Source organism: Afifella pfennigii DSM 17143, from assembly GCF_000688515.1.
Taxonomy (GTDB): domain Bacteria; phylum Pseudomonadota; class Alphaproteobacteria; order Rhizobiales; family Afifellaceae; genus Afifella; species Afifella pfennigii.
This window is the reverse complement of record NZ_JHZK01000003.1, coordinates 166,389-222,144: the sequence shown is the minus strand read 5'-3', so window position 1 is coordinate 222,144 and position 55,756 is coordinate 166,389. Positions and strand designations below refer to the sequence as shown.

At 66.7% G+C, this 55,756-nt stretch carries 55 protein-coding genes, 1 pseudogene and 1 riboswitch (2 of these 57 only partly in view); of the genes and pseudogenes, 36 read left to right on the top strand and 20 right to left on the bottom strand.

Annotated elements, in window-relative coordinates; all coding sequences use genetic code 11:
- The 3 genes in view from Q331_RS0104395 to Q331_RS0104385 are tightly spaced (at most 25 nt apart) and all read right to left on the bottom strand, a layout consistent with a single transcriptional unit that may run on beyond the window.
- Positions 1–11, bottom strand: the 5' end (the start) of a protein-coding gene (locus tag Q331_RS0104395; protein WP_026379678.1) for an XdhC family protein. 316 nt of this gene lie to the left of the window's left edge; only the first 11 of its 327 coding nucleotides appear in the window; it begins with the start codon at positions 9–11; its stop codon lies beyond the left edge, outside the window.
- A gap of 10 nt (positions 12–21) precedes the next feature.
- A complete protein-coding gene (locus Q331_RS19935) occupies positions 22–1,254 on the bottom strand; it encodes a vWA domain-containing protein (protein WP_084174760.1) in 1,233 nt (410 codons plus the stop codon).
- 25 nt (positions 1,255–1,279) lie between these two features.
- Entirely contained in the window at positions 1,280–2,200 is a 921-nt protein-coding gene (locus Q331_RS0104385) for an AAA family ATPase (RefSeq protein ID WP_026379677.1), read from the bottom strand.
- Positions 2,201–2,355: 155 nt separating this feature from the next.
- On the opposite strand from Q331_RS0104385, the gene pcaB reads away from it, so the two are divergent.
- The 14 genes from pcaB to Q331_RS0104315 all read left to right on the top strand — a co-directional run bounded on the left by pcaB (position 2,356) and on the right by Q331_RS0104315 (position 16,114).
- Positions 2,356–3,732, top strand: a complete 1,377-nt coding sequence (pcaB, locus tag Q331_RS0104380; RefSeq protein ID WP_026379676.1) for a 3-carboxy-cis,cis-muconate cycloisomerase — start codon at positions 2,356–2,358, stop codon at positions 3,730–3,732.
- The gene (gene pcaD, locus Q331_RS0104375) at positions 3,719–4,498 is read left to right on the top strand and encodes a 3-oxoadipate enol-lactonase (protein WP_026379675.1); all 780 of its coding nucleotides are present in this window, start codon (positions 3,719–3,721) and stop codon (positions 4,496–4,498) included. The genes pcaB and pcaD overlap by 14 nt, the downstream gene beginning before the upstream one ends.
- Positions 4,499–4,506: 8 nt before the next feature.
- The gene (gene pcaC / locus Q331_RS0104370) at positions 4,507–4,902 is read left to right on the top strand and encodes a 4-carboxymuconolactone decarboxylase (protein WP_026379674.1); all 396 of its coding nucleotides are present in this window, start codon (positions 4,507–4,509) and stop codon (positions 4,900–4,902) included.
- A gap of 124 nt (positions 4,903–5,026) precedes the next feature.
- Complete coding sequence (locus Q331_RS0104365) at positions 5,027–6,298, top strand: outer membrane protein (RefSeq protein WP_026379673.1); 1,272 nt, start codon at positions 5,027–5,029, stop codon at positions 6,296–6,298.
- A gap of 266 nt (positions 6,299–6,564) precedes the next feature.
- Positions 6,565–7,491, top strand: coding sequence for an ABC transporter permease subunit (locus Q331_RS0104360; protein ID WP_026379672.1), 927 nt, complete (start codon positions 6,565–6,567; stop codon positions 7,489–7,491).
- A gap of 1 nt (position 7,492) precedes the next feature.
- Positions 7,493–8,941, top strand: coding sequence for a high-affinity branched-chain amino acid ABC transporter permease LivM (livM, locus tag Q331_RS0104355; protein ID WP_210164904.1), 1,449 nt, complete (start codon positions 7,493–7,495; stop codon positions 8,939–8,941).
- A complete protein-coding gene (locus Q331_RS19930; RefSeq protein ID WP_051630533.1) occupies positions 8,941–9,960 on the top strand; it encodes an ABC transporter ATP-binding protein in 1,020 nt (339 codons plus the stop codon). Before livM ends, Q331_RS19930 begins: the two co-directional genes overlap by 1 nt.
- The gene (locus tag Q331_RS0104345) at positions 9,957–10,700 is read left to right on the top strand and encodes an ABC transporter ATP-binding protein (protein WP_026379670.1); all 744 of its coding nucleotides are present in this window, start codon (positions 9,957–9,959) and stop codon (positions 10,698–10,700) included. Before Q331_RS19930 ends, Q331_RS0104345 begins: the two co-directional genes overlap by 4 nt.
- Entirely contained in the window at positions 10,697–11,062 is a 366-nt protein-coding gene (locus Q331_RS0104340; protein WP_026379669.1) for a DUF6867 family protein, read from the top strand. The genes Q331_RS0104345 and Q331_RS0104340 overlap by 4 nt, the downstream gene beginning before the upstream one ends.
- 147 nt (positions 11,063–11,209) lie before the next feature.
- Positions 11,210–12,325: a branched-chain amino acid ABC transporter substrate-binding protein gene (locus Q331_RS0104335; RefSeq protein WP_026379668.1), complete on the top strand. Its 1,116-nt coding sequence runs from the start codon at positions 11,210–11,212 to the stop codon at positions 12,323–12,325.
- Between the two features lie 94 nt (positions 12,326–12,419).
- Positions 12,420–13,442, top strand: a complete 1,023-nt coding sequence (locus Q331_RS0104330; RefSeq protein ID WP_026379667.1) for a P1 family peptidase — start codon at positions 12,420–12,422, stop codon at positions 13,440–13,442.
- 49 nt (positions 13,443–13,491) lie between these two features.
- Positions 13,492–13,980 (top strand): Lrp/AsnC family transcriptional regulator, encoded by a 489-nt coding sequence (locus tag Q331_RS0104325; protein WP_026379666.1) that lies wholly within the window; start codon positions 13,492–13,494, stop codon positions 13,978–13,980.
- A gap of 268 nt (positions 13,981–14,248) precedes the next feature.
- Entirely contained in the window at positions 14,249–15,556 is a 1,308-nt protein-coding gene (gene purB, locus Q331_RS0104320) for an adenylosuccinate lyase (RefSeq protein ID WP_026379665.1), read from the top strand.
- Positions 15,557–15,565: 9 nt separating this feature from the next.
- Positions 15,566–16,114, top strand: a complete 549-nt coding sequence (locus tag Q331_RS0104315; RefSeq protein WP_026379664.1) for an RBBP9/YdeN family alpha/beta hydrolase — start codon at positions 15,566–15,568, stop codon at positions 16,112–16,114.
- A 4-nt stretch (positions 16,115–16,118) separates the two neighbouring features.
- Here the strand turns inward: Q331_RS0104315 and Q331_RS0104310 are convergent, their stop codons facing one another.
- A complete protein-coding gene (locus tag Q331_RS0104310; RefSeq protein ID WP_026379663.1) occupies positions 16,119–16,895 on the bottom strand; it encodes an HpcH/HpaI aldolase family protein in 777 nt (258 codons plus the stop codon).
- A 12-nt stretch (positions 16,896–16,907) separates the two neighbouring features.
- On the bottom strand, positions 16,908–17,231 hold the full coding sequence (locus tag Q331_RS0104305) for a DUF1476 domain-containing protein (protein ID WP_026379662.1): 324 nt from the start codon (positions 17,229–17,231) through the stop codon (positions 16,908–16,910).
- A gap of 236 nt (positions 17,232–17,467) precedes the next feature.
- Here Q331_RS0104305 and purC point away from each other — a divergent pair, with 236 nt between their 5' ends.
- The 6 genes from purC (at position 17,468) to Q331_RS19925 (ending at position 21,372) form a co-directional block, all read left to right on the top strand.
- Positions 17,468–18,232, top strand: coding sequence for a phosphoribosylaminoimidazolesuccinocarboxamide synthase (purC, locus tag Q331_RS0104300; RefSeq protein ID WP_026379661.1), 765 nt, complete (start codon positions 17,468–17,470; stop codon positions 18,230–18,232).
- Positions 18,233–18,673: 441 nt separating this feature from the next.
- Positions 18,674–18,910 (top strand): phosphoribosylformylglycinamidine synthase subunit PurS, encoded by a 237-nt coding sequence (purS, locus tag Q331_RS0104295; protein ID WP_026379660.1) that lies wholly within the window; start codon positions 18,674–18,676, stop codon positions 18,908–18,910.
- Positions 18,910–19,380: a GIY-YIG nuclease family protein gene (locus Q331_RS0104290; protein WP_169738466.1), complete on the top strand. Its 471-nt coding sequence runs from the start codon at positions 18,910–18,912 to the stop codon at positions 19,378–19,380. Before purS ends, Q331_RS0104290 begins: the two co-directional genes overlap by 1 nt.
- A 110-nt stretch (positions 19,381–19,490) precedes the next feature.
- On the top strand, positions 19,491–20,228 hold the full coding sequence (locus Q331_RS0104285) for a DUF4336 domain-containing protein (protein ID WP_026379658.1): 738 nt from the start codon (positions 19,491–19,493) through the stop codon (positions 20,226–20,228).
- Between the two features lie 38 nt (positions 20,229–20,266).
- Positions 20,267–20,950, top strand: coding sequence for a phosphoribosylformylglycinamidine synthase subunit PurQ (gene purQ / locus Q331_RS0104280; RefSeq protein WP_026379657.1), 684 nt, complete (start codon positions 20,267–20,269; stop codon positions 20,948–20,950).
- Entirely contained in the window at positions 20,947–21,372 is a 426-nt protein-coding gene (locus tag Q331_RS19925) for a hypothetical protein (protein ID WP_034490967.1), read from the top strand. The genes purQ and Q331_RS19925 overlap by 4 nt, the downstream gene beginning before the upstream one ends.
- Before the next feature lie 96 nt (positions 21,373–21,468).
- On the opposite strand, the gene Q331_RS23380 is transcribed toward Q331_RS19925, so the two are convergent.
- The gene (locus tag Q331_RS23380) at positions 21,469–21,690 is read right to left on the bottom strand and encodes a DUF1127 domain-containing protein (RefSeq protein ID WP_026379656.1); all 222 of its coding nucleotides are present in this window, start codon (positions 21,688–21,690) and stop codon (positions 21,469–21,471) included.
- A gap of 83 nt (positions 21,691–21,773) precedes the next feature.
- Between Q331_RS23380 and Q331_RS19920 the strand changes: the two are divergent.
- The 5 genes and pseudogenes from Q331_RS19920 to Q331_RS0104245 all read left to right on the top strand — a co-directional run bounded on the left by Q331_RS19920 (position 21,774) and on the right by Q331_RS0104245 (position 27,663).
- Positions 21,774–23,191 (top strand): annotated as a pseudogene (locus Q331_RS19920) (aminotransferase-like domain-containing protein).
- Positions 23,192–23,327: 136 nt separating this feature from the next.
- Positions 23,328–25,577 carry a phosphoribosylformylglycinamidine synthase subunit PurL gene (gene purL, locus Q331_RS0104260; protein WP_026379655.1) on the top strand — a complete coding sequence of 750 codons (2,250 nt, stop codon included), beginning with the start codon at positions 23,328–23,330 and terminating at the stop codon, positions 25,575–25,577.
- A 74-nt stretch (positions 25,578–25,651) separates the two neighbouring features.
- Positions 25,652–25,885: a BolA family protein gene (locus Q331_RS0104255; protein ID WP_026379654.1), complete on the top strand. Its 234-nt coding sequence runs from the start codon at positions 25,652–25,654 to the stop codon at positions 25,883–25,885.
- A 43-nt stretch (positions 25,886–25,928) separates the two neighbouring features.
- Positions 25,929–26,258 carry a Grx4 family monothiol glutaredoxin gene (gene grxD, locus Q331_RS0104250; protein ID WP_026379653.1) on the top strand — a complete coding sequence of 110 codons (330 nt, stop codon included), beginning with the start codon at positions 25,929–25,931 and terminating at the stop codon, positions 26,256–26,258.
- 145 nt (positions 26,259–26,403) lie between these two features.
- Positions 26,404–27,663, top strand: a complete 1,260-nt coding sequence (locus Q331_RS0104245; RefSeq protein WP_051630530.1) for a multidrug effflux MFS transporter — start codon at positions 26,404–26,406, stop codon at positions 27,661–27,663.
- Here the strand turns inward: Q331_RS0104245 and ttcA are convergent.
- The 4 genes from ttcA to Q331_RS19905 form a co-directional block, all read right to left on the bottom strand.
- Complete coding sequence (gene ttcA / locus Q331_RS19915; protein ID WP_051630528.1) at positions 27,642–28,505, bottom strand: tRNA 2-thiocytidine(32) synthetase TtcA; 864 nt, start codon at positions 28,503–28,505, stop codon at positions 27,642–27,644. The genes Q331_RS0104245 and ttcA overlap by 22 nt on opposite strands.
- Before the next feature lie 111 nt (positions 28,506–28,616).
- On the bottom strand, positions 28,617–29,234 hold the full coding sequence (gene rpsD / locus Q331_RS0104235; RefSeq protein WP_026379651.1) for a 30S ribosomal protein S4: 618 nt from the start codon (positions 29,232–29,234) through the stop codon (positions 28,617–28,619).
- A gap of 219 nt (positions 29,235–29,453) precedes the next feature.
- Positions 29,454–30,269: a glutamate racemase gene (murI, locus tag Q331_RS19910; protein WP_034491043.1), complete on the bottom strand. Its 816-nt coding sequence runs from the start codon at positions 30,267–30,269 to the stop codon at positions 29,454–29,456.
- Entirely contained in the window at positions 30,253–31,044 is a 792-nt protein-coding gene (locus Q331_RS19905; protein WP_034490964.1) for an RNA methyltransferase, read from the bottom strand. The genes murI and Q331_RS19905 overlap by 17 nt, the downstream gene beginning before the upstream one ends.
- A 506-nt stretch (positions 31,045–31,550) precedes the next feature.
- Between Q331_RS19905 and Q331_RS0104220 the strand changes: the two genes are divergently transcribed.
- From Q331_RS0104220 to Q331_RS0104210, 3 genes are all read left to right on the top strand, one after another.
- Positions 31,551–32,765: an NADP-dependent isocitrate dehydrogenase gene (locus Q331_RS0104220; RefSeq protein ID WP_026379650.1), complete on the top strand. Its 1,215-nt coding sequence runs from the start codon at positions 31,551–31,553 to the stop codon at positions 32,763–32,765.
- A gap of 168 nt (positions 32,766–32,933) precedes the next feature.
- Complete coding sequence (locus Q331_RS0104215) at positions 32,934–34,229, top strand: NnrS family protein (RefSeq protein WP_084174758.1); 1,296 nt, start codon at positions 32,934–32,936, stop codon at positions 34,227–34,229.
- A gap of 77 nt (positions 34,230–34,306) precedes the next feature.
- Complete coding sequence (locus Q331_RS0104210) at positions 34,307–35,008, top strand: Crp/Fnr family transcriptional regulator (protein ID WP_026379648.1); 702 nt, start codon at positions 34,307–34,309, stop codon at positions 35,006–35,008.
- On the opposite strand, the gene Q331_RS0104205 is transcribed toward Q331_RS0104210, so the two are convergent.
- The 5 genes from Q331_RS0104205 to cckA all read right to left on the bottom strand — a co-directional run bounded on the left by Q331_RS0104205 (position 34,956) and on the right by cckA (position 42,643).
- The gene (locus tag Q331_RS0104205) at positions 34,956–35,237 is read right to left on the bottom strand and encodes a DUF1858 domain-containing protein (RefSeq protein ID WP_245615504.1); all 282 of its coding nucleotides are present in this window, start codon (positions 35,235–35,237) and stop codon (positions 34,956–34,958) included. The two genes, Q331_RS0104210 and Q331_RS0104205, sit on opposite strands and share 53 nt — an antisense overlap.
- Positions 35,238–35,339: 102 nt before the next feature.
- Positions 35,340–38,009, bottom strand: a complete 2,670-nt coding sequence (gene alaS, locus Q331_RS0104200) for an alanine--tRNA ligase (RefSeq protein WP_026379646.1) — start codon at positions 38,007–38,009, stop codon at positions 35,340–35,342.
- A gap of 222 nt (positions 38,010–38,231) precedes the next feature.
- Positions 38,232–39,275, bottom strand: coding sequence for a recombinase RecA (gene recA, locus Q331_RS0104195; RefSeq protein ID WP_407637760.1), 1,044 nt, complete (start codon positions 39,273–39,275; stop codon positions 38,232–38,234).
- Between the two features lie 161 nt (positions 39,276–39,436).
- Positions 39,437–40,069: a carbonic anhydrase gene (locus Q331_RS0104190; protein WP_026379644.1), complete on the bottom strand. Its 633-nt coding sequence runs from the start codon at positions 40,067–40,069 to the stop codon at positions 39,437–39,439.
- A gap of 66 nt (positions 40,070–40,135) precedes the next feature.
- Positions 40,136–42,643, bottom strand: coding sequence for a cell cycle histidine kinase CckA (gene cckA, locus Q331_RS0104185; RefSeq protein WP_026379643.1), 2,508 nt, complete (start codon positions 42,641–42,643; stop codon positions 40,136–40,138).
- A gap of 197 nt (positions 42,644–42,840) precedes the next feature.
- Here cckA and Q331_RS0104180 point away from each other — a divergent pair, with 197 nt between their 5' ends.
- Positions 42,841–44,769 carry a flagellar biosynthetic protein FliO gene (locus Q331_RS0104180; protein WP_026379642.1) on the top strand — a complete coding sequence of 643 codons (1,929 nt, stop codon included), beginning with the start codon at positions 42,841–42,843 and terminating at the stop codon, positions 44,767–44,769.
- 80 nt (positions 44,770–44,849) lie between these two features.
- Here Q331_RS0104180 and dksA read toward each other — a convergent pair whose 3' ends face one another.
- Complete coding sequence (dksA, locus tag Q331_RS0104175; RefSeq protein WP_034490959.1) at positions 44,850–45,266, bottom strand: RNA polymerase-binding protein DksA; 417 nt, start codon at positions 45,264–45,266, stop codon at positions 44,850–44,852.
- A 182-nt stretch (positions 45,267–45,448) separates the two neighbouring features.
- On the opposite strand from dksA, the gene Q331_RS0104170 reads away from it, so the two are divergent.
- Positions 45,449–45,886: a hypothetical protein gene (locus Q331_RS0104170; RefSeq protein ID WP_026379640.1), complete on the top strand. Its 438-nt coding sequence runs from the start codon at positions 45,449–45,451 to the stop codon at positions 45,884–45,886.
- Here the strand turns inward: Q331_RS0104170 and Q331_RS0104165 are convergent.
- Together Q331_RS0104165 and Q331_RS0104160 are read right to left on the bottom strand one after the other, a co-directional pair.
- Complete coding sequence (locus tag Q331_RS0104165; protein ID WP_026379639.1) at positions 45,883–46,809, bottom strand: homoserine O-succinyltransferase; 927 nt, start codon at positions 46,807–46,809, stop codon at positions 45,883–45,885. The two genes, Q331_RS0104170 and Q331_RS0104165, sit on opposite strands and share 4 nt — an antisense overlap.
- 38 nt (positions 46,810–46,847) lie before the next feature.
- A riboswitch (SAM-I-IV-variant riboswitch) is annotated at positions 46,848–46,952 on the bottom strand.
- A 68-nt stretch (positions 46,953–47,020) separates the two neighbouring features.
- Positions 47,021–48,352: an NAD(P)/FAD-dependent oxidoreductase gene (locus Q331_RS0104160; protein WP_026379638.1), complete on the bottom strand. Its 1,332-nt coding sequence runs from the start codon at positions 48,350–48,352 to the stop codon at positions 47,021–47,023.
- 190 nt (positions 48,353–48,542) lie between these two features.
- On the opposite strand from Q331_RS0104160, the gene Q331_RS0104155 reads away from it, so the two are divergent.
- The 6 genes from Q331_RS0104155 to Q331_RS0104130 all read left to right on the top strand — a co-directional run bounded on the left by Q331_RS0104155 (position 48,543) and on the right by Q331_RS0104130 (position 54,924).
- Positions 48,543–49,049, top strand: coding sequence for a SixA phosphatase family protein (locus Q331_RS0104155; protein ID WP_051630526.1), 507 nt, complete (start codon positions 48,543–48,545; stop codon positions 49,047–49,049).
- Positions 49,050–49,126: 77 nt separating this feature from the next.
- Positions 49,127–50,635, top strand: coding sequence for a YcjX family GTP-binding protein (locus Q331_RS0104150; RefSeq protein ID WP_026379636.1), 1,509 nt, complete (start codon positions 49,127–49,129; stop codon positions 50,633–50,635).
- Positions 50,632–51,678 carry a YcjF family protein gene (locus tag Q331_RS19900; RefSeq protein ID WP_034490957.1) on the top strand — a complete coding sequence of 349 codons (1,047 nt, stop codon included), beginning with the start codon at positions 50,632–50,634 and terminating at the stop codon, positions 51,676–51,678. The genes Q331_RS0104150 and Q331_RS19900 overlap by 4 nt, the downstream gene beginning before the upstream one ends.
- Positions 51,679–51,737: 59 nt before the next feature.
- Positions 51,738–52,316: a hypothetical protein gene (locus tag Q331_RS0104140; RefSeq protein WP_026379635.1), complete on the top strand. Its 579-nt coding sequence runs from the start codon at positions 51,738–51,740 to the stop codon at positions 52,314–52,316.
- 81 nt (positions 52,317–52,397) lie between these two features.
- Entirely contained in the window at positions 52,398–53,615 is a 1,218-nt protein-coding gene (locus tag Q331_RS0104135) for a GNAT family N-acetyltransferase (RefSeq protein WP_084174737.1), read from the top strand.
- 91 nt (positions 53,616–53,706) lie between these two features.
- Positions 53,707–54,924, top strand: a complete 1,218-nt coding sequence (locus tag Q331_RS0104130) for an MFS transporter (RefSeq protein ID WP_051630524.1) — start codon at positions 53,707–53,709, stop codon at positions 54,922–54,924.
- Between the two features lie 252 nt (positions 54,925–55,176).
- Here the strand turns inward: Q331_RS0104130 and Q331_RS23660 are convergent, their stop codons facing one another.
- Positions 55,177–55,341 (bottom strand): hypothetical protein, encoded by a 165-nt coding sequence (locus tag Q331_RS23660; RefSeq protein WP_156953256.1) that lies wholly within the window; start codon positions 55,339–55,341, stop codon positions 55,177–55,179.
- A gap of 135 nt (positions 55,342–55,476) precedes the next feature.
- On the bottom strand, positions 55,477–55,756 hold the end of the coding sequence (locus Q331_RS0104120) for an NAD(P)/FAD-dependent oxidoreductase (RefSeq protein WP_026379632.1). The gene runs 749 nt beyond the window's last position; only the last 280 of its 1,029 coding nucleotides appear in the window; its start codon lies off the right edge, out of view — the gene reads right to left on this strand; its stop codon occupies positions 55,477–55,479.

Here is a 55,756-nt window from a genome sequence, read left to right as displayed (position 1 = left end):
AGCGTTTGCATCTTGCCTCCCTCAGGCCGCCACCTTCAGCGCCGGGCGGGCCGGCTCCGACAGCGCCTTCACCAAATTCTCGATCGCCTCCAGCGAATGCACCGGCCGGAACTCATCGACATGCGGCAGGATCGCCTTGATCCCGCGTGCCCGCGGCGCGAAGGCGTCAAAGCGCAGAAGCGGGTTCAGCCAAATGAGCCGCCGGCAGGAGCGGCCGAGCCGCGCCGCTTCGGCGCCAAGATCGCCTTCCTCGTCGCATTCCAGCCCGTCGGTGATCAAGAGCACCGTCGCTCCCTGGCCGAGCACGCGCCGCGACCAGTCGCGGTTGAAGGCGTGCATCGCATCGGCAATGCGCGTGCCGCCCGACCAGTCGAGCACCGCCTCAGAGCAGCCTGCCAGCGCCTCGTCGGGATCCTTGTAGCGCAGCTGGCGCGTGACGTTGGTCAGCCGCGTGCCGAAGAGGAAGCTGAACACCTTCCGCCGCGCCGAGAGCGCATGCAGGAAATGCAGCATGACGCGCGAATACTCGCTCATGGAGCCGGAAATGTCGGCGAGCGCCACGATCGGCGGCTCCACCACCCGTCGCGCGCGCAGCTGCGGCAGGATGAGTTGGCCGCCCGAGCGCATGGAGGCACGCACCGTGCGCCGCGGATCCACCGCGCCCCGGCTGGCGGCGACAAGGCGGCGCGTTTTCAGCCTGTCGGCGGTAAGCGTCAGTTCGGCGAGGGCACGCATCGCCTCGGCGATTTCCTCGGCTGTCATCTGGGCGAAGTCCTTGCGCCGCAGGATTTCTTTCTGCGTCACCGTCATGCGTGCGTCGATCTCGATCTCAGGGACGATCTCCTCCTCGCGCCGCTCTTTGAGGCCCGACATCGCCTCTTCCACGCGCGCCGCGCCCGCCTTCGGCCTTTCCGGCTCGGAAGGCCGCGGCGGCGCCATCGGCGACAGCATCTCCAGCATTTTGTCGATGAGGCCGCGCTCGCGCCAGAAGAGCTCGAAGGCTTCGTGGAAGACCGGCCGGTCGGCGCGCTTCTTCACGAAGACGGCGTGCAGCGTCCAGTAGAAATCCTCGCGCGAGCCGATACCGGCGACTTCCACCGCGCGGATGGCATCGACCACCGCCGCCGGGCCGACCGGCAGGCCGGCGCGGCGCAGAGCGCGGGCGAAAAAGACGATGTTGTCGGCGACCTTGCCGCCCCCCGGTCCACCGCCCGTCCTGCCTGCCGGCGCATCGCCAGACCCAGGAACCGGCATGGTCGCGCTCTTGTTCGACAAGCCGCTACTCCGCCGCCGCCAGTTCGCGGCGCGCCTCCTCCAGGAGCTGCTTGGAGGCGCTGCCCTGGATGCGGGCGATGTCGTCCTGGTATTTCAACAGCACCCCGAGCGTGTCGGAAATCGTCTCCGGGTCGAGCGCCACCATGTCGAGCTCCGTCAAGGCGCTCGCCCAGTCGAGCGTCTCCGCCACGCCGGGCTTCTTGAAGAGGTCCTCCTGGCGCAGCCGCTGCACGAAGCCGACCACGTCGCGCGCCAGGCGCTCGCGCACGCCGGGCACGCGCTCGCCGACGATCGTCAGCTCGCGCTCTGCATCCGGATAATCGACCCAATGATAAAGACAGCGCCGCTTCAGCGCATCATGGATCTCCCGCGTTCGGTTGGTGGTGACGACGACGATCGGCGGCTCCGGCGCGCGGATGGTGCCGATCTCCGGGATCGTCACCTGGTTGTCGGCCAAAACCTCCAGAAGGAACGCCTCGAAGGCCTCGTCCGCCCGGTCGAGCTCGTCGATGAGGAAGATCGGCGCGCCGGCGAGATCCGGCTCCAAGGCCTGCAGGATCGGCCGCTTGATGAGGAAACGCTCGGAGAAGACGTCCTCCGTCAAGGAGTGCCGCTCCGTGTCGCCCGTCGCTTCGGCGAGGCGGATCTCCACCATCTGCGCCGTATAGTTCCATTCGTAGACGGCGCTCGCCACGTCGAGGCCCTCGTAGCATTGCAGGCGGATGAGCTTGCGCCCGAGCGTATGCGCCAGAACCTTGGCGATCTCCGTCTTGCCGACGCCCGCCTCGCCTTCCAGGAACAAGGGCCGGCCCATCTTCAGGGAGAGGAAGAGGACCGTCGCCAGCGAGCGGTCGGCGACATAGCCGCCCCCCGACAACAGCTCCAGCGTCTCCTCAATCGATTGCGGCAAGGCTCGTGCGGCCATGATGCTCCCGTCGTCTCAAAGCGTGCGGCTTGTTCAGTGCGCTCCAATATAGGACAAGCCGCGCCCGCCCGCATCCGCCCGGCGAAAAAGAACCGCTGCCCCCCGCCCGCCGGCGCCGCCTTTCCAACGTCCATCGGGAAAGCTAAACCGGAGCCATGGCTGACGACCTTGCCGGCTCCCTCCTCCTTGGCCCGCTCTTCGGCTCCGATGAAATGCGGCGCCTCTTTTCCGACCGCTCCTTTGTGCAGGCGATGCTGGATTTCGAGGCGGGGCTTGCCCGCGCCGAAGCCAAAGCCGGCGTCATTCCCACAGATGCGGCGGAATCGATTTCTGAAGCCTGCGACGCAAGCCTCTACGATATGGAGAAAATCGGCCGCGCCGCCGGCCCCGCCGGCAATCCGGCGATCCCGCTCGTCACGGCGCTGACGCGAAGGGTGGAAGCGCCCGCCCGCGGTTACGTGCATTGGGGCGCGACCAGCCAGGATGTCATCGACACGGCCTTGATGGTCCTCATGCAACGTGCCTTGCGCATCCTTGCCAAGGAACTTGCCAACGCCATGAGCGCTGCCGCCGCGCTCGCCGAGAAACACCGCGCCACGCTCATGGCCGGCCGCACCTGGCTCCAGCCCGCCCTGCCCGTCCCCTTCGGCCTCAAGGCCGCGCTCTGGCTTTCCGGCCTCACCGCCGCGCTGCACGACATCGACCGGCTCCTTGCCGGCGGCCTCGCCGTCCAGCTCGGCGGCGCGGCGGGCACCCTCGCCTTCCTGCAGGACAAGGGGCCGACGGTGCGCGCCGAGCTCGCCGCCTGCCTCGGCCTTGCCGATCCTGGCCTTGCCTGGCACGCCGAACGCAGCCGCGTTGTCGCCGTCGCCGCGGCTCTCGCCGCACTCTCCGGCACTCTCGCCAAGATCGCCACCGACATACAGCTGATGATGCAGGACGAGGTGGGCGAGGCCTTCGAGCCGGCAGCGCCCGACAAGGGCGGCTCCTCCACCATGCCACAGAAGCGCAACCCGGTCGCCTCCGCTGCGATCCGCGCCAATCACCGCCGCATCGCCGGGCTCATGGCGACGCTGACCATCGCCATGGAGGGCGAGCACGAGCGCAGCCCCTCCGCCTGGCCGGCGGAATGGGAGAGCCTCCGCGACCTCTTTATCCTCGCCGGCGGCAGCCTGCGGAACGCGGCCGACCTTCTCTCCGGCCTTGAGTTGGACGAGGACGCCATGCGCCGCAACCTTCAGGCGGAGGGCGGCCTGGCGATGGCCGAGAGCCTTGCCTTTCGCCTGGCGGAGACGATCGGGCGGCAGGAAGCGCATCGTCGTGTCGCCGCGCTGGCGCAAAGAGCGCGCGCTGAGGGCCGCAGCTTGTTGGAGACCGCGACCAACGACGCCGAGCTGGCCACGACGCTTTCCATAAGCGACATCAAGGCCGCTCTGACACCCGAAACCTATCTCGGCTCGGCCGATGCCATGATCGATCGGGCCATTGAGGATGCGCGCCAGGCGCGGGAGGAAACGGATGCCCTATTGTGAGACCAGCGACGGTGAAAGAATCTGGTGGGAGAGCGAGGGCCCGCCGGACGCCCCGCCCCTGCTTTTCTCCAACTCGCTCGGCACCAATCTCGCCATGTGGGACGGCCAGGTCGACGAGGCGGCCGAGAGCTACCGTGTGATCCGCTACGACCAGCGCGGCCATGGGCGCTCCGCCGCGCCTGCGGGCGAGTATACGCTGGAGCGGCTAGGCCGCGACGTCATCGAGCTCCTCGACGCGCTCGGCATCGTCACCACCCGCTTCTGCGGTCTCTCCATGGGCGGCATGACCGGAATCTGGCTCCTCATCCACCATCCGGAGCGCTTCGAGCGGGCGGCGCTGTGCAACACCGCCGCCCATATGCCGCCGCCGGAGATGTGGAACGAGCGCATCCGAGCCGTGACCGAGAAGGGCATGGGGGCGCTCGTCGCCGGCGTCACGGAGCGCTGGTTCACGCCCGCCTTCCGCAAGGAGAACCCGCAGGAGGTGGAGCGCATCGCCGCGCAGATCCGCGCCACCGAGCCCGCCGGCTATGCCGGCTGCTGCGCCGCCATCCGCGATATGGATCAGCGCGCCGCCCTCTCCCGGATTTCCAAGCCCTCGCTCGTCCTCATCGGCGATTGCGATCCGGCAACGACGCCCGAGCAGGGCGAATTGCTTCTCGACAACATCGCCGGCGCCAAGAAGGCGGTGCTGCACGCGGCGCATCTTTCCAATGTGGAGCAGCCGCAGCGCTTCAACGCCGCCGTGCTCGCCTTCCTGCGCTAGGTGGCGCCATGAGCGATTCGCACCGCAAAGGCATGCAAACGCGCCGCGCCGTCCTCGGCGAGGCGCATGTCGACAGGGCCGAGGCGACGAAGACCGCCTTCACGGCCGATTTCCAGGATCTCATCACCCGCTATGCCTGGGGCGAGATCTGGACGCGTCCGGGCCTGAACCGTCGCATGCGCTCGGCCATGGTGCTGACGGCCCTCATCGCCCTCGGGCACTGGAACGAGTTCGCCTTGCATGTGCGAGCCGCGCGCACCAACGGCCTCAGCGAGGACGAGATCAAGGAAGTGATTCTGCAGGCGGCGATCTATTGCGGCGTCCCGGCGGCCAATCACGCCTTCAAGGTCGCGTCGCAGACGCTTGAGCAGCTTCGAGGCGAGGGAGGGCCGCGCGAGAGCTGAATTCGCCTATGGCTCAATGGCAACACAAGCTTGTGAACGGGCGCGGTGGCCTTCCTGGCAATTGACCTCGCCAGGGGCCGGGCGTTAGCACCTTTAACGCTTTCTTCAAGGGTGGGGACGATCCATGCGCGGTTTCGGTCTGGTGGCTCTGGGCACCATGACGCTGGCAAGCCAAATCGCCGCCGCCCCTGCCCTGGCGGCCGACCTGCCGGAATACGCCGAGCCTCCCGCCCCGATCACCACGCCCGCCCCGGTCTCCGAATGGGAAGGCTTCTATAGAGGCCTGCACTTCGGCTGGTCGGCCGACGACCTCGAAGGCCAGAGCGGCGGCGTTCCCTACTCGATGAGCGACGACGGCGGCTTCGCCGGCGGCGGCCTCGGCGGCTACAACTGGCTCTTCGGCAACGTCATGCTGGGCCTTGAGGGCGATGTCGTCATTCACGAGACCAAGACGACGAACGCCGCCGCCAATATCGGCACCGACTTCATCTGGGACGCCGGCGCCTATGCACGCCTTGGCTATGTCTGGGGCCGCTTCATGCCCTTTGTCACGGCCGGCGCGCGCATGGCCGAGATCCATGCCCACACCCTCGCGCCGACCCTCATCCAGGGCGACGTCGTGCGCCATTACGGCTGGTCCCTCGGCGCCGGCCTGGAAGTTGCCGTCTTCTATCCTTTCCGCTTGCGAGCCGAGTATCTTTACACGAACTATTCGCAGGAGACCTATCGCTACGCCGGCACCACGACGAGCGTCGATCCTGAGACGCACCAGTTGCGCGGCGCCATCGTCTTCGCCCTCGGCGACGGTTTTGAGGAGTATCCGCAGACCTTCCTCACCGCGCCGGGCAACAGCTGGTCCGGCTTCTATGGCGGACTTTCCGCCGGGGCGGCCTTCCTCAGCGACGACACCACACTCGCGGGCCTGGGCGCCGGCACCGCCGACGGCACCAGCCTTGGCGGCGGCATGTTCCTCGGCGCCAGCGCCGAATGGGGCAGACTGGTCGGCGGCATCGATATGGACCTTTCCCTGCGCGGCGGCGAGCAGAGCGTCACCATCGCCGGCACGATCATCGACAAGGAGCCGATGTGGGATGCGCATGTGCGCGCCCGTCTGGGCTACGACGCCGGCCACTTTCTGCCTTTCGTCGCCGGCGGCTTTGCCATCACCCAGGTGCATTTCACCCAGGCCGGCACCACCGCCATCAATGTCGAGCCGGCGCGTGGCTGGACCATCGGCGGCGGCGTGGACGTCGCCGTGACCGATCGCATCTTCGCTCGCCTGGAATACCTGCACGACGAGTATCAGGACGTGGCCAACGCGCTGCCGGCCGGCGCCACCTCCTTCGAGCCCTCCGTGGATACCGTGCGCGCCGGCATCGCCGTTCGCCTGCCCTGATCTGCTGGCCCTGATCTGCTTTCCCTCATCCGGCCGGCCTTATCCGGCCGGCTTGATGACATCGGCGATTTCTTTCTCCGCATTGGCCCTGGCCGCGCGATATCCGCAATCAGCACCGGCACCTCCGCCGATCGGATGTATTGTGCGCCCGAAACCCTCTTGCTAAAGGACTGAGGTCCTTCGATGATCGTCCATTGGGAGAGTTGGGCGTTCATCCAACATCCACATAACGCCTTCAGGCGCAGGGGGGAGCTGGTCAACGGACGATGGAGTACTTCGTTCAGCAGCTGATCAACGGGGTAACGCTCGGTTCGATCTACGGCCTCATCGCCATCGGCTACACGATGGTTTACGGCATCATCGGCATGATCAATTTCGCCCATGGAGACATCTTCATGGTCGGCGCTTTCATCGCCCTCACCGTCTTTTTGATCATGCTGGCCATCGGCGTGACGGCGCTGCCGCTGATCCTCCTCATTGTCCTCATCGTCGCTATGCTGTTCACCTCCGTCTGGGGGTGGGCCGTGGAGCGCATCGCCTACCGGCCGCTGCGCGGCTCCTTCCGGCTGGCGCCGCTGATCACCGCCATCGGCATGTCGATCGCGCTGCAGAATTTCGTCCAGCTCACCCAGGGCGCGCGGGTGAAGCCGTTGCCGCCGCAGATCCAGGGCGGCGTCACATTGATGCAGGGCGATGCCGAGACCGGCGCCATCGTCGTGCAGCTCTCCTACATGCAGATCATCATCATCGTGACGACGGTGGTGCTGATGACGGCCTTCTCGCTCTTGATCGCCAAGACCGAGCTCGGCCGGGCGCAGCGCGCCTGCGAGCAGGACCCCAAGATGGCCTCCCTGCTGGGCGTCAATGTCGACCGCACCATCTCGCTGACCTTCGTCATGGGCGCCGCGCTCGCCGCCGTCGCCGGTGTCATGTTCCTGCTCTATTACGGCGTCATCGACTTCTACATCGGCTTCCTCGCCGGCGTGAAAGCCTTCACCGCCGCCGTTCTCGGCGGCATCGGCTCCCTGCCCGGCGCCATGCTCGGCGGCCTTGCCATCGGCCTTATCGAGACCTTCTGGTCCGGCTATTTCAGCGTCGAGTATAAGGACGTCGCCGCCTTTTCGATCCTGGCGATCACCCTAATCTTCCTGCCGTCCGGGCTGCTTGGCAAACCGGAAGTCGAGAAGGTCTGAGATGGCCGACATCGACAAGGTAGGCAGCGCTGAGGAACACCAGGCGCCCGGCGCCTTGGTCGAATGGGAACAGCGCGTTGCGGGCTATCAGGGCGAGCCTCCCTTCGTGCAAGAGCCGGAGCGCGATTCCGCCATCGTCGCGGCTCTGAAGGACGCCGCCATCGCCGCCGGCATCGCCGCCGCCCTCTTCCTCTTCTTCATCGGCTTTCGCACCGACATCGATTTCGGCGGCCTTGAGCTGACGACGCGCTGGCAGGCTTTCGCCATCTCCGTCATCGCCGTCTTCTTCGGGCGGCTTCTCTTCCGCGTCCTCTTCTGGGGGCCGCGCCAGCGCGGTGGCCGCTCGCTTGCCGCGCGCGCCATGGCCAGCCGCGCCGGCACGCCGCTATCGGAGCGGTTCTCGCGCCATTCCGGTCTCTTCGGCAGCTTCGCGCTCGCCGCCGCCGTGCTCTACCCGGTGATCATCCTTCTCGCCTTTCCGCTGAAGGACAAGCAGTTCATCGACCTCGGCATCCTGGTGCTGACCTACATCATGCTCGGCTGGGGACTGAACATCGTCGTCGGTCTCGCCGGCCTGCTCGACCTCGGCTATGTCGCCTTCTATGCCGTGGGCGCCTATTCCTTCGCTCTCTTCGCCCAGTATTTCGAGGTCGGCTTCTGGTTCGCCCTGCCGGTCGCCGGGCTTCTGGCCGCCTTCTGGGGCATCATTCTCGGTTTTCCGGTCCTGCGGTTGAGGGGCGATTATCTGGCCATCGTCACCCTCGCCTTCGGCGAGATCATTCGTGTGGTGCTTCTTAACTGGTATACCTTCACGGGCGGGCCCGACGGCATTTCCGGCATTCCCGATCCGACCTTCTTCGGCCTGGAATTCGCCCGCGGCGACGACAACCTGCCCGGCCTCCTCGGCATCAAATACGATTCCGCCTACAAGCAGGCCTACTTCTTCTACATCATCCTGGCGCTGGCGATGGTCACCAACTTCGTCACCATGCGCCTGAGGCGCCTGCCGCTCGGCCGCGCCTGGGAAGCCCTGCGCGAGGACGAGATCGCCTGCCGCTCGCTCGGCATCAACACCGTCAACACCAAGCTCACAGCCTTCGCCATCGGCGCCATGTTCGGCGGCTTCGCCGGCTCCTTCTTCGCCACCCGGCAGGGCTTCATCTCGCCGGAGAGTTTCACCTTCATCGAATCGGCGCTGATCCTCGCCATCGTCGTTCTCGGCGGCCTCGGCTCACAGGTCGGCGTGGTCATCGCCTCCATCGTCATGATCGGCGGTTTCGAGCTGTTCCGCGACCTTGCCGAATACCGCATGCTCATCTTCGGCCTTTTGATGGTGATCATCATGGTCTGGCGCCCGCGCGGCCTCATCGCCACGCGCGATCCCTCCGCCGTCCTCAAAGAGCGAAAATCGATCTCGGCCGATATGGTCGCCCAGGGCGAGGGCCACTGATGGCGGCCGAAACGCTCACCGCCGCCGAGCCCGCAGCGCCGCATGGCTGGGACCTCGACCCGGTGCTGACGGTCGAGCATCTGACCATGCGCTTCGGCGGCCTGGTCGCCGTCGACGACCTCTCCTTCAACGTTGGGCGCGGCGACATCACCGCGCTGATCGGCCCCAACGGCGCCGGCAAGACCACCGTCTTCAACTGCGTCACCGGCTTCTACAAGCCGACGGAGGGGCGCATCATCATGCGCCACGGCAAGAGTGCCAGCGAGGATGCCATCCGCCGTCTCACCGAGACCGGCGAGCCTTGGAGCGAGAGCGAGGACGGCGCCATCTTTCTCCTGGAGCGCATGCCCGACTTCCGCATCTGCAAAGATGCAAGGGTCGCGCGCACCTTCCAGAACATCCGCCTGTTCGGCGGCATGACGGTGCTGGAGAACCTTCTCGTCGCCCAGCACAACGTCCTGATGGCCGCCTCCAACTTCACCATCGGCGGCATTTTGAACCTCCCCGGCTTCCGCGCCGCCCGCCAGGCTGCCATCGACAAGGCCGTCTATTGGCTGGAGCATACCCGTCTTCTGGAGCGCGCCGACGTGCCGGCCGCTGGCCTTCCCTACGGCGCCCAGCGGCGCCTGGAGATTGCCCGCGCCATGTGCACCGAGCCGCATCTTCTGTGCCTCGACGAGCCGGCGGCGGGGCTCAATCCGCGCGAGACGAGCGAGCTCAACGAGCTGTTGGAGTATATCCGCGGCGAGCACGGCACCTCCGTGCTGCTGATCGAGCACGACATGGGCGTCGTCATGGAGATTTCCGACCACGTCGTGGTGCTGGATTACGGCGAGAAGATCTCCGACGGCTCGGCCGAGCATGTGCGCAACGATCCCTCCGTCATCGCCGCCTATCTCGGCGTGGAGGACGAGGAGGTGGAGGCCGCCGAGGCGGCCGCGCGCGCCGCGGCATCGGCGGCGGCCGCGAAAGGGCGGGCCGAGAATGGGCCGGCCGAGAATGGGAAGGACACGCCATGAGCGGACCGGTCCCGCTCCTCTACACGCGCGGCGTGGAGACCTATTATGGCAACATCATCGCTCTGCGCGGCGTCGACATCGCCGTCTTTGAGGGCGAGATCGTCACGCTGATCGGTGCCAACGGCGCCGGCAAATCGACGCTGATGATGACCATCTGCGGCAATCCGCAGGCCCGCACCGGTCAGATCGTCTTTGACGGCGAGGACATCACCCATCTGCCCACGCACGACATCATGTCCCGCTCCATCGCCCAATCGCCCGAAGGGCGGCGCATCTTCCCGCGCATGACGGTGATGGAGAACCTGCAGATGGGTGCCATGATCTCCAAGAACGGCACCTTCGAGGAGGATCTCAACCGGGTTTTCGACCTCTTCCCACGCCTGAAGGAGCGCCAGCATCAGCGCGGCGGCACGCTGTCGGGCGGCGAGCAGCAGATGCTGGCCATCGCCCGCGCGTTGATGAGCCGGCCGCGGCTTCTCCTCCTCGACGAGCCCTCGCTCGGCCTCGCGCCCATGGTGGTGAAGCAGATTTTCCAGGTCATTCACGAGCTCAACCGCAGCGAAGGGCTCACCGTCTTCCTCGTCGAGCAGAATGCCTTCCATGCGCTTCGCCTCGCCCATCGCGGCTACGTCATGGTCAACGGCAAGATCACCATGACCGGCACGGGCGCCGAGCTTCTGGCGCGGCCGGAGGTACGGGCGGCTTACCTGGAAGGTGGCCGCCAGGAGGCCGCGCAATGAACCTTATCTGGGAAGTCTCCTGGGCTGAGTTCCTCTTCGTCACCGTCATCCTGGCCGGCTCGGCCGCGGTCATGACCGGCCGCGCCGTCGCCGTCACCTGGGGCTCCTGGCTGACGCTGGCGATCTACATCGCCCTTCTCTGCCTGGCGACGCGCTTCATTCACTACGCGCTCTTCGGCGGGACTTTCCTTTTGCCGCCTTCCGACTTTCCGGTCGCGATCTACTACTACTTCATCGACTTTGTGGTGCTGATGATCATTGCCGGAACGGCCCGGCAGATGACGCGCGCCCGGCAGATGGGCGAGCAATACTCGTTTCTATACGATCGCAGCGGCCCCTTCGGCTGGAGGCGCAAGGCTTAAGATTTGTGATCTTCCGTTTTCGGCAAAAGGCATACCATTTGCCGCAAAGATCGGCTTAGATGATCTCAGATTGGGGGAAACCTCGATAACCCGCCGGCGCCGCGGGTAACCAAAGGTGGCGCCGATCAAGACAAAAGGGAGAGTCCGTTGAAGAAAGCATTGTTGGCAGGTGTAGCGCTCAGCTTCGCCATGACCGGTGCGGCATGGGCGGATATTACCATCGCGACGACCGGACCGATGACCGGTCAGTACGCCTCCTTCGGCGAGCAGATGAGAACGGGCGCCGAACAGGCCGTCGCCGACATTAATGAGGCCGGCGGCGTCCTTGGCGAGCAGCTCGTCCTGGAAATCGGCGATGATGCTTGCGATCCCAAGCAGGCCGTGGCCGTCGCCAACCAGATGGCCGGCAAGGGCGTCGTCTTCATGGCGGGCCATTTCTGCTCCGGCTCTTCCATCCCGGCCTCGGCGGTCTATGCGGAGGAGGGCATCGTCCAGATCTCGCCCGCCTCCACCAACCCGAAGTTCACCGACGAGCGCCCGAACCCGGATGGCGGCACCTATCGCGTCTGCGGCCGTGACGATCAGCAAGGACAGGTCGCGGGCCAGTTCATCGCCGAGAACTTCCCGGATACCAAGGTCGCCATCGTCCACGACAAGACAGCCTACGGTAAGGGGCTTGCCGACGAGACCATGAAGGCGATGGAAGAGGCCGGCAAGAACGCCGACCTTTACGAGGCCTACACCGCCGGCGAGAAGGACTACACCGCGCTCGTCTCCAAGCTGAAGCAGGAGGGCATCGGGGTTCTCTATGTCGGCGGCTATCATACCGAGGCCGGCCTGATGGCCCGTCAGATGAAGGATCAGGGCATGGATGTGCAGCTGATCTCCGGCGACGCCCTCGTCACCGACGAGTATTGGGCGATCACCGGCGATGCCGGTGAAGGCACGCTGATGACCTTCTCGCCCGATCCGCGCAAGAGCGAGAAAGCCGCCCCGGTGGTGAAGAAGCTGGAGGACGCCGGCAAGACCACGGAAGGCTACGTGCTCTACACCTACGCCGCCATCCAGGCCTGGGCGCAGGCGGCCGAGGCCGCCGGCTCCACCGACTATGACGCCATCAACGAGGCGCTCAACACCGGAACCTTCGACACGGTGCTGGGCGAGCTGTCCTTCGACGACAAGGGTGACGTCTCGCTGCCGGGCTACGTCTTCTACGAATGGGAAGACGGCAGCTACGACTACCTCAACGCCGAGACCAACTGACGGCGGAAGGCCTCCCGCCTTCGACAAGCACAAGGGCCCCGGCGGTTTTCCGCCGGGGCTTTTCATTTCGCCTTCCTGCGGCTTTGATCGCCTAATGCCCGAAGACCCCTTGCCGCGTGGCCTCATGATCGGCCACGCCGACGATCCCCGCCTGAAATCCGGCGTCACCGTCATCCTCCCCGAGGCACCGGCGGTGATGAGCGCCCACATCGCCGGCGGCGCGCCGGGCGGGCGCGAGCTCGGCCTCGCCGAGCCGCAGGCGAGCGTCGGCGCCGTCAACGCCGTCGTCCTTGCCGGCGGCTCCGCCTTCGGTCTGTCGGCGGCCGACGGCGTTATGTCTTTCCTGGCCGAGCGCGGCCGAGGCTTCGCCGTCGCCGGCTTCCGCGTGCCGATCGTGCCGGCGGCGATCCTCTTCGATCTCGCCAATGGCGGCGACAAGGCCTTCCTGCCCGCCCCGGGACGCAAAGCACCGCCAAACCCCTACCCCGCGCTTGCCTATGAAGCCTGCGAGAGCGCCGCGCCGGCGACCGGTCTCGGCACGCTCGGCGCCGGCGCCGGCGCCACCACCGCCAATCTCAAGGGCGGCTTCGGCTTCGCCTCCGAGCCTCTTGCCGGCGGCGGCATCCTCGCCGCCTTCGTCGCCGTCAACGCCGTCGGCGCCGTCACCCTCGGCGCGGGCCCGCACTTCCGCGCCGCGCCTTTTGAGCGGGATGGCGAGTTCGGCGGGCTCGGCTTTCCCGCCATGATCCCGCCCGATGCGGCAAGGGCCTTGACCAAGCTCGACCCCGCCCCCGGCGCCAACACCACCATCGCCGTCATCGCCACGGACCTCGCCCTCACCAAGGCGGAGGCCAAGCGCCTTGCCATCGTCGCTCATGACGGTCTCGCCCTTGCCATCTGGCCCGCCCACACGCCCTATGACGGCGACACGATCTTCACGCTCGCGACCGGCGAGGTGGCCGTTCGTGCGGGTGCCGACCGCCTGGCGATGATGACGGAGTTGTCGGCCGCCGCCGTGCGCGCCCTTGCCCGCGCCGTGGCGCGCGGGGTCTATGCCGCAAGCCCCGCCAAGGGCGATGCGTTACCCACTTGGAAGTGTCGTTTCGCCAAAGCTTGAGAGAAGGCGCCACCAAAAAAAAGGCTCCAGCAGGCGCCAGGGAGGAAGGATGATCCAAAGGCCGCACGACATCGAGCTCGACCCCGGGGAGATCCGCATCTTGCGCATCATGCAGCGCGACGCCTCGCTCTCCGTCGCCGAGATCGCCCGCGAGGCCGGTATGAGCCAGACCCCGGCCTGGCGCCGCATCAAGCGGCTGAAGGAGAGCGGCATCATCCGCGCCGTCGTGGCGCTGGTGGAGCGCGATGCCGTCGGCCTCGATTTCGTCTCCTACGCCTTCGTCAAGCTCGGCCTGCCGAGCCGGCAGAACATGGAGAGCTTCGACCGCCTGGTGAATGCCTGGCCGGAGGTGCTGGTCTGCGAGCGCGTTACCGGTGCCGTCGACTATCTCCTGAAGATCGTCACCACCGACATCCACGCCTATGACTGGTTCCTGCGCTCCAAGCTTCTGGACAACGAGCTCGTCACCGACGTGCAGTCGCGCATCGTCGTCGCCACGGTGAAGGATACGCCTGCCCTGCCGATAAGGGAGGCATGAGGGGGGAGCGGCTGTTGAAATCCCGCTCTCTCCGTCGTCATCAGAGCCCGCACCGGCAGCCGAGGTCCTTGCCCTGGAGCGGCCGACGAAACCGCGCCCTGTCTGTCGTCATAGCCGACTGCGGCCATAGCATTGCCGCCCCGCATAGCACAGAAAGCCGCGGTCCCTTCCGCATGCCTATACCGGCGAATTCGCGCCGCACGCCCCCCCGCATTGAACCCTTCGTGCCGGCCCACTAAACGGAAGGCGACTGAAGGAGCCTTCCCATATGATTCCGCGTTACGCTCGCCCCGAGATGGTGGCCATCTGGTCGCCTGAGGAAAAATTCCGCATCTGGTTTGAAATCGAGGCCCATGCCCTCACCGCCATGGCCGATCTTGGCATCGTGCCCAAGGAGGCGGCCGAGGTCGTCTGGGAAAAGGGCGGCGCGGCGACCTTCGACATTGCCCGCATCGACGAGATCGAACGCGAGGTGAAGCACGACGTCATCGCCTTCCTCACCCATCTTGCCGAGATCGTCGGGCCCGAGGCGCGCTTCGTCCATCAGGGCATGACCTCCTCCGATGTCCTCGACACCTGCCTGTCGGTGCAGCTCGCCCGCGCCAGCGACCTCCTCCTTGCCGATCTGGACCGCCTGCTCGCCGCCCTGAAGCGCCGGGCCCTGGAGCACAAGGTGACGCCGACCATCGGCCGCTCGCACGGCATCCACGCCGAGCCGACCACCTTCGGCCTGAAGCTCGCTTCCGCCTATGCCGAATTCGCCCGCGCCCGCGAGCGGCTCATCGCCGCCCGCGCCGAGATCGCCACCTGCGCCATCTCCGGCGCCGTCGGCACCTTCGCCAATATCGATCCGCGGGTGGAGGAGTACGTCGCCGAGAAGATGGGCCTGACGCCCGAGCCCGTCTCCACCCAGGTCATCCCGCGCGACCGGCACGCGGCCTATTTCGCCGCACTCGCCGTCATCGCCTCCTCGGTAGAGAGGCTGGCAACGGAGATCCGCCACCTGCAGCGCACCGAGGTCCTGGAGGCGGAGGAATATTTCTCGCCCGGCCAGAAGGGCTCCTCGGCGATGCCGCACAAGCGCAACCCGGTCCTGTCGGAGAACCTCACCGGCCTTGCCCGCATGGTGCGCGCCTATGCCCTGCCGGCGATGGAGAACGTCGCGCTTTGGCACGAGCGCGACATCTCCCATTCCTCCGTGGAGCGGATGATCGGCCCGGACGCCACGGTGACGCTCGATTTCGCCCTCGCCCGCCTTGCCGGCGTCGTGGACAAGCTCGTCGTCTACCCTGAGCGCATGCGCGAAAATCTCGACAGGCTGTCTGGCCTGCACAATTCGCAGCGCGTCATGCTGGCCCTCACCCAGGCCGGCGCCTCTCGCGAGGACGCCTACGCCATGGTCCAGCGCCACGCCATGAAGACCTGGGAGCGCGGCGCCGACTTCCTCGCAGAGTTGAAGAGCGACCCGCAGGTGACGGAGATGATTCCGGTTTCGAAGCTGGAGGAGATGTTCGACCTCGACTATCACTTCAAGCATGTCGACACCGTTTTCGCCCGGGTCTTCGGCGAGAGCTGAGCCGCCGGCATGAAGGCGCGCGAAGCCGACATTCTCATCCATCCGGGCCTTTTCGGCGGCGGGCCGGGTCACTGGTACCGCCGCTGGGCGGCGAAGCTTCAGACCGCGGAGACGATCGAGCAGGATTTCTTCAATCCCGATCTCGCCGCCTGGACGGCGAACGTCATCGCCGCCGTGCGGCTGGCCAAGCGCCCCGTCGTGCTCATCGGCCATTCCGCCGGGGCGCTCACCCTCGTCCATGCCGCCCGCTATCTCGGCGACGGCGCCGTGCGTGCCGCCTTTCTCGTCGCCCCGCCGGATTTCTCGCAAGGTGCCGCGTCGCTGGCGGGGGCGGAGAATTTCCTCCCGGTGCCGGAGGATCCCCTGCCCTTCCCCTCGCTGCTCGTCGCCAGCCGCAGCGATCCTTATTGCGCCTTTGAGGTGGCGGAGGATTGGGGCCATGCCTGGGGCTCGCTCCTCATCGACGCCGGCGATGCCGGCCATATCAACGAGGAATCGGGCCACGGGCCCTGGCCGGAAGGACTGATGGTCTTCGCCCGGATGATGGCGCGGCTTTAGGTGTTCAGGCTTGGCCACGCGCCTTGTGCAGCGCCGCGGCGGCGCCGAAGCTGAGGCACGCCGCGTCGACTCCCGCGCAAACGAGATCGAAGCCCATGGCGTGGTAGCGCGGCCCGAAGGCGGCGTCGGCGGCGAAGATGGCGGCGACCTTGCCCGCCTTGCGGGCGGCCGCGGCGATGCTTGCGATTGCCTCCATCATCTCTTCCAACGCATGGTCGACCGTAATCCCCTCGCTCCAGGCGATGGAGAAGTCGGAGGGGCCGACGAAGAGCCCGTCGATGCCGTCAACGGCGGCGATCTCCTCGGCAAGACGCAGCGCCGCGCGCGTCTCGATCATGGCGAGCGACAAGGTGTCTTCGTTGGCTTGCCGCAGATAGGCACCGCCGCCGGCGCCGCCGGAGAGCTCCACCGCGCGTCCCGGTCCCCAGGAACGCTCGCCGAGCGGCGGAAACTTGGTCGCGGCGGCGAAGGCGCGGGCCTCATCAAGACTGTTGACCATCGGCGCGATGACGGCCGCCGCGCCCATGTCCAGCGCCCGGCTCGCCATATCGAAGCGCCCGACCGGCACCCGCACGATGGCCGGACCGCCGGCCAGCGCCACCCCGCCGATGCCGCGCAAGACGCTCTCGCTGGAATGGAAGCCATGCTGCATGTCGAGCGTCACGGCGTCGAAACCGACCCGCGCCAGCGTCTCCGCGATCAGCGGCTCGGGAAGAACCGACCAGGCGCTGACGAGCTTGTCGCCGGCCTTGAGCCGTTCAGCCAGGCTCGCGCTGCCCATGGCAGCGCGTTCCTAGCGACCGGCCTCGATCTGCTCGGCCGCCTCCACCAGAAGCCGGCGCATGGTCTGGCGAATCTCATCCTCCGAGACGGCGATGCCGGCCGCATCCAGGTCGCCCTTCACCTTGCGGAAGACGTCCTCGTCGCCCGGCTCGTCGAAATCGGCGCGCACCACCTCGCGCGCATAGGCTTCCGCCTCCTCGCCGCTCTTGCCGAGCTTGTCGGCAGCCCACTGGCCGAGCAGGCGGTTGCGCCGCGCCATCGACTTGAACTTCAGCTCCTCGTCGCGCGCGAACTTGTTCTCGTAGGCGTTCTCGCGATCGTCGAATGTGGTCATCGCCGCTCTTTCCCTCGCCGAAATAGGGCCCAAAATCACTGTTGTGTTAGCCGCACTCAGCCGCCTCTGCAATGCCGGTCGGCGCCGGACGAGAAGGTCGCCGGCTGCCCGGCGCCAACATGACGTTGTGCTTGTCCCCGCTTTCGGCTAGGTTCCGCCGCGCAATGGGCGGACCGCGTTGCAAATCCGAGACCCCGCCCGTACCTCTTCTCATCATGATCGTCAGATTGAACCCTATGAACCGTCGCCGCCGTATCTATGAAGGCAAGGCCAAGATCCTCTACGAAGGGCCTGAGCCTGGAACGCTCGTCCAGCACTTCAAGGACGACGCCACCGCCTTCAACAAGAAGAAACACCAGGTCGTCGACGGCAAGGGGGTGCTCAACAACCGCATCTCCGAATATATCTTCAACCATCTCAATGACATGGGCATTCCGACCCATTTCATTCGCCGGCTCAACATGCGCGAGCAGTTGATCCGCGAGGTGGAGATCATCCCGCTCGAGGTGGTGGTGCGCAACGTCGCCGCCGGCTCCTTGTCGGAGCGTCTCGGCATCGAGGAGGGCACGCCGCTGCCCCGCTCCATCATCGAGTTCTACTACAAGAACGACGAACTCGGCGATCCGATGGTCTCCGAGGAGCACATCACCGCTTTCGGCTGGGCCAACCCGCAGGAGATGGACGACATCATGTCGCTCGCGATTCGCGTGAACGACTTCTTGTCTGGCCTCTTCCTCGGCGTCGGCATCCGTCTTGTGGATTTCAAGATGGAATGCGGCCGGCTCTACGAGAACGACATGGTGCGTATCGTCGTCGCAGACGAGATTTCGCCCGATTCCTGCCGGCTGTGGGACATGACCTCCAACGAGAAGCTGGACAAGGACCGTTTCCGCCGCGATCTCGGCGGCCTTCTGGAAGCCTACCAGGAAGTGGCGCGGCGCCTTGGCATCCTCAATGCCAATGAGCGCGTCACCGGCACCGGCCCCGTCCTCGTCCAGTAGGCGTCCCGGCCGGCCATGACGGCCGGCAGCAGGCGCGGCGGAGCCTATGAATGTCGTCATGCCATGGCGCGACCATGGCATCCTTTCTTCGTCCTTCGCGCGACGCAGTGCCTCACGGCAGTAAGAATGGGCACGTCGCCGGTTGTCGTCATGCCATGGCTCGACCATGGCATCCATTCCTCGTCCCTTCCGGCAGAACAAACCCGAAGGCGGCGCGCGAGAGGCGCCGCTAGAGAATGGATTGCCGGGTCAGGCCCGGCAATGACGACAGAGAGGTCATGGGCCGGGCAGTGCTGCCGCCATCGGCCTCGCCCCGCGCCATCTGCGCAGGGACATGTTGATCGAGGCGCCTGCGGGCTCGCCCCGCCGCGCCTTTTTTGCTTAGTGGGCGGAACATCGCCGCCGGCCCGGAAGCGCCGGCCAGCCCTCCGGAGACACGACATGAAAGCCCGCATCTACGTCACCTTGAAGGAAGGCGTTCTCGACCCGCAGGGCCAGGCGATCGAAGGGGCGCTGGCCGCCCTCGGCTTTGCCGGCATCGGTTCGGTGCGCCAGGGCAAGGTCTTCGATATCGAGCTTGAAGAGACCGGCGAACCGGCCGCCGAGCGGCTGCAATCGATGTGTGAGACACTGCTCGCCAATACGGTGATTGAGGATTACCGCATCGAGATGGGATGATGGCGGCGCTCCTTGCGGAGTATCGGGCGCTGCTTGAGAGGCTACCGCCCCTTCTGGAGGAGCTGCAGCGCTGTACCCCGCATCCGCTCACCGAAAGGCGGCATTTTCCGGCCGCGCCGGGCGTCTACGTCATCTTTGAGGGTGCAAAGCCCCTCTATACCGGCCGCTCCAAGAATATCCGCCAGCGCATCGGCAACCATATCGCCGGCCGCGCCGAACAATCGGCCTTCGCCTTCCGCCTCGCCCGCGAGGCGACCGGCCATCTCAAAGCCAGCTACAAACCGCTTGGCTCGCGCAAGCATCTGATGGCGAACGAGGAATTCCGCGCCGCATTCGAACGAACGACGGCTCGCTTGCGTGCCATGTCGGGCCGATACGTCGTCATCGACGACCTCCTCTCCCAACACCTCTTCGAGGTCTATGCGGCGACGGCGTTGAAGACGCCCTACAACGACTTCGCCACCCATTAGGGCCGCACACTTAAGCTGACAGGCGCAGCGGCGCCACGGCAGCGACACGATGGGCTGGCAGGAGAGGCTCAGTCCCGCGCCGCGATGGTCCGATTCGCCAATAGACAGCCATGTCCTGCCTCAAGCCCTACGAGCCGCTGAACACGCTGAAGCCGATTGCCGAAGACGTCTGGATCGTCGACGGGCCCAAAATCTCGATGCGCTATGTCGTCGGCTCCCTGCCCTTCACCACGCGCATGACGGTGCTGCGGCTTTCCGACGGCGGCCTCGTTCTGCATTCGCCGACGCCGCTGACGGAGGAGCTCGCCGCCGCCGTCTCAGAGCTCGGCGAAATCCGCACCCTCCTGGCTCCCAACAAGCTGCATTATTGGTGGATCGGAGACTGGAAGGCGCGCTTTCCGGACGCCACCGCCTACGCCGCGCCGGGCGTTGCGGAAGCGGCGCGGCAGCGCTTTTCCGGCTTCGAGGCGGAAATCACCACCGCGCCTCTCGAATGGGGCAAGGAGATCGCCTGCCTGCCGCTCGTCGGCGGCTTCATGACGGAGCTGGAGCTTTTCCATCGCCCCTCCGCCACGCTCGTCCTCACCGACATGGTGGAGAATTTCCAGGCCGAGCGCATCACCTGCCCGCATCTGCGCCTCTTGATGCGCCTCGGCGGCGTCATGGACCCGGCGGGCTCCACGCCGCGCGATCTGCGCCTCACCTTCTTCGGCCGCCGCGGCGCCGCCGGCCATGCCGCGAAAGAAATGTTGGCATGGCGGCCGGAGCGGGTTCTTCTTGCCCATGGGCGATGCTATCTGGACGATGGAGAGGCTGAGCTTGCGCGCGCCCTCCGCTGGCTCCTCTGACCGGGCCCCGACCGGGACCCTCCCATTAGGAAATGCCGATGCACGCTGCCATCATCCAGTTTCCCGGCACCAATCGCGAGGCCGACATGTCCGCCGCGCTCCGCCTGGCCACCGGCCGCGACCCGCGGCTCGTCTGGCACGGCGAGACCAGCCTGCCGGCCGGCATCGACCTCATCATCCTGCCGGGCGGCTTCTCCTATGGCGACTACCTGCGCGCCGGCGCCATCGCCGCCCATTCGCCGGTGATGCGCGAGGTGGCGCGCCGTGCCGAGGCCGGCGTTCTCGTTCTGGGCGTCTGCAACGGCTTCCAGGCGCTGTGCGAGGCGGGGCTTCTGCCGGGCGCCCTGATGCGCAACGCCTCGCTCCGCTTCGTCTGCCGCGAGGTGAAGCTGGAGGTCGCCGCAACCGACACGCCCTTCACCCGGCTTTATCGCCGGGGCGAGGTCATCCGCTGCCCGGTCGCCCATGCCGACGGCAATTATTTCGCCGATGCCGCCACGCTCGATGCGCTGGAAGGCGAGGGCCGCGTCGTCTTCCGCTACGCCGAAGGGACCAATCCGAACGGCTCGCAGCGCGACATCGCCGGCATCTGCAATGTCCGCCGCAACGTGCTCGGCATGATGCCGCATCCGGAGGACTTCACCGAGGAGGCGCATGGCTGCCTCGACGGGCTGCGGCTCTTCAAGGGCCTTGCCGACGAGCTTTCCGAGAAGGCCGCTTGAGCCGAGCCTTCCCCGGCCAGCCGAGCCGTGGCGCCTTTCTCGGCGCTGCCGCGGCGGGCCTTCTTCTTGCCGGCTGCCTCGGCGGACCGAAGGATTATTTCAGCTACGCCGCCGCATCGGCCCCCTCCTCCGCCACCGCCGGCATCGCCGATGCCATGCGCCGATGCTGGTTTTCCGGCGAGCCAGCCTTTTCCGGCTATATCTACGCGCCCGAGCTGAACTCCTATTCCGGCCGCCCGCGCATCCTCCTCCTGCCCAAAGGCGCGCCCGGCGGCCTGCCGCAGCTCGTCGTTTCGGCCGAGGCGGCCGGGCGGGGTAGCGAAGTCAAACTCTTCGGCCCGCTTCTCGGCACATCCGAAGGCCCGCGTATCCGCGCCGATATCGCCCGCTGGGCTGCCGGCTCCAGCGCCTGCCAGGCATGAATCATTTTCTCGGCAATTGAGCCGAAGCGATTCGAACGTCAGGCAAAATCCCGCCGGCACCTACGCCACAGCAAACTGCCCCGCCGAAGGGCTCTCTCAGTCCCAGAAGGGGCGCCTGCCTTCGCGATAGGCATCGGCGCGCGACAGGCCGATATCCTTCAGTTGCGTATCGGTGAGTTCCAGCAGCGCCCGCCGCGTGCGCCGCCTCTGCGCCATCAGTGCCAGTCTGGCATGGAGCTTGGCGCCGAGAGCGGAACCCTGACGCGAAGCGAGACGGAGCCAGCTCGTGCTGCCTCGAATTGTATCAATTGCACCCATTTTCCGTCTCATTTAGCCAAAATCGTCACCCCAATACTTATGAATTGACACTCCAGCTGCGCGCAAGATATTCAATTGTCACCATGACAACTTGGCTGCCCGACCTTTCCGACGGCGCAGGTCCGCTTTATGCCCGCCTGGCGGACCGGATCGAGCGCGACATCGATGCCGGCATTCTTCCGCCCGGCGCCAAGCTTCCGCCTCAGCGCCATCTCGCTTTCGATATCGGCGTCACCATCGGCACGGTCAGCCGGGCCTATGCGCTGGCCCGCGAGCGCGGTCTTGTCTCCGGGGAAGTCGGCCGTGGCACGTATGTGAGAGCACGCCAGGCGCAGAGCCCGCCGCAGGAGCCGCCCGCCACGACCTTGCCAGCGTCGGCCGCGGCGCGCACCGTGCCGAACGATCACCTGCTCTACTTCGACATCACGGCTGCGCCGGAGATCGGCATCGGCCCGATCCTGGAACGTCTGACGGCGGAGATCTGCCGCGATAGCCCCAGCGACGTCGCCACCTATGTCTGCTCCACCCCACCGCGCTGGCTGGAAGCAGGGGCGCGCTGGCTTGCATGCGCCGGCTGGACGCCCCAGCATGAGGATGTCGTGCCCACGCTCGGCGCCCATGCCGCCGTCATGGCCGTCATCGCCGCCACCACCGCGCCGGGCGACCGCATCGCCTTCGAGCCCCTCACTACGCCTCCATCGCCCGCGGCGCGGCGCTATTCGGCCGCCGCCCGACCATCGTTGCCGCTGACGAGGAAGGCGCCCTGCCGGATGACTTCGAGCGGCTTTGCGCCCAGCAGCATCCCAAGCTCCTCTTCCTCATGCCGGCGATGCAGAACCCGACCGGCGTGGTGATGGGAAAGGCACGGCGCGCCGCGATCGCCGAGATTGCCCGCCGCCACCAGGTCTCTATCATCGAAGACGCCGTCTACGGTGTCCTTAGCATGCAGGACGCGCCGCCGATGGCCGCCATCGCGCCCGACCGGGTCTTCCGTATCGGCGGGTTGTCGAAATCCGTCGCCGCCGGCCTACGCGGCGGCTGGGTCGCCTGTCCGCCGGGCTTTGCCAGCCGCATCAATACCGCCCACAAGATGCTGACCGGCGGCATGCCCTTCCTCATGACGGAGCTTGTCGCCCGGCTGGTCGTCTCGGAAGCCGCCTTCGAGTTGATGGCGACGAGCCGCGCCGAGATCGCGCAGCGCGTCGCGCTGGCGCGGCAGGCTTTGGCCGGGCTTCACGTGCGCCTCAGCGACTTTTCGCCCTTCCTCTGGCTCACTTTGCCCGAGCCCTGGCTTTCCGGCACTTTCAAGGCTGCCGCCGCGGCCGCGAATATCCTCATCTGCGAGGAGGACGAGTTCAAGCCCGCGCGCTGCGACACCGCCTTCCATGGCGTTCGCCTCGGCTTTTCGTCCGTCCCCGACCGCCGGCGCGTCGGCGAGGGCTTCCTCACCTTGCGCCGCCTTCTCGATCAAGGCCCGGCGGGCTACGACAGCTACAACTGAGCTGCGGCCGGCTCGCGGGCCCGGCAGCGCTCCGGCAGGGGATTTTCTTCTCCCACCGGTATGTCGCGCGGCGATCTCGCGCTAAGACGCCGGGCAAGCGGCGCCCCGCCGCGCCGAGGCAGATTCAGGCAGAGACATGCACCGACCGAACGCGCTTCCCATCACCCCCGAGCTTGTCGCCGCCCACGGCCTGAAGCCGGATGAGTATCAGCGCATCCTGGATCTCATCGGCCGCGAGCCGAGCCTGACGGAGCTCGGCATCTTCTCGGCCATGTGGAACGAGCACTGCTCCTACAAGAGCTCCAAGAAATGGCTGAAGACGCTGCCGACCTCCGGGCCGCAGGTCGTCTGCGGGCCGGGCGAGAATGCCGGCATCGTCGATATCGGCGACGGGCTCGTCGCCGTCTTCAAGATGGAGAGCCACAACCACCCCTCCTATATCGAGCCCTATCAGGGCGCCGCGACCGGCGTTGGCGGCATCCTGCGCGACGTCTTCACCATGGGCGCGCGTCCCGTGGCGGCGATGAACGCGTTGCGCTTCGGCGACCCGGAACACGAAAAGACCCGCCATCTCGTCGCCGGCGTCGTCGCCGGCATCGGCGGCTACGGCAATTCCTTTGGAGTCCCGACCGTCGGCGGCGAGGTCAATTTCCATCGCCGCTACAACGGCAACTGCCTCGTCAACGCCTTCGCGCTCGGCATCGCGCGCGCCGACGCCATCTTCTATTCCAAGGCGGAAGGCGTCGGCCTTCCGGTCGTCTATCTCGGCGCCAAGACCGGCCGCGACGGCGTTGGCGGCGCCACCATGGCCTCCGCCGAATTCGGCGAGGAAACGCAGTCCAAGCGCCCCACCGTCCAGGTCGGCGATCCCTTCACCGAAAAACGGCTTCTGGAAGCCTGTTTGGAGCTGATGGAAACCGGTGCCGTCGTCGCCATCCAGGATATGGGCGCGGCCGGTCTCACCTGCTCGGCGGTGGAGATGGGCGCCAAGGGCGATCTCGGTGTTTCCCTCGACCTCGATAAGGTGCCGGTGCGCGAGCGCGCCATGACCGCCTACGAGATGATGCTGTCGGAAAGCCAAGAGCGCATGCTGATGGTGCTGCGCCCCGACAGGCGCGATGCGGCCGAAGCCGTCTTCAGGAAATGGGGCCTCGATTTCGCCGAGGTCGGCACCACCGCCGACGATCTGCGCTTCCGCGTCTCACGCCATGGCGAGGAGGTTGCCGATCTGCCGATCAAGGAGCTCGGCGACGAAGCGCCGGAATACGACCGGCCATGGGTGGCGCCACAGCCCCCCGCCCCGCTCAACCTCGCCAGCGTGCCAGAGCCGGAGGATATCGGCGCCGCCCTCGTCAGGCTCGTCGGCTCGCCGGATCTCTGCTCCAAGCGCTGGATCTTCGAACAGTACGACCATCTCGTCCAGGGCAACACCGTGGTGAAGCCGGGGGGCGATGCTGCCGTCATCCGCGTCGACCGCGCCTTCCATGCCGCCGGCGACAAGGCGCTCGCCCTCGCCTCCGACGTGACGCCCCGCTATGTGGAGGCCGATCCCTTCGAGGGCGGCAAGCAGGCCGTCGCCGAATGCTGGCGCAACCTCACCGCCGTCGGCGCGAGCCCGCTTGCCGTCACCGACAATCTCAATTTCGGCAATCCGGAGAAGCCGGAGATCATGGGCAGCTTCGTCAAGGCGATCGAGGGCATCGGCGAGGCCTGCCGGGCGCTTGCCTTCCCCGTCGTCTCCGGCAATGTCTCGCTCTACAACGAGACCTCCGGCAAGGCGATCCTGCCCACCCCGACGATTGCCGGCATTGGCCTTCTGAAGGATTGGCGCAAGGCTGCCACCATCGCCTTCAAGCGTGCCGGCGAGGCCATCATTCTCATCGGCGCCGCACCGAAGGCCTGGGGCGGGCATCTCGGCCAGTCCGTCTATCTGCGCGAGATCCACGGCCGCGAGGAAGGTCCGCCGCCGCCGGTGGATCTGGCGGCCGAGAAGCGCCACGGCGACTTCGTTCGCCACCTCATCCTGGATGGCCGCGTCACGGCCTGCCACGATATCTCCGATGGAGGCCTTGCCGTGACGCTGGCCGAGATGGCGATGGCGGGCGATCTGGGCGCCGATATCGCCCCGCCGCCCGGCCGCGCCGACGCCGCGCTCTTCGGCGAGGACCAGGCCCGCTATGTCGTCACCGCCAGCGCCGAGGAGGCGGAGAGCATTCTCCTGGAAGCGGAGGCCGCCGGCATCCCCGCCGCGCCGCTCGGCACGGTCGGCGGCGATGCGCTCGCTTTCGACGGCGCCGGCTCGGTGCTTGTGAAAAGCCTCCGCGGGGCGCATGAAGGCTGGCTTCCGGCCTATATGGAAGAGGCGGGAACGCCCTCCCCGAGCTGACATATCCTGAGGGCCGGATTGACCTTTTTCCGGCGATTGCCCACATTCGCCAAGCATGGCCAAGGAGGTGATGGATGCCGATGCAGGCAGGCGAGATTGAGCGGCTGATACGCGAGGCCTTTCCCGATGCGAAGGTCACGATCCGCGATCTCGCTGGCGACGGAGACCATTTCGCCGCCGAGGTCGTCTCCGAGAGCTTCAGGGGCAAGTCGCGCGTCCAGCAGCATCAGATGGTCTATGAGGCGCTGAAGGGCGACATGGGCGGCAAGCTGCACGCACTTGCTTTGCAGACCTCCATCCCCGAGTGATTTGAACGCCATGCGCGCGCGCATGGAAGCAGAGGACGAAGACATGTCAGCCATCAGCGAGTGGATCGACGGCCAGGTGAAAGGCAACGACGTAGTGCTCTTCATGAAGGGCACGCCGACCTTTCCGCAATGCGGCTTCTCCGGCCAGACGGTGCAGATCCTCGACTATCTCGGCATTGCCTATCAGGGCATCAACGTGCTGGATTCCGACGAGCTGCGCCAGGGCATCAAGGAATACACCAACTGGCCGACCATCCCTCAGCTCTATGTCAAGGGTGAGTTCGTCGGCGGCGCCGATATCGTGCGCGAGATGTTCCAGGCCGGCGAACTGCAGCAGATGCTGGAGGAAAAGGGTGTCGCCAAGGCCGCCTGAGGCGGCCGCCTTGGCGGGCGCATCCTCGCCCGCTTACCTGATGACGCCGGCTTCGGCCGGCTGCGAAAACCCCTTTCAGCGTTAAATCCGGCCGGGTGCCGGAAGGATCGGTGCGGGATTCCCGCCCCGAGGAGTCCGCCCCTTCATGTCCTCTTCCTCCCTTGAGCGGGCGGATGCCGAGCCCGCCTCGCCGATCCCCTATGTCGAGTTCGTCGCCCTTGTCGCCACGCTGATGGCGCTGAACGCGCTGGCGATCGACGTCATCCTGCCGGCGCTCGACAACATCAGCGGCGAGTTCGCCCTTGCCGACGAGAACAGCCGCCAGTTCGTCGTCACCGCCTATGTCATCGGCTTCGGCGCCGCGCAGCTCGCCTGGGGCCCGCTTTCGGACCGTTTCGGTCGCAAGCCGGTGCTCCTCGTCGGCCTTGTTATCTACGGCCTCGGCGCCCTGGCGGCCGGCCTTGCCACCGGTTTCTCCATGCTGCTCGCCTGCCGCCTCATCCAGGGCATCGGCGCCGCCGCGACCCGCGTCGTCGCCATCTCCGTGGTGCGCGACGTCTTCGGCGGCAGGCGCATGGCCAGCGTCATGTCGCTGGTGATGATGGTGTTCATGGCCGTGCCCATCGTCGCGCCAAGCCTTGGTCAGCTGGTTCTGTTCGCCGCCAGCTGGCACTGGATTTTCGTCGTGATGGGGCTTTACGGGCTGGGCATGATCCTGTGGTCGGCAATCCGCCTGCCGGAGACCCTCGCCGATGAGTATCGCCGCCCGCTCAGCGCCGGCAAGGTGGCGGAGGCCTTCGCCATCGTGCTGACCAACCGCCAGGCTCTCGGATATACGCTGGCGACCGCGCTCATTTTCGGCGGCCTTTTCTCCTTCCTCAACTCCTCGCAGCAGATCTACGTGGAGATTTTCGATCTCGGAGCCTGGTTTCCCGTCGCCTTCGGCGCCAGCGCCATCCCGATCGCAGCCGCCTCCTTCACCAACTCCCGCCTTGTCGGCCGCTTCGGCATGCGCTTTCTCTCCCACGCCGCCTTGATCGGCTATTGCGCGCTGGCCTTCCTGATGACGCTGGCCTCCGTCTTGACGCCGGGGCTCCTCGGCTTCTGGCCGTTCTTCGTCCTCATCAGCCTCATCTTCTGCCTCTTCGGCTTCGTCGGCACCAATTTCAACGCCCTCGCCATGGAGCCGCTCGGTCATGTCGCCGGCACCGCCTCTTCCGTACTCGGTTTCATGCAGACCTTCGGCGGCGGCTTCTTCGGCGCCATCGTCGGCTATCTCTACAATGGCACGGTGACGCCCTTCGCCTCCGGCCTCACAGTCCTTTCCCTCCTGGCCATCGGCGCGATCTTCATCGCCGAGGGCGGCACCCTCTTCAGGGCCCGTCACGCACCGCTGAAATCGTAAAGCCGGCCGTCGTGCAGATGCGAGGGGCGCACATGCGAAAGCGCCCGTAGCATATTCGCCTTGGTGCCGGGGCGCTCCCGCTCCCAGGTGGCCAAGAGCGCCTTCGCCCGCGCCCGCTCCAGCCCCTCCTGCGAGCCGCAGAGATTGCAGGGGATGATGGGAAAGCCGAGCCCCTCCGAAAGCTTGGCGAGATCCGCCTCGGCCGAGCGGATGAGCGGGCGCAGAACATGAAGATCGCCCGCATCGTTCCTCAGCTTCGGCGGCATCGCCGAAAGCCGCCCGCCGAAGAGCATGTTCATGACGAAGGTCTCCAGCGCATCCTCGCGGTGATGGCCGAGCACCACCGCCGAGCAGCCCTCCTCGCGGGCGACGCGGTAAAGATGCCCGCGCCTGAGGCGCGAGCACAGGGCGCAGAGCGTGTCGCCGGGCTGCGTCTTCTCCATCACCAGCGAATAGGTGTCACGCCGCTCGATCCGGTAGGCGATGCCGTGCTCGGACAGGAAGGTCGGCAGCACTTCTCGCGGAAAGCCCGGCTGCGCCTGGTCGAGATTGCAGGCTAGGAGCTCCACCGGCAGCAGCCCGCGCCATTGAAGGTCGAGAAGGACGGTAAGCAGCGCATAGGAATCCTTGCCGCCAGAGAGACAGACGAGCCAGCGGCTGCCCTTCTCCACCATATCGTAGGCAGCCAGCGTCTCGCGCGTCTCACGCAGAAGCCGCTTGCGCAGCTTCTTGAAAGAAACGCTCGCGGGCGCGTGGCGGAAAAGCGGGTGAACGCCATCCCTACCGCCGTCGGTCTCGGCCGCCTCCGCCTCGTTTGGGAAACTCGTCGTGAAATCTTCCATGGCCAAGCAATGCCTGAGAGCCATGGCGGCCTCAAGGCCGACCCGTGGCGGCGGAAACGAAAAGGGCCGCCCGCAGGCGGCCCCGAAAAAGATGCCTCGCTATCACGCCGTTTAGCGTGAATAGAACTCCACGACGAGGTTCGGCTCCATCATCACCGGATAGGGCACTTCGGAGAAGGCCGGCACGCGGGTGAAGGTCGCGATCATCTTGTTGTGGTCGACGTCGACATAATCCGGCACGTCGCGCTCGGCGAGGTCGCTCGCCTCCAGCACGATGGCGAGCTGCTTGGAGCGCTCGCGCACTTCGATGACGTCGCCCGGCTTGCAGCGATAGCTCGGAATGTTGACCTTGCGGCCGTTGACGCGAACATGGCCGTGATTGATGAACTGGCGGGAGGCGAAGACGGTCGGCACGAACTTGGCGCGGTAGACGATCGCGTCGAGCCGCCGCTCCAGGAGGCCGATGAGATTCTCCGAGGTGTCGCCTTTCAGGCGCGCCGCCTCGTCGTAGATCTTGCGGAACTGCTTCTCGCGGATATCGCCGTAATAGCCCTTCAGCTTCTGCTTGGCCCTGAGCTGCACGCCGAAATCGGAGAGCTTGCCCTTGCGGCGCTGGCCGTGCTGGCCGGGCCCGTATTCGCGCTTGTTGACGGGGCTCTTCGGCCGGCCCCAGACATTCTCGCCCATGCGGCGATCGAGTTTGTACTTGGCGCTGTTGCGCTTGCTCATGACGCTGTCTTCCTTACCGTTTCGTGTTCTCGAAACGCGCCCTCCTCTGCCTTCCTCACGGAAGACCGACAGGGGTCCGGCGAAGCGCTCGCCGAATGCTCCGGCCCGAAACGATCAGGATGCGGAAAACCCCACGGGTGCGGGCCGGCGCGCCTGAAGCGCTCGGCCGCGGCTCATCTATGGTCTTTCGCCGCGCCTGTCAAATCGGCGCGTGCTTCCTCAGGGCGCGCCGTCTGCGGTCGCGGCATCCGCTTTCAGCCCCTGCGCCGCAAGAGCGGCGCGAAGCTGCGCCGGCGGCGCTCTGCCGCTGGTGAAAAGCGCCCTGCCCTCGCCTTCCTTGACCGGCCCGGCCTGAAGCACCTCTCCCAACCGACGGGCGATGGCCGGCGCCGGATTGAGATATGTGACCGGCCAGGGCGCCAGCTCGGCGAAGAGACCGGCGAGGAAGGGGTAATGCGTGCAGGCGAGCACGACGATATCGGTGCGCCTTCCCTCCAACTCCACAAAGCAGGGGGCGATCTGCTCGGCGATGATTGCCCGTTCCACCGCCTCCCCCCGCAAATGCGCCTCGGCGAGGCGGGCAAGATCCGGCGCACCGACGAGACGGACATGCACGAGACTTGCGAAGCGGCGAATGAGGTCTCGGGTATAGTCACGGGCCATCGTGCCGGGGGTCGCGAGCACCGCGACGATGCCGCTCTGCGTCGCCTCCGCCGCCGGTTTGATCGCCGGAACGGTGCCGACGAAGGGTATGGCGTGGCGCGCCCTCAGCGCAGGCAGAACCAATGTCGAGGCCGTGTTGCAGGCAATCACCGCCGCTGCCGGCCGGTGCTCGGCGATGAGATCTCCCATCAGCTCCACGATGTGCGCCGTCAGCGCCGTCTCCTCCCAGTCGCCGTAAGGGAACGCCGCGTCGTCGGCGACGTAGACAAGCTCCGCGCGCGGCAGCTCGGCGCGGATGGCGCGCACCACCGAAAGCCCGCCAATGCCGGAATCGAAGACGAGGACCGACCCCGCCTCAGCTTTCCTCGTGATGCTCCGCACGCGCCTTGCGTCCCTGAAAAGCGGCGATCACGCCGCGCAGCGCGCGCACTTCCATGGTCGTAAATCCCGGCCGCTGTAGGATGGCGCGCAAATTGCGGATAAGCACCGGCTTCTTTTCCGGCGTGCGGAAATAGCCCGTCGGCTCCAGCGCCGTCTCCAGATGCTCCATCAGCCCGACCAGCTCGGCCTTGGGCGCCGGCGTCGTATCGGTGGCAGGGATGGCAAAGCGCGTCGGCAGCTCGCCTTCGGCAAGGCCTGCCTGCAACCATTCGTAGCTCATCAGCAGCGCCGATTGGGCGATGTTGAGCGAGGCGAAGCGCGGATTAACCGGGAAGGTGACGATGGCATCGGCATAGCCGATTTCCTCGTTCGTCAGTCCCCACCGCTCGCGCCCGAAGAGAATGCCGGCCGCCTGCCCCTCGCTTTCGCGCCGGCGGATCTCCGTCGCCGCCTCGCGCGGCCCCAGAACGCGCTTGGGAACCTCGCGCGAGCGCGCCGTGGTCGCCAGCACGACGTTGAGGTCGGCCACCGCCTCGGCGAGACAGGCATAGACCCGCGCCGCGTCGATGACATGATCGGCGCTGGAGGCGGCCGCGCGGGCCTTCTCGTTCGGCCATCCGTCGCGCGGGGCGACCAGCCTGAGATCGGCGAGGCCGAAATTGGCCATGGCCCTGGCGACCATGCCGATATTTTCCCCAAGCTGCGGCTCCACCAGGACGATCGCCGGTCCGCCCGTGGCTGTTTGCGGCGTCTCATTGAGGTTCATACGCGCCGTCCCGCAGGCGTGAAAAGCGCACAAAACCGCGGAAAACTGCGGAACCTTGTGGGCGAGCGCGGATTGTCAGGGCGAAGCGCCGGCGGGCGCAGGAACAGAGAGGACATTATGCGGACCATCATTTACATCGTCGGTCTTATCGTCATCGTTGTTGCAGTCCTGTCGCTGCTCGGTCTCGCCTGAGGCGCGCTCCCGCCCGGCTGTCCATCGTATATCCCTCACCCAGCTTAAGGAATCGGAGCCAAGACCAATGCGCAATATCGTCTATCTTGTCGGCCTTGTAGCGATCATCGTCATTATCCTGTCGCTCGCCGGCCTCATCTGAGCCGGCTCCAAAGCGGCCGGTCGCACGCGACCGGCACCCGTGCGGCCCAGTCACGCCCTCTGCCGTGTTTGCGCGGCGGAGGGCGTTTGCTATAGGGCCTGCGGGGCATTCAAGCTGCGGATCGACGCCAGGCGTCCTCGCGGCACACGCACAGAAAATGACAGGATAGTCCATGGCGAAGATCAAGGTGGAAAACCCGGTCGTCGAGCTCGACGGCGACGAGATGACCCGAATCATCTGGCATTACATCAAAGACAAGCTCATCCACCCTTATCTCGACATCGACCTTCAGTACTATGACCTGTCGATCGAGAATCGCGACGCCACCAGCGACCAGGTGACGGTCGACGCCGCCGAAGCGATCAAGAAGACCGGCGTCGGCGTCAAATGCGCCACCATCACCCCGGACGAGGCGCGGGTACAGGAATTCGGCCTCAAGAAGATGTGGCGCTCGCCCAACGGCACCATCCGCAACATCCTCGGCGGCGTCGTCTTCCGCGAGCCGATCATCTGCTCCAACGTGCCGCGGCTCGTTCCCGGCTGGACCAAGCCCATCGTCATCGGCCGCCACGCCTATGGCGATCAGTATCGCGCGACCGATTTCGTCGTGCCCGGCGCCGGCAAGCTGAGCATTCGCTGGGAGGCGGAGGACGGCTCCGACAGCAAGGAATTCGAGGTCTTCGATTTCCCCGGCGGCGGCGTCGCCATGGGCATGTACAATCTCGACGATTCCATCCGCGACTTCGCCCGGGCCTCGCTCAATTACGGCCTGATGCGCGGCTATTCCGTCTACCTCTCCACCAAGAACACCATCCTCAAGGCCTATGACGGGCGCTTCAAGGACATTTTCCAGGAGGTCTACGAGGCGGAGTTCAAGAAGGAGTTCGACGCCCACCAGATCACCTACGAGCACCGGCTCATCGACGACATGGTGGCGGCGGCGCTGAAATGGTCCGGCGGCTTCGTGTGGGCCTGCAAGAACTACGACGGCGACGTGCAGTCCGATACCGTCGCCCAGGGCTTCGGTTCGCTCGGCCTGATGACTTCCGTCTTGATGACGCCGGATGGCAGGACCGTCGAGGCGGAGGCCGCCCATGGCACCGTCACGCGCCACTACCGCCTGCATCAGCAGGGCCGCGAGACCTCCACCAATTCCACCGCCTCCATCTTCGCCTGGAGTCGCGGTCTCGCCCACCGCGCCAAGCTCGACGACAACGAGGAGCTGAAGCGCTTCGCCGACACCTTGGAGAAGACGGTCGTCGCCACCATCGAATCGGGCTCCATGACCAAGGACCTCGCCCTTCTCGTCGGCCCCGATCAGCCCTGGCTCTCCACCACGGGCTTCCTCGACAAAATCGACGCCAATCTCCAGAAGGCGATGGGCTGAGGCTCGCGCGGCCGCGCTCCCGCGCGGCCTTGCGCATCGCTCCCACCGAAAAAGAAGACGCGGCGCGGGCGGGCAGCCCGCGTCTTTGCTGAAGCGCAAACGGCGCATGCGCCAATGCGGTTATTGTCTTCCCGCCATTGGAGGAAGACCGCCATGCAGGGCGCTGAGATGAGCGAGCCCACCCGTGAAATCGCGCGCTCGGGGAAGACCTCGACGCTGGACCGTTCCGCGCCCCGCCGCTGGCTGAAGGCCGGCAAGACGAGCCGCGACGGACGCGGGCGCCATCTCGCCGCGCCCGCCATCCTCTCCTACGGCTTCCGCCCCTTCTTTCTTCTCGGCGCCCTGACCGCGGCGCTCGCCGTCCCGGCATGGCTTTTCGTCTATCTCGGCTTGCTTGCGCCATCCGGGCCTTTTGCCGGCGCCGCCTGGCACGCCCATGAGATGCTCTTCGGCTATCTCGCCGCCGTCATCGCCGGCTTCATCCTCACGGCGGTACCGAACTGGACCGGACGTCTGCCCTTGAGTGGCGCGCCGCTCGCCGGGCTTATCCTTCTCTGGTTCATCGGCCGGATCGCGGCAAGCTTCGTCGCCGATCCGCTGGCGGCCGTCCTCATGGACCTTGCTTTCCCGCTGGCGCTCGCCGTCGCCATTGCGCGCGAGGTCATCGCCGGCCGCAACGTCAAGAACGCGCCGATCGCCGCCATGCTCGGCATCTTCGCCCTCGCCAACCTTATGCACCACGGCGAGGCGGCCGGCCTCGTCCCCTATGGCTATGCAACCCGGCTTGCGCTCGCCGTCGCCGCCATGCTGATGACCCTCATCGGCGGTAGGATCACGCCGAGCTTCACCCGCAACTGGCTGGTCAAGCGCGGCGTCCCCCTGCCAGCGCCTTTCGGCCGCCTCGACATGGCGGCGCTTCTTGTCACCGCGCCGGCGCTTCTGGCCTGGGTCGTCCTGCCCGCCTTTCCGGCGACCGGCGCGGCGCTCGCGCTTGCCGGGGCGCTTCTTTTCCTGCGCCTTTCGCGCTGGCGCGGGCTCAGCGTCGTGCGCGAGCCGATCCTTCTCATCCTGCATCTCGGCTATCTCTGGCTGGCCTTCTCGCTCGCCCTCCTTGGCGCCGCCATCCTGAGCGGCGGCGCCATCGCCGAGACGACCGCCCTGCACGCGCTTTCCGCCGGCGCCGTCGGCACCATGACGCTTGCCGTCATGACCAGGGCGAGCCTTGGTCACACCGGCCGCGCCATCCAGGCCGACCGGGCGACGCGGGCGATCTATTGGGCCGCGGGCGTTGGCGCGCTCCTGCGCCTTGCCGCGCCTCTCCTGCCGCAATTCTACGTACCGCTCCTCGTCCTCGCCGGCACCATATGGAGCGCCGCTTTCGGCCTTTTCGCGCTGTGTTACGGTCCGATCCTCTTCGCGCCCCGCCTTACGCAGGGCACGCAGACCCATCCGCGCGCCCCTTGAGGCGGGGGGCCGGCTTGTCCATGATCGGCCCTGAGGGGATGCCGGCGGCTGACGCCGCGCCCGCCGGGGGAGAGACAGTGCCGGGCCTTGACCGATCGCTGATAGAAGGGCTGCCTGCCTTTGCGGGCATGCGGCCGCAAGAGCTCGACCGCATACTCGCCGGCGCCCATGCGGCGCGCTTTGCCAAGGAGACAGCGATCTTCGAGCAAGGCGCGGAGGCGACCTCCTTCTTCTTCCTGCTCGACGGCCATATCCGGGTGGTGCGCAATACGGCCGAGGGCCAGCAGGTCATCGCCCGCTACATCAACGCCGGCGAACTCTTCGGCATCGCCGCCGCCATCGGCCGCGACACCTATCCGGCGAGTGCCATTGCCGCGGTCGATTGCGTCGCCCTGGTCTGGCCGACCGGCCTTTGGGCCGATCTCGCCTCGCGCTATCCCGGCTTCGGCGCGCATGCCTACAGAACGCTCGGCCAGCGCCTTCAGGAGACCCAGAACCGGGTTATGGAGATGTCGACGGAGCAGGTGGAGCAGCGCGTCGCCCATGCACTCCTGCGCCTGGTGCGCCAGTCCGGCCGCAAGGTGGAAGGCGGTATCGAGATCGACTTTCCCATCAGCCGCCAGGACATCGCCGAGATGACCGGCACGACCTTGCATACGGTGAGCCGGCTTCTCAGCGGTTGGGAGAATGCCGGGCTGGTGCGCGGCGGCCGCCAGAAGGTGACCGTCACCGACGCGCACGGCCTCCTGTTGATTGCCGAGGGGCGGCGGAAGAAATAGCCGTCTGCGCGCCCACCACCTGCACCAGATCGGCCAGCACCTCCGCTTCGTTGAGGCCATGCGCCGAACAGGCCTCCGCGAGCGTATGAAAGCCGCCGATCGGACAGCCGATGCAAAGCATGTGTCGGCGGATCATCACCGTCAGCGTCGCCGGAAAGGCGCGCATGATCTCGTCCACCGTCATCTGCGGATGCAGCTTCGGTCGCTCCAGGGAAGACGAGACTGTCACGGCTTTCTCCCACCTGCCGGAGCCCTTCAAGGCCTTCGGACATGGTTGAGACTAGCCTGGGCGCATCGCCTGTTCGTTGCGCTGGACCAAAGAACCGGAAATTCAGGCGGCGAGCTCTTCCACGCGGCTGGTGATGGCCTTTAGCGCCGCCTCGGCCCGGCTGCCGTCCGGCCCGCCGGCCTGGGCCATGTCCGGGCGGCCGCCGCCGCCCTTGCCGCCGAGCACTTCCGAGCCGAGGCGCACCAGATCGATGGCGTTGAACTTATCGACAAGGTCCGACGTCACGCCGACCGCCAGCCCCGCCTTGCCCTCGTTGACGCCGACGATGGCGACGATGCCGGAGCCGACGGCCTGCTTGCCCTCATCCACGAGGCCGCGCAGCTCTTTCAGAGCAACGCCCTCCACCAGGCGGGCCATCACCTTGAAGGGGCCGATCTCGCGCACCGGCTGGGCGCCCTCCTTGCCCCCGCCGCCCATGGCGAGCTGCTTCTTGGCCTCGGCGAGCTCGCGCTCCAGCCGGCGCCGCTCCTCCACCAGCCCATCGACGCGCGCCATCAGCTCCTCGGGCCTCACTTTCAGGCGCGCCGCCAAATCCTTCACCCGCCGGTCCTGTTCGGCGAGATAGTGGCGCGCCGCCTCCCCCGTCAGCGCTTCCAGGCGGCGTACACCGGCCGCCACGGCACTCTCGCCGATCACCTTGACGAGCCCGATCTCGCCGGTGGCGCCGACATGCGTTCCGCCGCACAGCTCGACCGAATAATCACGCGCCTCGCCGCTCTCGCCGGGCACTGTGCCCATGGTCACGACGCGCACCTCGTCGCCGTATTTCTCGCCGAAAAGCGCCATGGCCCCGGCCGCTATGGCCGCGTCGCGGTCCATCAGCCGCGTCGTCACCGGCGCGTCCTGCAGGATGATGGCGTTAGCTTCATCCTCCACGCGGCGAACCTCCGCCTCGCCCATCGGCTTGGGATGGGAGAAGTCGAAGCGCAGCCGGTCAGGGGCCACCAGGGAGCCCTTCTGCGCCACATGCTCGCCGAGCGTGTCGCGCAGCGCCTTGTGCAACAGATGCGTCGCCGAATGGTTCGCGCGCACGGTGGCGCGGCGGGCGCTGTCGACTTCCATGCGCACCGCCTCCGATGCCGCAAGCTCGCCCTCCTCCATCTTGCCCAGATGCACGAAGAGCCCGTCGGCCTTCTTCTGCGTGTCGTTCACCCTGAAGAGGTCGCCACGCTCAGAGCGGATGAAACCGGTATCTCCGACCTGTCCGCCCGATTCGCCGTAGAACGGCGTCTGGTTGACGATGACCGCGCCGCTCTCGCCGGCCTCAAGCCTCTCCACCGGCTTGCCCTCGTGCACCAGGGCAAGCACCGCCGCTTCGGCGGTTTCCGTGGAATAGCCGAGGAATTCGCTCGCCCCGTGCTCTTCCTTCAGTGCCAGATAGACCTCTTCCGTCGCCGCCTCGCCGGAGCCGGCCCAGCTGGCGCGCGCTTCCTGGCGTTGGCGATCCATGGCGTCGGTGAAGCCGGCAAGATCGACGCCGATGCCGCGGTTCTTCAACGCGTCCTGGGTGAGATCGAGGGGAAAGCCATAGGTGTCGTAGAGCCGAAACGCCGTCTCGCCGTCGAGCATGTCGCCCTTCGTAAGGCGTGACGTCGCCTCCTCAAGAAGTGACAGGCCGCGCGAAAGCGTTTTCTGGAAGCGGTTTTCCTCAAGCCGCAGCGTCTCGGTGATGAGAGCCTCCGCCCGCGCCAGCTCCGGATAGGCCTGGCCCATCTCGCGGATAAGGCTCGGCACGAGGCTGTAGATCACAGGCTCGCCGGCGCCCAGAAGATGCGCGTGGCGCATGGCGCGGCGCATGATGCGGCGCAACACGTAGCCGCGCCCGTCATTGGAGGGTAGCACCCCGTCGGCGATGAGAAAGCTGGTGGCGCGCAGATGGTCGGCGATGACCCGGTGGCTTGCCCGGTTCTCCTCGTTCGCCTTGACCTTCGTCGCCGTTTCCACCGCCTCGATCAAATGCCGGAAGAGGTCGATGTCGTAATTGTCGTGCACGCCCTGCAGGACCGCCGCGATCCGTTCCAGCCCCATGCCGGTATCGATGGAGGGACGTGGCAGCGGCTGACGCTCGCCGCCGGCCACCTGCTCGAATTGCATGAAGACGAGGTTCCAGATCTCGATGAACCGGTCGCCATCCTCGTCGAAGGAGCCTGGCGGGCCGCCCGGTATCGCCGCCCCGTGATCGTAGAAGATTTCCGAGCACGGCCCGCAGGGGCCGGTATCGCCCATCTGCCAGAAATTGTCGGAGGTGCCGATGCGGATGATCTTGTCCTCCGGCAGGCCGGCGATCTTGCGCCACAGCGAGAAGGCCTCCTCGTCCTCCGCGTAGACGGTGACCAGGAGCCGGGAAGCATCGATGCCGAATTCCTTGGTGACCAGCTTCCAGGCAAGCTCGATCGCCCTCTCCTTGAAATAGTCGCCGAACGAAAAATTGCCGAGCATCTCAAAGAAGGTATGATGCCTGGCGGTGTAGCCGACATTGTCGAGATCGTTGTGCTTGCCGCCGGCGCGCACGCATTTTTGCGAGGTGACGGCGCGCGGCGAGGTCGGCTTCGCTCTGCCGGTGAAATAATCCTTGAAGGGGACCATACCGGCATTGGTGAACATCAGCGTCGGATCGTTGCGCGGCACCAGCGGTCCGGAGGGCAGGATGGCGTGATCGTGCCGGCCGAAATATTCCAGGAAATGGGTCCGGATGTCGTTGACGCTGACCATAATGTGCTACCGAAACGGAAAAAGGCGAGCGGTATCTAGACCGCCCGCCGGAACCTGTCTAGGCGAGGCCGCCGCCCGCCCCCGGCTCCCCACCCAGCGCTTCAGCCCGGGCAAGGAAGAGAGCTAACCCTTCAGGGTTTTCCACCCGGCTATTTCTTCCTGGCCGCCAAGATCCGCGCCTTCCTCGTGGCCGGCAAGGTCCGCGCCCTGCCGCGAGTGTCTTCAGGCGCGCAAGCTGGTCTCCTCGTCCGCCTCCGGCGCGCCCTCGAGCAGCTCGCTGGCGATGAGGCCGGCATTCTGGCGAATCGCCCGCTCGATGGCGTCCGCGACATCCGGGTTTTCGCGCAGGAAGGATTTGGCGTTCTCACGCCCCTGGCCGAGCCGCTGGCTGTCGTAGGAGAACCAGGCGCCGGATTTTTCCACAATCCCCGCCTTGACGCCGAGATCGAGAAGCTCGCCGGTCTTGGAAATGCCTTCGCCATACATGATGTCGAATTCCACCTCCTTGAAGGGAGGCGCCAGCTTGTTCTTCACCACTTTGACGCGGGTCTGGTTGCCCGTCACCTCGTCGCGATCCTTGATGGCGCCGATGCGGCGGATATCGAGCCGCACCGAAGCGTAGAATTTCAGCGCGTTACCGCCGGTCGTCGTCTCCGGGCTGCCGAACATGACGCCGATCTTCATGCGGATCTGGTTGATGAAGATGACCATGGTATGGGAGCGTGAGATGGAGGCGGTCAGCTTCCTCAGCGCCTGGCTCATCAGCCGCGCCTGCATGCCCGGCAGGGAATCGCCCATCTCCCCTTCCAACTCCGCGCGCGGCGTCAGCGCCGCCACCGAATCGATGACGAGAACGTCGATCGCCCCGGAGCGCACCAGCGTGTCGGCAATCTCCAGCGCCTGCTCGCCGGCATCGGGCTGGGAGATGAGCAGATCATCGAGATTGACCCCGAGCTTGCGCGCATAGACCGGATCGAGCGCGTGCTCGGCGTCGATGAAGCCACAAATGCCGCCCCGCTTTTGCGCTTCCGCGACGGTGTGCAGGGCGAGCGTCGTCTTGCCGGAGGATTCCGGCCCGTAGATTTCCACGATGCGTCCGCGCGGAAGCCCTCCGACGCCGAGCGCGATATCAAGGCCGAGCGAACCGGTCGGGACCGTGGCCACTTCCACCACTTGCCCGTCCTGGCCGAGGCGCATGATGGAGCCCTTGCCGAAGGCGCGCTCAATCTGACTGACGGCGGCGTCCAATGCCTTGGAACGATCCATGGATTCTTTGCCTCCTTCGACGACGCGCAGCGGATTCGCCATCGGACTATCCTCCAAAGTCGAGCGGAAGACCACCCGCTCCTTCTTACTTTTCGTACTCTTTTTGTTCCGCATCGTCAACAAAGATCTTTCCGTTTTGTTCTAGCTGGGGTCGGCCCCGATCACGAGGCAAGCGCGAACGCGCCCTCTTCCTTCTCGCATACGGCGAGCCGCCCGGTGGCTACATCGAAATAGGCCGCATGCAGGAAGAGCTCGCCCGCCTCCTCACGTGTCCTCACGAAGGGGAAGGTGCGCAGGTTTTGAAGCGTCTGCAGGATGGAGGCCTGCTCCAGGCGGGCGAGATATTCCTCGCGCGGCAGCTCGCTGCGGCCTTCCAGGCGGTCGGCCGCCGGGGCGATGAGCGACATCCATTTGCCGATGAAGTCGCCTGGCGAGAGCGGCCGCTCCTGTTCGGCGAAGGCGCGGATGCCGCCGCAGCGGGCATGGCCGAGCACGACGATATGCCTGACGCTGAGGGCCTGGACGGCGAACTCAATCGCCGCGGAGACGCCGTGCTGCGAGACTGAGGGCGAGAAGGGCGGCACCAGATTGGCGACGTTGCGCACCACGAAGAGCTCGCCCGGCCCGGCATCGAAGATGACCTCTGGCGAAACGCGCGAATCGCAGCAGCCGATGACCATGATCTCAGGCTTCTGACCTACCTCGGCAAGCTCGCGATAGCGGCTCTGCTCCGTCGGCAGGCGGCCTTGGCAGAAGGCGCTATAGCCTTCCAGAAGCCGGACGGGAAACGACATGCCTGATCTTCCTCGTAGTGGCCCGGCGTCTTCGGCGAACTCCCGCGGCAAGCCCACCGTGAGCGGTCAGGCCTCCAGCGCTTTCTTCACCGCAGTAGCCAGGTCCTTCAGCGAGAAGGGCTTGGCCAGGAAGTGGAATTCCTCGCTTTCGGGCAGGTGGCGGGCGAAAGCGTCCTCCGCATAGCCGGAAACGAAGATGATCTTCAATGCCGGATTGGCTTTGCGCAGCTCTTTCAGGAGCGTCGGCCCGTCCATCTCCGGCATCACCACGTCGGAGACGACGAGATCGACCTCCGCCCCTTCCGTCTCCATGATATCGAGCGCCTCCCTGCCGGAAGCCGCCTCGTGCACCTTGTAGCCGCGCGCCTTCAGCGCCCGCGCCGCGAAGGCGCGTACCGCCTCCTCGTCTTCCACCAAAAGGATGCCGGCGCTGCCGGTGAGGTCCGTCGGCTCCGCCTTCGGCTTGGCCTCGCCCGCCTCTTCCTGCGCCTCCGGCACATGCCGTGGAAACAGGATGGAAAAGGTGGAGCCCTTGCCCGGGACGCTGTCGACGAAGATGAAGCCGTCGGTCTGCTTGACGATGCCGTAGACGGTGGAAAGGCCGAGCCCCGTGCCCTTGCCGGTATCCTTGGTGGTGAAGAAAGGCTCAAACACCTTCTCCATCACCTCCGGCGACATACCGGTACCGGTATCGGCGATCTCGATCAGGACGTATTCGCCCGCCTTGAAGCCCTCGCGGCGGCGGAAGCGGGCGCTGCCGTCTTCGTCGATATTGGCGGTGCGGATGGTCAGTTTGCCGCCCTCCGGCATCGCGTCGCGGGCATTGACGGCGAGATTAACGACCACCTGTTCCAGCTGGTTGAGGTCCGCCTTCACCGGCCACAGCTCGCTCGCATGTTCCGTTTTCAGCTCCACCTTCTCGCCGAGAAGACGATCCAGCAGCACCGAAAGGTCGGACAGGACCTCGTCCAGACGGATGACGCGCGGCTGCAGCGTCTGGCGCCTGGAAAAGGCGAGCAGTTGGCGCACCAGCCCCGCGGCCCGGTTGGCGTTCTGCTTGATGTTCATGATGTCCTGGAACGCCGGATCGGAAGGCCGGTGGTTCGACAAAAGCAGATCGGAAAAGCCGATGATGGCGGTCAGGACGTTGTTGAAATCGTGGGCGATGCCGCCGGCAAGCTGCCCGACTGCTTGCATCTTTTGGCTTTGGGCGAACTGGGCTTCCAGGGCCCGCTGCTCCGTCGTCTCCAGCGCATAGACGATGGCCGCGTCCTCTCCCGGCTCGCCTTCCACGATCGGACTGACGAAGAAGCGGGCGCTGCGGCTCTCGTCCTCGGCGAAATGAGCATCCACCGGCGCGATGTCGCCCTGGCCGTCGATGGCGGCGCCGAGCGCGCTCTTCAGCGCCGCCCGCTCTTCGGCCTTGACAACGCTGGCAAGCTCGATGCGCCGGCCGCCATCGCCGCTGCGGCGGAAGAGCTTCAAGAAGCGCGCATTGGAGAGATTGATGACGCCCTCGCGGTCGACGGAGGCGATCGCCATCGGCGTGTTGTTGAAGAAGCGGATAAATCGACGCTCCGCCGCTTGGCCGGCGCCGGCCTCGCCCGGCGTCACCTCCAGCACGAGGGTACGCGAGGCGCCCAGACGACCGTCGGCGGAAACCGGCACGCGGTGCAGGAGCCGCGCCGGCTTGCGCGTGCCGTTGGCGCGGCAAAGGTCGATCTCCAGCTCTTCCGTCACGGTTTCGCCGCGCGCGCTCGCCGCTTCCAGGAGGGAGAGGCTGTCGGCCGTGACGTATTCGGCGATCTGCGAGCCGCCCGGCTCAAACTCAGCCAAATCGATGCCGAGCCATTCGGCGAGCGTGGCGTTGATGTAGCGGATGCGCCCGTCCGGCTCCATGGAGAAGAAGCCGGCCGGCGCGTGATCGAGATAGTCAATTGCGTTCTGCAGCTCCTGGAAGATGTTCTCCTGGTGCTCGCGATCGCGGGTGATATCGGAGATCAGCCAGAGGACGAGTTGCGGGTCGGCCGGGATCGGATTGACCTTTACGCGGTACCATCGCGCCGCCCCGCTCGTCCCGCCGATAGCGCGCGACATGCGGATCTCTTCCGTGGCGCGCCGGCCTTTCTCGGCTGCCCCGGCAAGTCGGTAGATGGCTTCGGAGGCATCCGGGCTTTCCGCGAACAGCCGCTCCACCGAAACGAGCTCGCGCTCGCCACCACCCAGACGGAAATAGGCGGAGTTGCCGCGCAGCGCCGTGCCGGATCGGTCGCAGATGACGGCGCCATCGCCGATCGCCTCGAAAATCTCCTCCGACAGGGCCGGTGCCCGCGAGGCGGCGGCCTTGGCGCGGGCAAAGCGGATGAAGCCGCCCGCCGCCAGGAAGAGGCACATGACGCCGACGGCCGAGAGCACGCCAAGGCAGATGAGCACGATCAAATCGGCCCATTCGGGCGGCACGAAAAGATAGGAGCCGGCGGCGGCCACGAGCCCGAACGAGAGGAGCACGATGCGGCCAATGCTGTCGCGCCGGGCCTGCTCTTGCCCGGCGCGTGTCGTGTTTTCGTCTGACATCGCTTCGCTGGTCACGGCCATTAAAATTGAGATTAGCCGATTCGGTGTCGCAGCCGCGGCCAGAAGGACAGTTCCGGAAAACCTGCCGCAGGCCGCGTGCCGCATCGGTGCAGCCTTGTTTGAAACAGCCAGGTATTCCGGCTATTCTCGGCGTTTAGCGGCATGGGTTCAGTGTAGCGTGATAAAAGGAGGCGTCCATGCGCGGTTTTCTCGGGCTTCCGGAAGGCGGCCTGTCGTTAGCCATCGTCCTGACGCTCCTTGTCGTCCTGGCGGTGGGGGTTGCGTATATGTGGTCCCTGCGCCGCGCTCCGGGCCGTGTCCGCAGCGCTTCGGGCACCCGTGCCGGTCGCCTGCAGGTCATGGAAGTGCACGATGTCGACCCCAAGCGGCAACTGCTTCTGTTGCGCCGCGATCAGGTCGAGCATCTCGTTCTGATCGGCGGCCCGACCGACATCGTGGTCGAATCGCATATCGTGCGCGGCCGACCGGGCCAGGCCCAGGCGGCTCCCCGGCGCGTCGCACCCGCATCGGCAGCCACGCTCGCGCCGGCCGCCACCCATGCGCAAAAGTCGGCCCGGGCCGCCGAGCCGCGCCTTGCCGAGGCGGTGGCGGCAGCCTCCGTGCATCCTCTGCGCGAGGAGCGCCGCGCCGGCGCGGCGCAGCCGGAGAGCGGGCGACGGTCGCCGACGGCCTTGGCCCCCGCGCCCGGCGCCCCGACGCCGCACCCCCCGGCCGCCGGCAAGCCCGCCGCAACCCCTGCGCCGGCTGCGAGCGCCGCCTCCGGCGCCGCTGCCGCGCCCCGTCCCTCCCGTTTCGGCGAGCCTCCGCGCGCCCGTGGCGACAGCGCGCAGACGGCCGAACCGCCGCCTGCCGAAGAGGCCACGGCGAAGGCGCGGCGCGATAAGGACATGACAGACCGCGCCTCCGGCCAGGCCGCACCATCGCCGGTCCAGGAAAAGCGTCCGGCGGACAGGGCCGCGGCCGAAAGCGCCTATGCCGCCGACGGGGCGCTCGACGAGCCTTCCAGGCCCGCCGAAAACGGTGCGAGCGACAGGCAGGGCGCGGCGGCTGCCTCCGTCTCGCCGAGCCCCTCCATCCCGGCTGCGGCCGCACCCGCCATGGGCAAGGTGCTCTCCGGCCTCTTCGGCGCCAGGCGCGAGGAGAGCGGCAAGGAGCCGGCAGCCTCCGCAGCGCCAAAGCCCGCCGCCGCCCCACCGGCCGATGGGCCGGCCGAGGCGCCGGAAAGCCCCGATTATCCTGCCGAGATGTCGGCTCCTGCCAAGCGCGCCAGCGCGGCATCGCCGGCCACGGAGAGCCACGACGCCGAAGCGCCGGCTCCGGTCACCTCCGCCAAGCCGGCGACGAGTTACTTCCTTTCCGCCCGCAAGGTCTCCAAGAGCGCCCTGGAGGACACCTCCGGCCTCCTCGACGACCTCTCGCTGGAGGATGAGATCGGCGCCGCTATCGGCGTGCATCAACGCGGCGAGACCTCAAGGCCCGCCACGGTCGAGACCGCGCAAGCCGCGCCACAATCGGCCGAGGCGCCGCAGGCGGCCCCGGAAAGCAGCGAGGAAGCGACAGCGCAACCGGCGCCGGCGGAGGAAAAACTGCCGGAACCTGCCGTCACCGAGCCGCCCCCGGAGGAGGCCGCCGAAACGCCCTCCGAGCCGCAGACGCCGGTTGCCGCTTCGGCGGGCGCCGATCCGGGCGCGCTGTCAACGCCCGCGGCCGGCAACGAGGACATGCCAGCCCGGCCGGAAGAAGACGCCGCGCCCCGAGAAAAGGCCGAGGCTGAAGAAAAGACCGCCCCCCTCGCCCACCGCGCCGATGCGCAGAGCGATGGCACGGCCGAGGCGGAGGAGGCCGCCGACGGCGACATCGCTGCCCCCGAAGCGCCAGCATCCTTGCGCGAACCGGAAGAACCTTCGGTCGCCGAATCGCCAGCGAAGCTCGATATCCCCGCGGATAGGGAGTCGCCGCGCAAGGCGGTTGCCAGCCTGGATGTCGAGGAGAGCGTCGTCGCCTTCTCGCCCAAGCACAAGCCGGCAGACGAGGAAGAGGAGGAACTGGAGGACGAGATGGCCCGCCTTCTCGGCGAGCTCACCGGCGACCTCAAGCGACGCTAGAGCACGTCACAAAGCAAAGCGCCGCCGGAATCCGGCGGCGCTTTTTTTATTCGATGACCATTCCCGATTCGCGGCGCTGCTCAGTCGTCGCGATAGACGCGCTCGCGCCTTTCGTGGCGCTCCTGCGCCTCCACCGACAGCGTGGCGATCGGCCTGGCGTCGAGCCGCTTCAAGCTGATTGGCTCACCCGTCTCCTCGCAGAAGCCGTAGCTGCCGTCCTCGATCCGGCGCAAGGCCGCATCGATCTTGGAAATCAACTTGCGCTGCCGATCGCGCGCCCGCAATTCGATGGAGCGATCCGTCTCCGAGGATGCCCGGTCCGCGAGATCGGGATGGTTTTGATTTTCGCGTTGCAGGGCTTCCAGCGTGTCCCGGCTTTCCGCCAGGATCTCTTCCTTCCACGCCAGAAGCTTTTTACGGAAATACTCCCGCTGCCGCTCGTTCATGAACGGCTCATCTTCGCTTGGCGAATACAGTCTGTCAGCCTCCAGAACCATTGGCGTCATCCCACCGTGCCGCCCTCTCCCTGAACCTGCCCTATACGGACAACAAGCATCCGGTGCAAGCGCCGGGATATGAAGCTTTTGTTGAGCCGCCGCACCGTCGTGAAGAGCTAACCTAACGTTAACAGCTGGCCCGGCATTCTAGATAAAATGCATGTGCAAGCGAGTTGTGGCGTATGCGTATCACCCAGGTGCGGCATCCTTGCCCGGAGTTGACGGCCCTGATGGCGGCCGAGACCCGTATCGTTGAATTGATCGCCTGCGAGCGCGCAGCCTTGCGCGAGGGGCGCCTGCTTGCCGCCCGCGCCTACGCCACGCAGCTGCGCGATGCCGCGAGCGCCTATCTGACCAAGCTGCGCGAGGCGCGCGCTTGCCTGTCGAACGCGCCGGACCCGGCAACGCTCGCCACCGAGATGGAGCGCCGCAGGCGCACCTTCGCCGATATCCTGCGCGTGGAGCTGGCCGCGCTCGCCTCTTCGCGCATCCTCTCCACCGAGCGGCTGCGAGCTGCCAAAGAGAAGGCAGGCGAGGCAGGGATACCGTCCGGCCCGAACCTCGGCATGCGCCAGGCAAAGCCGGCGGCCTTCTCGCCCGCCAGGCCCCGCGCGGCCTAGGTCGTGGCTGAGTTCACGACCTGGCGACCGATCGCCGCCGGATCGAAGGGCGTCGTCTGATAGATCTCGTTGATCCAGTTGCCGAAGAGAAGATGACCATGGCTACGCCAGCCATTAACGGGCGGCGCGGCGGGATCATCGTTGCGGAAATAGTTGGCCGGCAGCGGGCCGGCCCCGTCGCGCAGATATTCCTCCTTCAGCGTGCCCGTGTCGTATTCCAGGTGATTGAACATATGCAGCATGCGGCGGGCGGGGTCGCTCAGCAGGCAGAGCCCGGTCTCCTCGCTGTCGATGAGAACGCTCAGACCGGCATCGCCAAGATCCTCCCGGCGAACCTCCGTCCAACGTGAGACGGGTATGACGAAATCGTCCGAGAAGCCGCGCAGATAGGGCGATGCCGGCGCCAGATTGCGGTGCCGGAAGACGCCGAAGGCCTTCCGCTCGAGCGCGTGCTTGGGCACGCCGTGGAAGTGATAGAGGGCTGCCTGCGCGGCCCAGCAGATCATCAGCGCGCGATGCACATGCGTTTGCGTCCAGTCGAAGATGCGCTGAAGCTCCGCCCAATAGCCAACCTCCTCGAAGGCGAGCCGTTCGACCGGCGCCCCGGTGACGACGAAGCCGTCGAAGCGCTCCTCGCGCACATCGCTCCACGGCCGGTAGAAGGCGGCCATGTGATCGGCAGAGGTGTTGCGGGGCACATGCTCGCTCATGCGCACCAGCGTCAGCTCGATTTGCAGCGGCGTTGCGCCGAAGAGCCGGGCGAGCTGGGCTTCGGTGTTGATCTTGTTCGGCATGAGATTGAGCAGACCGATCCTGAGCGGGCGGATATCTTGGCGCACCGCATCGGCTTCGCTCATCACCACGAGCCCCTCCGCTTCGAGGATGTGGCGGGCAGGCAAATGGTCGGGAATCTTGATAGGCACGTCGCGTCGGTCCTTCTTGGCGAGATCGACGCGCGTGGCTTCATCCGTTTGGTTGCCGGCTGGCCACATCCTCCTTGCGGAGCGCCACCTTGCCCGGATTGGCAGGTTGGCGTTGGGCGTCGACCCAACTCGTGATGCGGGAACGACTCTATGGGAGCTCCACAGGCTTGGCAATCGCCGCCCGTGGCGCGAACCGACACAGCCGCGGGATCTATCCAGCGCTCGCCTCTTGCTCCCGCCGACGGTCCTGGCGCTGCATGCGCCAGTAGAGAAGCTGCGTCGCCGCACGCCCCAGAAAGTTGCGCCCGCCGATCGTCCGGTCGAGGAAGGCCGGCAAATACGGTTCGAACAGGCGGAACGTGTCGTCGCCCGCCGCAATCGCGGCCGCGATCAGGCTGCCCCCCATCGCCGTCGTGGCAAGCCCGTGCCCGCCGAAGGCCGTCACCGCCCACAGTCCCGCCTCGCGCCTTCCGGCGAGAAGGCCGATGATCGGCATCGCCGAGCGCTGGTAGCCCATCAGCCCGCCCCAGGCGTGATCCACCGCAAAATCGCCAAGCTGCGGGTAGATCGGCAGGATATCGGCCTTCAGCATTTCCGCCAGCCGCGCCGGCTCGGCCCGTGCCGTGGTGATACGTCCGCCCCACAGAAGCCGGCGCGCCTCGCCTTCCCCGATGAGGCGATAATAGTCGCCGGCCCGGCGCGTATCGGCGATGCAGCCGGTGAAATGTATGGCCTCGTCCAGCTTTTCACCGAGCGGCTCGGAGGTGACGACATAGGTCGCCACCGGCAGGACGGCGCGCTCCAGGGGCGGGTAGAGACCGCTTTGCGTGGCGCTGCCGGCCAGCACGACATGGCGTGCGGCGATCGTCCCGCCGGCCGTCGTCACACGCCAGCCCGCGCCCGACCGGGAAAGCCCGCTCGCCCCGCTCCCCTCATGGATCGCCGCCCCGCTTTCCGCCGCCGCCTCCGCCAATCCGCGCGCATAGGCGAGCGGATCGATATGGAAGGGTTCCGGGTCGTGCAGCGCGCCGAAGTAGCGGTTTGTGCGCAGCGTCTCGCGCACCGCCTCGCGCGGCCAGACTTGATAGGTGACGCCATAATCGCGCTGCATGCGCTCGGCGCGCGCCCTCAGCTCCTCCTCACCCGGATGGCGCACCACCTTCAGCCAGCCGCGCCCGCCGATAATCCCGGCAAGACCGAATTCGTCAATTCGTTGCTGCACGAACTGGCAGCCCGCCCGCGACAGGGTGAAGAGCTTCCTCGCCCCCGGCAGGCCGAGTTTCGCCTCCACCTTGAAGATCGATTGGGCAAAGCCCGGCGACACGAAGCCGCCGTTGCGGCCCGACGCGCCCCAGCCGATGCGGTTCGCCTCCACGAGCGCCACCGAACGTCCCGCCTTGGCCAGGAGATAGGCCGTGGTCAGCCCCGCCAGCCCGCCGCCTATGACGAGCGTCTCCACCTCGCTCTCCCCGGCAAGCGGGGGATAGGCCGGCCCCTCGGCGAGGGCGGCGTAATAGCTCGGTGCATGCGGCTCGGCGGCCATGGGCGAGTTCCTTGCGGGCTGAAGCGTAAGGCCGGCGGTCCGGCAACCGCGGCTCCTCCCGCACATACGGCATGCGGCGCGCCGGGAAAACGCCGCATCTCGCCTCCATTCGCGCGACATGAGCGCCGAAGAAGACGGCAGGAGCTTGCCGACTTCTCGGCCTTTCGTCTAAGCGGGAGGAATGCCGACCTTGCTCCTTCTCCGTCACGCCAAGTCGGACTGGCACTCCGGCGCCAGGACGGATTTCGAGCGCCCGCTCAATCAGCGCGGTCGCAACGCCGCGCGCGCCATGGGCCAACACCTCGCCGATGCCGGCTACGAGCCGGATCTCGTCCTGTGCTCGCCGGCGCGCCGAACCCGCGAGACCCTTGGCCTGGTGGCGGAGAACGTCGTCCTGCCCGTCGACCGGCGCTATCCGCAGAGCCTCTACGAGGAGGTGGAGGAAACCTATGTGAACGTTCTTCGTGCGGAAGGCGGCGGCGCCGAATGCTGCCTTCTCGTCGGCCATAATCCGATGATCTACGAAACTGCTCTGGTGCTCGTCGGCAGCGGCGGCGAGCGCGATCTGGCGCGGCTCAACGCCAAATTCCCGAGCGGCGCACTGGCCGTCCTGGAATTTTCCGGCACCTGGTCCGAGTTGACGCCGGGGACGACACGCCTTGCCCGCTATGTAAGACCGGCCGACCTGGTGTCGTGAGGCCGCACTTTGCGGCGGCCGCCGCTTCTGCCCATATTGGGGCCTGGCAGCGAATCACGACATCTTTCTAAGCACCCTTGGCCCCCACCCTCTCCTTCGCCGATGAAGCGCGCATCGCCTTCGACAACATCCTGGAAGGCGTGCTCGGCCATTCGGCGCAATTGCGCCTCGGCGTCACTGGTCTGTCGCGCGCCGGCAAGACGGTCTTCATCACGGCTCTGGTCCACAACCTCTTGCATGGCGGCCGCTTGCCGTTGTTCGACGCGCATGCTTCCGGGCGTCTCTCCGGCGCCAGACTGCAGCCCCAGCCCGACGACGCCGTGCCGCGCTTCGATTACGAGGCGCATGTGAAGAACCTCGTCGACCGGCGCGTCTGGCCGCGCTCCACCCGGCGCATCTCCGAATTGCGCGTCACCCTGGAGTACGAATCGGCGAGCGGCTGGAAGCGCACCTTCGGCGCCGGCCGGCTTGATCTCGATATCGTCGATTATCCGGGCGAATGGCTTCTCGACCTGGCGCTCCTCAACAAATCCTACGCCGAATGGTCGGCGGAGGCGGTCACGATGTCGCGCGAGCCGCACCGTAAGGGTCTCGCCGCCGCGTGGCACGCTTCGCTGAAGGGTGTCGATCCGCAGGCGGAAGAGGACGAGACCAAGGCCCGCGAGCTGGCGGCGGCCTTCACCGCCTATCTGCGCGCCGCGCGCGCCGACGAGCATGCCCTGTCGATGCTACCGCCGGGGCGCTTTCTCATGCCCGGCGATCTGGAGGGCTCGCCGGCCCTGACCTTCTCGCCGCTCGATATCGGCCCTGGGGCCGAGCCAGAGCCCGGCAGTCTCGCCGCCATGATGGCGCGGCGCTACGAATCCTACCGCACCCACGTGGTCAAACCGTTCTTCCGCGAGCATTTCGCCCGGCTGGACCGCCAGATCGTCCTCGTCGACATGCTGGCGGCGCTGAATGCCGGCCCGGCCGCATTGCGCGATCTGGAGCAGGCACTCGCCGACGTTCTCGCCTGCTTTCGTCCCGGACGCAGCAACTGGCTCACCTCCATCCTGTCTCGGCGCATCGACAAGATCCTCTTTGCCGCCACCAAGGCGGACCATGTGCACCGCTCCGACCACGACAACCTAGCCGCCCTTCTTGCTCGCCTCACCGACAAGGCGGCCAAGCGCGCCGCCTTCGCCGGTGCTGAGGTCCATGTCATGCCGTTGGCGGCGGTCCGGGCGACGCGCGAAGTCACCGTGACGCGCGACGGGCGCCGTCTTCCGGCGATTGCCGGCGTCCCGCTTGAAGGCGAGGAAGTGGCCGGTGAGGTTTATGACGGCGCAACGGAAATCGCCTTGTTTCCCGGCGATTTGCCGACCGATCCGGAATCGATCTTTGAACCGCCAGTTCTGGCCGGCCGCCCCCGCGACATCGCCGATCTGGACGATGGCGAGCTTGCCACCCGGCAAGGGCTGGAGCTGCGCTATCTGCGCTTTCGCCCGCCCAAGCTGGAACGGACAGAAGCCGGCGTGAAGCTCTCCCTGCCGCATATCCGGCTCGATCAGGCGCTGGAGTTTCTTGTCGGAGACCGGCTGCAATGAAGACCGCGCAACGCCGTGCCCCCGAGGCCTTCCGTCTCGACGAGCCTGGAGCCGTCGAGATTGAGGAAGACATCATCGAGGAACTCGACCCGGTCGAGGAGGACGCCGAGCGCGCCGTCACCACCATCATCGAGCCGAAGAAGCGCGGCATCCGCTGGCTAAGGCTCGCGGTTGTGGGCGGCGGCGGTCTTCTCTCGCTCGCCGTCGCCATTGCCATCGATGACCTGATCCGCAGCCTGTTCCAGCGCGCCGACTGGCTGGGCTGGCTGGGGCTCGGCCTTCTCGGCCTCTTCCTCCTGGCGATCCTCGCCATGGTGGCGCGCGAACTCTTCGCCCTCGCCCGTCTCAAGGCGGTGGCAAGGCTGCGACTTGCCGCCGATGCCGCCTTTGAGGACAACGATCCGGAGAAGGCAAGGCGCGTCGGGCGCGATCTTATACGTCAGTACGGCGGCCGCCCGGACACGGCCCAGGGCCGCCGCCAGCTGAAGGAGCATCTCGGCGCCGTGATGGATGGGGCGGATCTCATCCGCCTGACCGAGCGCGATCTCGTTCTGCCCCTCGACGAGCGTGCCAAGGCGGCGATCTCCTCCGCCGCGCGCCGCGTCTCCGTCGTCACCGCCGTCAGCCCGCGCGCCCTCATCGACGTCGCCTACGTGCTCGTCACCTGCCTCGGCCTCATCCGCGCCATTGCCACCATCTATGGTGGCCGACCGGGCTTTTTCGGCCTGATGCGGCTGACCGGCGCCGTCGTCAGCCACCTTGCCGTCACCGGCACCATCGCCCTCGGCGATACCCTGCTGCAGCAGGTGGTCGGCCACGGCCTGGCGGCGCGCCTTTCCACCCGTCTCGGCGAAGGCGTCGTCAACGGTCTGATGACGGCCCGCATCGGCCTCTCCGCGCTCGATGTCTGCCGCCCCGTGCCTTTCGTGGCCCAGCCGCGTCCGCGCCTGAAGGACATCGCCGGCGATCTCGTCTCCTTCACCACGGCGCGCGAGGAGGCCGTCGCACCAACGCCGCGCAATGGGCGTAGGGTTAACGAATGATTGGCATTTGATGCCTATCGTCACGGTCGATTGGGCATTCGTCATCTTCGGAGCTCTTCATGCGCCGTCTCATTCTCGCTGCAGCTCTCGCTCTTGCCGCACCCCTTTCCGTCCCCTCGCAGGCGGCGGAGGTCGATCAGGATGCGGCCCTGTTCATGGAGCGCTTCGGCGGCGCCTGGCGGGGTAGCGGGCGCCTTCTCGTCGGGCCCGAAAGCGGGCTTCGCTTCCATTGCGCCCTGGAGGGCGATCCGAGCCGCAGCCAGATGGCGTTCGGCATGACCGGCCGCTGCTGGACCGGCTCCCTCTCAGCGCCCGTCTACGCCAAGCTGCGCTATAGCGCCGACCAGAAGCAATTCTTCGGCTCCTTCATGGATGGCGCGGAAGGCGACGGCGCCAACATCGTCGGCGAACGCGCCGGCAACGGCTTCATGCTGAAGCTCGTGCGCGGCGAGCTTCAGGGCCGCCTTGCCGCCGAACCGGCCGGTCACGGCAAGATGACGGTCATGCTGTCGCTCTACGATCCGGGCAGCGGCCGCACGGTCCCGGTCGCCGCGATGGGCTTTGCTCGCCCCGGCTCCGATTCCCTGCCAATCTACGACCCGGCGATCACCGGCTCCATCAACCCGGCCCGCGACTAGGCCGCGGCGGCGCCCTTACGCATCTTTCCCGAATCTTCACGATCCTCTGAAAAGGTCGGCGGCCCAGGTTCGGGAGTCTTCATGCGCTTAGCGCCATCCGCCACGCTTTTCGACGATCCAGGTACCGTGCCGGCTTCCGCCGCGCCGGCACGCGGGAGCGGCGTGCTCCGTGGTGAGATATTGAAGGGCCGCGCCGCCCTTGAGGCGCTCGGCCACGAATGGCGGCAGCTCTGCGCGGCAACCCCCAGCAGCGTCTTTCAAAGCCCCGCCTTCGTCGACATCTGGGCCCGCCACTTCACCGCCGACGCGCCGGAAAGGCTCTGGTGCGTCACCGTGCGCCTCGATGGCGAGCTGGCGCTTCTATGGCCGATCGAGATCTGCCGCTGCGAGCCGCTGCCGCTCAGGATCGCCTCCAATGCCGGCGCCCCCATCGCCCAATACGACGAGGTTCTGATCGGCGCCAAGGGCGATCCGCGCGCCCTTATCGCGACTGCCATCCAGACCATGCACGCTGCCGGCGTCGATCTTCTCGTTCTGGAGCGGGTAAGGGCGGATTCCCATCTGGGCGGTCATCTTCCCACCTGCGCCATTCGCCTCGGCGAGGCCGATGTCGCTCCCTTCACCGAAACGGATCCGGCAAGGCTCGCCGCCTTTCTGAAGGGCCGCAAGGCGAAGCTGCGGCGGGACAATGCGCGCCGCAAAAGCGCCCTTGCCGAGATCGGCGAGTTGAGGCTCGACCAGCCTCGGGACGCCGCCACGGCGCGGCGCTGGCTCGACGAGACCATGGCGCTGAAGCGGCAATGGCTGCGCGAGAAGGGCATGGTCAGCCGCGCCTTCCTCGACGGGCGCACCCATGCCTGTCTCGACAGCCTGGCGCAGGATCTCGCCGATGCCGATGGCCCCTTGCGCCTCGCCCTGCCGCGCCTGACGGTCGGCGACGCCTTCGCCGCGCAGGAGGTCGGCCTCGTCCACAACGGCATCTATCACGCCTTCCTGCGCGCCTTCTCACCGGAATTCGCCCGTCACGGGCCGGGCAACGTGCTGACGGAGATGATCCTTGGCTGGTGCGCCGAGAACGGCATTGCGCGCTACGACATGCTGCCGCCCAGCTATCGCAACAAGCGCGAATGGCGGAGCGGCGAGGTGGAGGTGGCCGACTACGCCGTGCCGCTCTCGGCGACCGGCCGGCTCTACCGCAGCGCCGTGATCAGCTTCCTGAAGCCGCGCCTGCGCGATCTCTACTACGCCCTGCCGCACGGCATGCGCAGCTGGCTCGCCGAACGCACATTGCGCCTTTAAGGGCGGGCGGCCGCTCTGGCGCATGGTGCCGCCGTGGCAAGCGCTGATTCGCGTATACGCCGCCCCGCCCCTCCTATAGGACAGACGGGCCATGTCCCGCGCGAGCCTTCCCATCTCCGCCGCCACCGGCTGGCGGACGCCGGCCATCATGCTGATGGTGATGGCCGCGGCCATGCAGATCGCCTTTGCGAGCTGGTGGACGCTGATCAAGAACTTCGCCGTGGACGGGATCGGCCTCACCGGCCGTGAGATCGGCTTTCAGGAATCCATCCGGGAAATACCGGGCTTCTTGTCCTTTCTTGCCATCTACGTGCTCTTCGTCATGCGCGAGCAGACGCTGGCGCTTGTTTCCCTGGCCGTGCTCGGCATCGGCGTCGCCCTGACCGGCTGGTTTCCCAGCGCCTGGGGCCTTTATGCCACGACGCTGATCATGTCGATCGGCTTTCACTATTACGAGACGATGAACCAGAGCCTGGCGCTGCAATGGCTGCCGCGCGCCGAGGCGCCGAGGATCATGGGCCGCATCCTCGCCGTCGCCGGCTTCGCCCAGCTTCTCGCCTACGGCCTCATCGCCCTTGCCTGGAAGACCTTCGAGCTTTCCTATGCCGCCGTCTTCATGATCGCCGGCGGCATCACCCTTGCCATCGTCCTTTTCCTCGCCCTCGCCTTCCCAGATTTCCGCGAGGAGACGCCGCAGCTGAAAAAGCTCGTCCTGCGCCGGCGCTACTGGCTCTATTACGCCCTCACCTTCCTTTCCGGCGCGCGCCGGCAGATTTTCACTGTCTTCGCCGGGCTGATGATGGTGGAGAAGTTCGGCTACGACGTCGGCGACATCGCCCTTCTCTTCCTGGTCAATTGCGTCTTCAACATGCTGTTTGCGCCGAAGATCGGCGCCATGATCGTGCGCTTCGGCGAGCGCACGGCGCTGACGGTGGAATATGTCGGGCTCATCGGCGTCTTCCTCGCCTATGCCGTCGTCGCCAATCCCTGGGTCGCCGCCGCGCTTTATGTGATCGACCATGCCTTCTTCGCCATGGCGATCGCCATGAAGACCTATTTCCAGAAGATCGCCGATCCGGCCGATATCGCGCCTTCCGCGGGCGTCGCCTTCACCATCAACCACATCGCCGCCGTGGGCATTCCGGCCGCCTTCGGCTTCATCTGGCTCGTCTCGCCCGCCGCCGTCTTCATCATCGGCGCGGCGATGGCGACAGGCTCGCTCATCCTGGCGCGCCTCATTCCGCGCCATCCCGACCAGGGGATGGAAGTCGCCTGGAAAGCGCGCCGCGGCCTCGCCCCGGCCGAGTGAACGCCGGAATTGTTTTTCGGTTTTTCCCGAACAGCAGGCCGCCGAGGACGGCGGCTCGGCCATGGCCGCCATCGCCGCGGCCTTTCCCCACTCTGACGCCGGCCGTCATGCCCTTCCTTCAGCCGCTGGAACGGCGCGCCAGCCTCGCCGACAGCCGCTGAGGCGGCCCAAGCCAAGCATGCCCAGACATGCCCAGGCATGCCCAGACATGCAAAGAAACCGGTCGGGGCTCAAGCTCCGGCCGTGCCTTCTTCACCGGGTTGCAGCTTTGGTTCCGCGCGGCCGGCGCAGGCGGGCGAGGAAGCCGGCGAGGCTCTGAAAGTCCAGCCGCATCAGCTCCAGCGGCGAGAGCCCGTCGCGGACGACCTTCGCATCGGCGAAGGCCGGATCGATCTCCAAGCAAAGGCCCTGGCGCATGTTTCGCTCCCTCCGGCGGGCATGCCGCCTTGTGTGGAGAGAGGATTAGACGGCGCCGAGGCCGGGCGATGTGCGCAAATGCACATGGGGCGCGGCGCCGGCCGACCTCCGTCGCTCTTGCCAGGTCAGGCTGCCTCAGATGACGCCGAGCTTCTTCTGCAGCGAGGAGGAAGAGGTCGTGTACTGGAAGACGATGCGCTGGTCGGGGCTGATATGCCGCTTGGCCGCCTGCGCCATCAGCGCGCCCTCGTGGAAGCCGGAAAGGATCAGCTTCAATTTGCCCGGATAGGTATTGATGTCGCCGATGGCGAAGATGCCCGCCTCGGAGGTCTGGAACTTCTCCGTATCCACCGGGATGAGGTTCTCGTGGAGATTGAGGCCCCAATCGGCGACCGGGCCGAGCTTCATCGTCAGC

Bases quoted from the DNA above. Each gene is read 5' to 3' on its own strand.
- Q331_RS19935 (WP_084174760.1), bottom strand. From the start codon at position 1,254: ATGCCGGTTCCTGGGTCTGGCGATGCGCCGGCAGGCAGGACGGGCGGT.
- Q331_RS0104385 (WP_026379677.1), bottom strand. From the start codon at position 2,200: ATGGCCGCACGAGCCTTGCCGCAATCGATTGAGGAGACGCTGGAGCTG.
- pcaB (WP_026379676.1), top strand. From the start codon at position 2,356: ATGGCTGACGACCTTGCCGGCTCCCTCCTCCTTGGCCCGCTCTTCGGC.
- pcaD (WP_026379675.1), top strand. From the start codon at position 3,719: ATGCCCTATTGTGAGACCAGCGACGGTGAAAGAATCTGGTGGGAGAGC.
- pcaC (WP_026379674.1), top strand. From the start codon at position 4,507: ATGAGCGATTCGCACCGCAAAGGCATGCAAACGCGCCGCGCCGTCCTC.
- Q331_RS0104365 (WP_026379673.1), top strand. From the start codon at position 5,027: ATGCGCGGTTTCGGTCTGGTGGCTCTGGGCACCATGACGCTGGCAAGC.
- Q331_RS0104360 (WP_026379672.1), top strand. From the start codon at position 6,565: ATGGAGTACTTCGTTCAGCAGCTGATCAACGGGGTAACGCTCGGTTCG.
- livM (WP_210164904.1), top strand. From the start codon at position 7,493: ATGGCCGACATCGACAAGGTAGGCAGCGCTGAGGAACACCAGGCGCCC.
- Q331_RS19930 (WP_051630533.1), top strand. From the start codon at position 8,941: ATGGCGGCCGAAACGCTCACCGCCGCCGAGCCCGCAGCGCCGCATGGC.
- Q331_RS0104345 (WP_026379670.1), top strand. From the start codon at position 9,957: ATGAGCGGACCGGTCCCGCTCCTCTACACGCGCGGCGTGGAGACCTAT.
- Q331_RS0104340 (WP_026379669.1), top strand. From the start codon at position 10,697: ATGAACCTTATCTGGGAAGTCTCCTGGGCTGAGTTCCTCTTCGTCACC.
- Q331_RS0104330 (WP_026379667.1), top strand. From the start codon at position 12,420: ATGCCCGAAGACCCCTTGCCGCGTGGCCTCATGATCGGCCACGCCGAC.
- Q331_RS0104325 (WP_026379666.1), top strand. From the start codon at position 13,492: ATGATCCAAAGGCCGCACGACATCGAGCTCGACCCCGGGGAGATCCGC.
- purB (WP_026379665.1), top strand. From the start codon at position 14,249: ATGATTCCGCGTTACGCTCGCCCCGAGATGGTGGCCATCTGGTCGCCT.
- Q331_RS0104315 (WP_026379664.1), top strand. From the start codon at position 15,566: ATGAAGGCGCGCGAAGCCGACATTCTCATCCATCCGGGCCTTTTCGGC.
- Q331_RS0104310 (WP_026379663.1), bottom strand. From the start codon at position 16,895: ATGGGCAGCGCGAGCCTGGCTGAACGGCTCAAGGCCGGCGACAAGCTC.
- Q331_RS0104305 (WP_026379662.1), bottom strand. From the start codon at position 17,231: ATGACCACATTCGACGATCGCGAGAACGCCTACGAGAACAAGTTCGCG.
- purC (WP_026379661.1), top strand. From the start codon at position 17,468: ATGAACCGTCGCCGCCGTATCTATGAAGGCAAGGCCAAGATCCTCTAC.
- purS (WP_026379660.1), top strand. From the start codon at position 18,674: ATGAAAGCCCGCATCTACGTCACCTTGAAGGAAGGCGTTCTCGACCCG.
- Q331_RS0104290 (WP_169738466.1), top strand. From the start codon at position 18,910: ATGGCGGCGCTCCTTGCGGAGTATCGGGCGCTGCTTGAGAGGCTACCG.
- Q331_RS0104285 (WP_026379658.1), top strand. From the start codon at position 19,491: ATGTCCTGCCTCAAGCCCTACGAGCCGCTGAACACGCTGAAGCCGATT.
- purQ (WP_026379657.1), top strand. From the start codon at position 20,267: ATGCACGCTGCCATCATCCAGTTTCCCGGCACCAATCGCGAGGCCGAC.
- Q331_RS23380 (WP_026379656.1), bottom strand. From the start codon at position 21,690: ATGGGTGCAATTGATACAATTCGAGGCAGCACGAGCTGGCTCCGTCTC.
- purL (WP_026379655.1), top strand. From the start codon at position 23,328: ATGCACCGACCGAACGCGCTTCCCATCACCCCCGAGCTTGTCGCCGCC.
- Q331_RS0104255 (WP_026379654.1), top strand. From the start codon at position 25,652: ATGCCGATGCAGGCAGGCGAGATTGAGCGGCTGATACGCGAGGCCTTT.
- grxD (WP_026379653.1), top strand. From the start codon at position 25,929: ATGTCAGCCATCAGCGAGTGGATCGACGGCCAGGTGAAAGGCAACGAC.
- Q331_RS0104245 (WP_051630530.1), top strand. From the start codon at position 26,404: ATGTCCTCTTCCTCCCTTGAGCGGGCGGATGCCGAGCCCGCCTCGCCG.
- ttcA (WP_051630528.1), bottom strand. From the start codon at position 28,505: ATGGAAGATTTCACGACGAGTTTCCCAAACGAGGCGGAGGCGGCCGAG.
- rpsD (WP_026379651.1), bottom strand. From the start codon at position 29,234: ATGAGCAAGCGCAACAGCGCCAAGTACAAACTCGATCGCCGCATGGGC.
- Q331_RS19905 (WP_034490964.1), bottom strand. From the start codon at position 31,044: ATGAACCTCAATGAGACGCCGCAAACAGCCACGGGCGGACCGGCGATC.
- Q331_RS0104220 (WP_026379650.1), top strand. From the start codon at position 31,551: ATGGCGAAGATCAAGGTGGAAAACCCGGTCGTCGAGCTCGACGGCGAC.
- Q331_RS0104215 (WP_084174758.1), top strand. From the start codon at position 32,934: ATGAGCGAGCCCACCCGTGAAATCGCGCGCTCGGGGAAGACCTCGACG.
- alaS (WP_026379646.1), bottom strand. From the start codon at position 38,009: ATGGTCAGCGTCAACGACATCCGGACCCATTTCCTGGAATATTTCGGC.
- recA (WP_407637760.1), bottom strand. From the start codon at position 39,275: ATGGATCGTTCCAAGGCATTGGACGCCGCCGTCAGTCAGATTGAGCGC.
- Q331_RS0104190 (WP_026379644.1), bottom strand. From the start codon at position 40,069: ATGTCGTTTCCCGTCCGGCTTCTGGAAGGCTATAGCGCCTTCTGCCAA.
- cckA (WP_026379643.1), bottom strand. From the start codon at position 42,643: ATGTCAGACGAAAACACGACACGCGCCGGGCAAGAGCAGGCCCGGCGC.
- Q331_RS0104180 (WP_026379642.1), top strand. From the start codon at position 42,841: ATGCGCGGTTTTCTCGGGCTTCCGGAAGGCGGCCTGTCGTTAGCCATC.
- dksA (WP_034490959.1), bottom strand. From the start codon at position 45,266: ATGGTTCTGGAGGCTGACAGACTGTATTCGCCAAGCGAAGATGAGCCG.
- Q331_RS0104170 (WP_026379640.1), top strand. From the start codon at position 45,449: ATGCGTATCACCCAGGTGCGGCATCCTTGCCCGGAGTTGACGGCCCTG.
- Q331_RS0104160 (WP_026379638.1), bottom strand. From the start codon at position 48,352: ATGGCCGCCGAGCCGCATGCACCGAGCTATTACGCCGCCCTCGCCGAG.
- Q331_RS19900 (WP_034490957.1), top strand. From the start codon at position 50,632: ATGAAGACCGCGCAACGCCGTGCCCCCGAGGCCTTCCGTCTCGACGAG.
- Q331_RS0104140 (WP_026379635.1), top strand. From the start codon at position 51,738: ATGCGCCGTCTCATTCTCGCTGCAGCTCTCGCTCTTGCCGCACCCCTT.
- Q331_RS0104135 (WP_084174737.1), top strand. From the start codon at position 52,398: ATGCGCTTAGCGCCATCCGCCACGCTTTTCGACGATCCAGGTACCGTG.
- Q331_RS0104130 (WP_051630524.1), top strand. From the start codon at position 53,707: ATGTCCCGCGCGAGCCTTCCCATCTCCGCCGCCACCGGCTGGCGGACG.
- Q331_RS23660 (WP_156953256.1), bottom strand. From the start codon at position 55,341: ATGCGCCAGGGCCTTTGCTTGGAGATCGATCCGGCCTTCGCCGATGCG.